Consider the following 57671-nt stretch of genomic DNA (forward strand, 5'->3'; position numbering starts at 1 on the left):
CTGGCCGCCCACCACGATTACAAGCCCTGGTTCAGCTACAAGAATCGCAAAACCAAGGACGACCGGATTATTTTCGGGCACTGGGCAGCGCTGGAAGGGGAAGCGAACACCAAGAATGTGTATGCGCTGGATACGGGGTGCGTGTGGGGCGGTTACCTCACTGCACTAAAGCTGGAAGATGAATCGTTTTATTGCGCGGATTGCACGCCGTGATTCCACTATTCTGGGGGGGGGAGGACCAGCCACTACATTTTGCTGAACCCGGGAGCGACTTCGAGCCCATTGGTATTTAACGAACCAGACGTGCCCTGCTCCCGAATCGACTCGGAAGCCCCCGGCCCGAATACACGACCTGACGCGGGTGGCTCCGCACGCAATCCCAGTGCGACGCGAAACAGGCCGGCCGCATCTATATTGCCGGACAGTACAAACAGCGTTTCGCTGTGAACCCAGTGCACCCGGTTACCCGCTGCCAGGTTTTTGCCGATCACCTCCTCTGGCACACGCCCGTCCAGAGTCATCTGCGCAGAAGTCTGCATCGGATAGGTATTCAAAATCAGGGTCGTGCCATCTTCAGCGCGGAAATTCAGTCGAGCATTTCCCACAGCCCCCTGCAGTTTTTCGGGCAACAGATGATTGCCCGAGGGTGCAGTACCGCCAGCACGATCAGCGCTCTTCCCCGCCGGCATTTCATCAGCGATCTGCTGCGACGACAATTCCAGATCCGGACGAATCATTTCTATCGCCACTGTATCCACCGGGACCAGTGCGGCCCCTGTTTGTCTCTCGGTCACCGACTCCAGCCGGGATGGGTGCACAGTATCCGCTACTGCAGTGGGTGGCGCTTCGGGCCTGGTCTGCTCAAGGCTCAGCACACAAACTCCCAGCACCAGCAATACACCGGCGGCCGCGCCACTTATCCACGGCAATACGCGGCCGCTGTTGCGCGCATCGCCACTGCGGGCAAAAGGTTTCGCACCGTTTCTGACTCTGTCGCTATCGCCACCCGTTGAGTTCAGCTGTTGCAGTGCCGCATTTTCGATGCACCATATATCGAAGACCTGTTGTGCAGCCTCAGGATAGTGGCGCAGATGCCGTGCCACCTGGCGCGCGCGTCGCGGTGGCAGCGCACCGTCGGCAAAAGCCGAAAGATCTTCTGCCGAGACAGGGTTCTCCGGATTTTCACCAGAATGCAGTGCCATGGATGCCCTCCGCACATTCGAAAAAAACAAGCCGTGATGCTATTTCACTCGCTGCAACAAGACGCCGCTTTGCGTGATCCGCTCTCCGGAAATCTCCGCGCTACTCTTCGACCCTTCCTCACCACAGAACTTGCGAACAGTCTCCCGCGCCCGGGAAACACGACTACGCAAGGTGCCCGCATTTACCCCGAGAATCTCTGCGGCCTCTTTGTAGCTCGGGCCTTCCAGGACCATCAGTAGTAACGCGGAGCGCTGTTCTTCCGGTAGCCGATAAATAGCAGCCATTGCATCTCGACAGTGCAGCGCAGCCTCGTGCCCGGATGGCTCGGCCAAATTCTCCCCCGCATTTTCCATCAGCGATTCTTTGCGATAGCGTGCCGATCCACGCTGATTCAGGTATATGTGATAGAGAATACGAAACAGCCACGGTTTTATCGTACTGGCAGGGCGCCACAAATGTCGCTTGCGCAGGGCGCGCTCCAGACAATCCTGCACAAGGTCTTCTGCCTGTGCTTTTTCTCCACACAACGCGAACGCATACCGCATCAACCCTGGAATATGTTCACACACCTTCTGCTCAAACTTCATGAACCGCCTGTCCTCCACCGGTTACAACTCGCGCCAGATACCCGGGGCAAAGTAAATCCGTCGAAATCCTTCACGTACTACTAGGAACAGGAAAGCACCGCTGTTAGTTCCTCGCAGCGTCTGCGGAGTTTGCCAGGTGAGAAGTCGTTCACGCTTCTACAAGATCGGGCAACAGAGAGGCGGCCCCAGGTGTTTTTACTCACGAACGGTCACCACAGGGATGCCCGTAGGGGTGCCCGCCCAAGCTGACCGGTATTGATCGCAAGTATTTATTGAGGAGAACCGTCAAATTATGAAAACGCCACATTGGACAAACGGCCCACGCACCGCGACACTCTTGAATACCTTCACCTGTGCAGCGTTGACCCTGGGGCTGAGCTGCGGCACCGCCTGGGCGGAGCAGGGTACGCAGCAACAGGCAGATGAAAGACCGTCTTATTCTGCCAGTCCGCAAATGCCCGAACGGGCAATGAGCGCAGATAGCCTGCCGGAGGAGAAACTGGAGGCATTTGCCAAGGCGCAGGAACATGTGGATGAGACGCGCATGGAAATGACCACCAAACTACGCAACACTCAGGATCCGCAGGAGGCCATGGCATTACGAGAGAAGGCAAACAAGGAAATGTTGGCCCAGGTCGAAGCGGCCGGGCTGACCCGTGAGGAATACAACACCATCGCCCGTGCCGTTGCGATGAACCCCGATATTGCAGAAAAAATTGACGGGTACCGTTAATCACCCCGGACAGCAATGCCGGCGCAAAGCGCCGGCATTTCCGCACATAATAATTCCGTGCTGGATTACAGTATCCCCAGATAAACTACCCTAATCGCCGCTGCCAGCTTGTTGCAGAGCAGCCGGAAATGGGGGCAACACACGACCACTTTTCTCACGGGCGAAGCCCAACACCACCGCAAGCAACAGATGTCTGCTACCTGCCTGCATGTGCATAAATTCACCAGGCTCTATCTGAAATACCCGTCCGATCCATGGCAGCACACCGGCCTCCCCCTCGTAATCCCTGGTCAATTTTTTCTCCCCCCCCACCGGGTGGGATGCTGTTTACCGACAGCTGACCTCTAATCGAGATTGCGATTTTATACATGCTTTCAGCCGCCGTCGGTTTGAGGGGGCGCGTGTATCGCGAGTACATCAGCGCTGATGATACAGCGGTGCAACATGGCACCCGCTGGCAGAAATTCAATAAGAGAAACAATAAGGTCCTAGAGCATGCAAGCTACCTCTCCGGTACAGGAGCGCCGCAGTTGCGCTCGTCCAAATGTTACACACCACCACCCTCTCCCCGGCCTGCGCAGACATATGCTCTCGCTGCTGGCACTGGCGATCGCCGGTGCCGCGCAAGCCAGCCCCAATTCAGAAGTCACCTCAGTCAATCTCCCAGGCACGCTGCAAAGCGCGATCGGTTGCGGTGCTGACTGGGATCCCGCCTGTGAAGCATCTGAGCTCAGCTATGACGAAACGAATGACCTCTGGCTGGGCACCTTCACCCTGCCAGCGGGAAATTACGAGTACAAGGTCGCACTCAATGGCGGATGGGATGAAAACTACGGAGCTAATGGCGACGCGGGGGGCGGCAATATCCCACTGGAGATCGCCGCCGAGCGGGAAGTGCAGTTTATCTACGATCACGAAACCCACTGGATTGCGGATAATGTGCGCCACAGTATCGTGACCGCCGCCGGTGACTTCCAGAGCGCCCTGGGATGCCCGGGCGACTGGCAACCGGAGTGTCTGCACAGCCTGATGCAGGACGTCGATGGCGACGGTGTATACACCCTGCTTACCGACCAGATTCCCGCAGGGGACTACCAGATGAAAGCCGCCCTGCACCAGGGCTGGGAGGAAAGTTACGGACAGGACGGCGGCAACATCGCGTTCACCGTAGAAGACGGCAAGGAAATCTACTTCGCCTTCGACAGCAACACCAAAAAAGTGGTGGTGAGCACCGACGGCGTACCGCGGGGTGACCTGACAACTGACAAAGCCCACTGGGTCGATACCAATACCATCCTGTGGCCGGTCACCGTGCCGGAAGGCGGTAGTGCAAAGCTGGTCAGCAGTGCCGACGCCGCGCTTACGCTCGGCCCCGATGGTGTAGCCGGTGATAGCGAAGTTGCGCTGGCTCTGAACACCGACGGTGTCACAGATACAACCGCGGCAAAATTTCCGCACCTGAGCAACAGCACCGCGTTTACCGTGCCGGCTACGGCGGATATCGCCGAGCTGATCAAAGGCCAGCTTGCCATTGCCATTTTTGACGCGGACGGTGCCATCGTCGATGCCACCGGTATTCAGACTCCGGGTCTTCTCGATGCGGCCTTCGCGTACGATGGCACCCTCGGGGCCAGTGTTGGAGAAAATGCCATCGAGTTCGCCCTGTGGGCACCCACGGCAAAATCGGTGAAGGTACACCTGTTCGATACCGCCGAGCAGTTCGAATCCAGCAGCCATATCGAGATGAGCGAAACCGACGGTGTATGGACTGCGTCCACCAGCATCGACTGGGACCGCAAATTCTATATGTATGAAGTGGAGGTCTACTCCTACGCGACCCGGGAAATCGAAACCAACTGGGTAACCGATCCCTACTCGCTGAGCCTTTCCACCAATTCCCGCAAATCGCAGATCGTCAACCTGAACGACGATGACCTGAAGCCGGAAGGCTGGGATTCACTGATGAAGCCCATCCTGGCCGCACCGGAAGATATTTCCATTTACGAGCTGCATGTGCGCGACTTCAGCATCAAAGATGACATGGTCAGCGAAGCCGCACGTGGTACTTTTGCCGCCTTTGCCGAAGATGGTCGCGGCAGCCTGCACCTGGCGGAACTGGCCGCTGCCGGACTGACCCACGTACACCTGCTACCCGCGTTCGACTTCGCCACCGTGAACGAAGAGCGTTCCGAACTGAAAACCACCGAAGACCTCAGTGTCTACGCACCGGACAGCACCGAGCAGCAGGCAGCGGTGAACGCGATCCGCGACGAAGATGGATTCAACTGGGGTTATGACCCGCTGCATTTCACCGTTCCAGAGGGCAGTTATTCCACCAACCCGAATGGTGTGCAGCGGATTATTGAATTCCGTGAGATGGTGCAATCCCTGAGCGAAATGGGTCTGCGAGTGGTCATGGACGTGGTGTACAACCACACCAGCTCCTTTGCCCAATACGACAATTCCATTCTCGACAAGATCGTTCCCGGTTATTACCACCGCCGCAATGGTGAGGGTTTTGTGGAAATGAGCAGCTGCTGCGCCAACACCGCCAGCGAGCACACCATGATGGAAAAGCTGATGCGCGATTCCATGAAAACCTGGGCCACCGCCTACAAGGTGGACAGCTTCCGCTTTGACCTGATGGGCCACCATACCAAGGAGAATATCCAGAATATCGCCAGCGACCTGCAGGCACTCACCACGGAAACCGACGGTGTGGATGGATCTTCCATTTACCTCTACGGAGAAGGCTGGAATTTCGGGGAAGTGGTTGACGATGCGCGCTTCGTGCAGGCACGTCAGGGCAATATGGCCGGCACCGGCGTGGGCACCTTTAATGATCGCATTCGCGACTCCGTGCGTGGCGGCAACCCGTTCGGCGGCTTTGAAGAACAGGGTTTTGGTACCGGACTGTTTACCGACAGCAACGGCAAGTTCGGCGGTGACGACGAACGCGCAACCCTGCTCACCCTGGCGGACAAGGTGCGCATCAGCCTCGCCGGCAATCTCGCGGACTATGTTCTGGAAACCTCCGACGGTAGTGAAATGACCGGCGCCGAGCTGATTTATAACGGCCAGCCCACCGGTTACACCGCCGACCCGCAGGAGTCCATCAACTACGTGGCCGCCCACGATAACGAAACCCTGTTCGACGGTATCCAGATCAAGGCCAACAGCACCACCAGTGTGGCTGAGCGGGTGCGCCTTCAGAACTTCAGCACCTCACTGGTGATGTTTGCCCAGGGTGTACCGTTCATCCATGCCGGCCAGGAAATTCTGCGCTCCAAATCCATGGACCGCGACAGCTATAACTCCGGTGACTGGTTCAATGCCATCGACTTTTCTCTCACCACCGACAACTGGGGTGCGGGTCTGCCGATCGCGGACAAGAATGAGGACAACTGGGAGCTGATGGCACCGCTGCTGGCCAATCCAGATATCGCCCCACAACAGGCGGACCGGGAATTTGCCCTGGCGGTATTCAAGGAGTGGCTGCAGATCCGTCGCAGCAGCGGCCTGTTCCGCCTGCCCACCAAGGAGGCAGTGCAATCGGTGGTGTCCTTCGCCAACACCGGGCCCGAGCAGATCCCCGGCCTGATCGCCATGCACCTGAACGACCCGGCGGGCGACTTCGACGAGGAGACCTCGCAGATTCTGGTGCTGTTTAACGGCGGCGCCGAGGCTCAGACGTTCACCCTGGAATCGGCGGCGGAACTGCCATTTGCCCTGCACCCGGTGCAGCAGGACTCTGCCGACGCCGCACTGGTGGAAGCGACGGTAGAAGCCGGTGTATTCACCGTGCCGGCGCGTACCACCGCGGTATTCACCCTCAGCCGCGCTGACGACACCTCGATTCCCGAAGAGGAGGAAGAGGAAGAAGTGGAGCAGCCGGAAAATCCGGGCAACAGCTCCAGCGGTGGCGCGACCGGTTTTGCGCTGCTCGCACTGATCGCCGCAGCCCTGTTGCGTCGTCGCCGTATCTGATCCAAATCACGTTCACCCAATAAAAAAAACCCGGCATTTTTGCCGGGTTTTTTATTTCTGTTCACTCGCGATTACTTTCCATAGCCGTTCGGGTTCTGCGACTGCCAGCGCCAGGTGTCCGTCACCATCCGCTTCAGGTCAAATTCCGCCTTCCACCCCAGCTCTTTTTCCGCATAGGCCGGATCCGCATAGCACTCGGCGATATCGCCGGGGCGACGGGGCACAATCTGGTAGGGAATGTCTTTACCCGCAGCTTCCGCAAAAGCGCGCACGATTTCCAGTACCGAACTGCCGCGGCCAGTGCCCAGGTTGTAGGTGTAACAACCGGATTCGGTATCTGCCCGGCCTAATTTATTCAGCGCCGCCAGATGGCCACGAGCGAGGTCGACCACGTGGATATAGTCGCGCACACCGGTACCGTCCGAGGTGGCGTAGTCGTCGCCAAACACCTGCAGATGGGGCAGTCGGCCCACGGCCACCTGGGCCACGTAGGGCAGCAGGTTATTGGGGATACCCGCGGGGTCTTCGCCGATGGTGCCGCTCTCGTGGGCGCCAATGGGGTTGAAATAGCGCAACAGGCTGATTTTCCACTGTTTACCCGGTGCTTTGCACAGATCCCGCAGGATATCCTCTACCATCAGTTTGCTGGCGCCGTAGGGGTTGGTGGCGCCGGTGGGGAAGTCTTCCTGAATAGGAACCGTTGCCGGGTCACCGTAAACGGTGGCGGAGGAACTGAAAATCAGCTGCCGGACGCCCGCCTCTTCCATCACCTCACACAGGGTGAGAGTGCCTGCAACATTGTTCTGGTAATACCGCAAAGGCAGGGAAACGGATTCACCCACCGCCTTGAGACCGGCAAAATGCACCACCGCCTGCACCGGATACGCGCGAAAGACCTCCCCCAGCGCACGGGCATCGGTGATATCCACATGGTGAAACGGCACAGAATGCCCGGTAATAGCCTCTACACGGCGCAGGGCCTCTTCACTGCTGTTACACAGGTTGTCGACCACCACGGGCTCAAAACCCGCCTCAATCAACTCCACACAGGTGTGGCTACCAATGTAGCCCGCGCCCCCGGTTACCAAAATCTTCATAGGTCTCCTCAAACTGCTTTCCCTAGCCTGAATAATTACGCGCAGCCGGCCTGAGCCCACGGCCTCAAAATACCACCCGGCGCTACCGGTGCATTTTACGCCGAATACCCACCTCGCAAAACTGACGCCCTATTCTACCTATCTTGTGCCGATCCACCATTCAAGCTCACAGCGCTGACTATCCTGAAAGTGCGGGACCTGATAGCAGGCCCCCTGTTGCGACAGCTGCATCGTCGCGCAATCAATAGGTAATAAAGATAGCGTTCTCGCGCGTCAGCGCTCTTAAGCATTCGTTGCGAGATGTATTCGCGGTCATCACACGCTGCAGCGCGGTAGGTACTCCACGGCAGGAGACCGTTTACTGACGCGGTACGCTACAGGGAGTCGTAAACCATGTCGATATTCAATCACTACCTGGAACGCTATGAGTCGATTCAGGAGGAAGAACTCACCATCCAGGAGTACCTGGAGCTGTGTAAAAACGACCGCAGCGCCTACGCGTCACCCGCCGAGCGCATGCTGATGGCTATCGGCGAAGCCGAGCTGGTGGACACCTCCCGCGACCCGCGTCTCTCGCGCATCTTTTCCAACAAAGTGATCAAGCGCTACAAGGCGTTCAGTGAATTCTACGGAATGGAGGAAGCCATCGAGCAGATCGTTTCCTTCTTCCGCCACGCGGCCCAGGGCCTGGAAGAGAAAAAACAGATTCTGTATCTGCTGGGCCCGGTGGGCGGCGGCAAGTCCTCTCTGGCAGAACGCCTGAAAGCACTGATGGAACAGATCCCCATCTACGCCATCAAGGGCTCTCCGGTATTCGAGTCACCGCTGGCACTCTTCTCTCCCAGTGAGGACGGACAGATCCTGGAAGAGGACTACGGCATCCCGCGCCGCTACGTGAATACCATCATGTCTCCCTGGGCGGTGAAACGCCTGCATGAATACCAGGGTGATATCAGCAAGTTCAAAGTGGTGAAACTGCGCCCGTCGATTCTCGACCAGACCGCGATTGCAAAAACCGAGCCCGGCGACGAAAACAACCAGGATATTTCCGCCCTGGTGGGCAAGGTGGATATCCGCAAGCTGGAAGACTTCCCGCAGAACGACCCGGATGCCTACAGCTTCTCCGGCAGCCTGTGCCGTGCCAACCAGGGCATGATGGAATTCGTGGAAATGTTCAAGGCGCCGATCAAGGTGCTGCACCCTCTGCTGACCGCCACCCAGGAGGGCAACTACAACAGTACCGAGGGTCTTGGCGCCATCCCGTTCAACGGCGTGATCCTGGCGCACTCCAATGAATCCGAATGGCAGTCTTTCCGGAACAACCGCAACAACGAAGCGTTCCTGGACCGCATCTATATCGTCAAGGTGCCCTACTGCCTGCGAGTGCAGGAAGAGATCAAGATTTACGACAAGCTGCTGGAACACAGCTCCCTGTCGAAAGCCCCCTGTGCGCTGGACACCCTGCGCATGCTGGCACAGTTCTCGGTACTGTCGCGGATCAAGAACCCGGAAAACTCCAGTGTTTTCTCGAAGATGCGGGTATACGACGGAGAGAATCTGAAAGATACAGACCCGAAAGCGAAAACCATTCAGGAATACCGCGACAATGCGGGCGTGGATGAGGGCATGAATGGCCTGTCCACCCGCTTCGCCTTCAAGATTCTGTCCAAGGTATTCAACTTTGACGCCACCGAGGTGGCGGCCAACCCGGTGCACCTGCTGTATGTACTGGAGCAGCAGATCGAGCAGGAGCAGTTCCCACCGGAAATTCAGGAGAATTATCTGGGCTTCATCAAGGAATATCTGGCGCCGCGGTATGTGGACTTTATCGGCAAGGAAATCCAGACCGCTTACCTGGAATCCTATGCGGAATACGGCCAGAACCTGTTCGACCGCTATGTGACGTATGCGGACTTCTGGATTCAGGATCAGGAATACCGCGATCCGGAAACCGGCGAGATTCTCGACCGCGCAGCCCTCAACGAAGAGCTGGAGAAAACCGAGAAGCCGGCGGGTATCTCCAACCCCAAAGACTTCCGCAACGAGATCGTCAATTTTGTACTGCGCGCCCGCGCGGGCAATCAGGGCAAGAACCCGGACTGGCGCTCTTACGAGAAGCTGAAAGCGGTGATCGAGAAGAAAATGTTCTCCAACACCGAGGATCTGCTGCCGGTTATTTCCTTCAATACCAAGGCCTCTGCAGACGACCAGAAAAAACACGCGGACTTTGTCGCGCGCATGGTTGAGCGCGGCTATACCGAGAAACAGGTTCGCCTGCTTTCCGAGTGGTATCTGCGGGTACGCAAGTCTCAGTAACTGCTGACGGGTTTGTGCCTTGAAGCCCTGCGGTGGCGCACCAGCCGCTGCAGGTATTCGAGGCGCGCCGTGAACCCTCCCCTGAAAGCAATATAAGGCAGTACTATGAGTTACATCATCGACCGTCGCCTGAATGGCAAAAAGAAAAGCACCGTCAATCGTCAACGTTTTTTGCGGCGCTACAAATCGCATATCAAAAAAGCCGTCGGCGAAGCCATGAACAGCCGCTCCATTACCGATATGGGTGCCGGGGAAAAGATCAGCATTCCCACCCGCGACCTCAATGAGCCCATATTCTCCAATGGCCGCGGCGGCCACATGGAACAGGTACTGCCGGGCAACAAGGAATTCGTCACCGGTGACCGCATTCCGAAACCCGGACAGGGCCAGGGACAGGGTAGTGGCGGCAGTGGTGCCAGCGATAGCGGCGAGGGCATGGATGAATTTGCCTTCCAGATCTCCCAGGACGAATTTCTCGAGTTTATGTTCGAGGGCCTGGAACTGCCGAATATGGTGAAACGCAAGCTCGCCGGAAACGACTCATTTCAGGTGGTGCGCGCCGGTATCAGTAACGAGGGCACCCCCGGGCGCCTGAACGTGGTGCGCTCCATGCGATCGGCCAACGCACGACGCATTGCGCTGAGTGGTGGTAAGCGGCGCAACCTGAAACTGCTGGAGCAGGAGCTCGAGGCTGAGGAAAACAAAGACACGGCGCTGCGCGATCAACGCAAGGTGGATGAACTCAGGCTGCAGATCCAGGATCTGAAAAGCCGTATCAGCCGCATTCCCTTCCTCGACGATTTCGACCTAAAATACAATCTGCTGGTGAAACAGCCACGCCCCAGTTCCAAAGCGGTCATGTTCTGCCTGATGGATGTGTCCGGTTCCATGAACCAAGCTACCAAGGATATGGCCAAGCGGTTTTTCCTGCTGCTGTACCTGTTCCTGCAACGCAGTTACGAATACACCGAAGTGGTATTTATCCGCCACCACACCAGCGCCAAGGAAGTGGACGAACAGGAGTTTTTCTATTCCCGGGAAACCGGCGGCACCATTGTATCCAGCGCCCTGAAAATGATGCGCGACATCATGCGCGATCGCTATCCCGCCAGTGAGTGGAATATCTACGGCGCCCAGGCGTCCGATGGCGACAACTGGAACGACGATTCCAGTACCTGCCACAAAATCCTGATCGACGACATCATGCCCCACGTACAGTACTACTCCTATGTGGAAATCACCCCCCGTGATCACCAGGCGTTGTGGGATGAATATCAGAGTGTGGCTCAGGTGTTTCCGGAGCACTTCGCCATGGAACAGATTATCGATGTCGGGGACATCTACCCGGTATTCCGCCAGTTATTTACCCAGAAGGTTGCCGCCTGATGCTTGATACAGCACAAACGAACAAGCAGCCCATCTCCACCACCTCCGAGTGGACTTTCGAACTCATTCAGGAGTACGACCGGGAAATCGCGCTGCTGGCCAAGGAATTTGGCCTGGACACCTATCCCAACCAGATTGAAGTCATCAGCTCCGAACAGATGATGGATGCCTACTCATCCGTCGGTATGCCGGTGGGTTACAACCACTGGTCCTTCGGCAAGCAGTTCATCAGTGTGGAAAACAATTACCAGCGCGGGCGCATGGGCCTGGCCTACGAGATTGTGATCAACTCCAATCCGTGCATCGCCTACCTGATGGAAGAAAACACCATGACCATGCAGGCGCTGGTGATTGCCCACGCCAGTTACGGTCACAATTCTTTCTTCAAAGGGAATTACCTGTTCCGCACCTGGACCGATGCCAGCAGTATTATCGATTACCTGCTGTTTGCGAAAAACTATATCGCCCGCTGCGAAGAGCGCTACGGGGTGGACGAAGTGGAATCCCTGCTGGACAGCTGTCATGCACTGATGAATTACGGAGTGGATCGCTACAAGCGCCCCTACCCGATTTCCGCCCACGAGGAAGAGCGCCGTCAGAAAGAGCGCGAGGAGTATCGCCAGCGCCAGCTGAACGATCTGTGGCGCACCATTCCCAAGCTGGGTGCCGGCGAAGAGGAAGCGCCGGTGCAGCGGTTCCCCGATGAACCTCAGGAGAACATTCTCTACTTTATCGAGAAAAACGCACCGCTACTGGAGAACTGGCAGCGGGAGCTGGTGCGCATCGTCAGAAAAATGGCGCAATATTTTTATCCACAGCGCCAGACCCAGGTAATGAACGAGGGCTGGGCCACCTTCTGGCACTATACCCTACTCAACGAACTGCACGCCCGCGGTAAGGTCACCGATGGCTTTATGATGGAGTTTCTTGCCAGCCATACCAGCGTGATCTATCAACCTCCGTACGACAGCCCCTACTATAACGGCATCAACCCCTACGCCCTCGGCTTCAGTATTTTCACCGACCTACGCCGTATCTGTGAGAATCCCACCGACGAAGACCGGGCCTGGTTCCCGGATATTGCCGGCAGCAACTGGAAAGAAACCCTGCAGTTCGCCATGCGCGACTTCAAGGATGAAAGTTTTATCCTGCAATTCCTGTCACCCAAGGTGATGCGGGATATGAAGCTGTTCTGTATTTCCGATGACGATCGGGAGAAGGAAATCGAGGTGGGTGCCATTCACAACGAGGATGGCTATCGGGAACTGCGGGCAAAACTGGCAGGGCAGTACAATCTGGGCAACCGGGAACCCAATATTCAGGTATTTTCCGTGGATACCCGAGGCGATCGCTCCATCACGCTGCACCATACCCAGCACCAGCGCCGCCCACTGGGTAAAGATACGGGTGAAGTGCTGAAGCATCTACATCGTCTTTGGGGGTTTGATGTGCACCTGCACAGCCTCAACGGTGACGAGGTCACCGCGAGTTATCACTGCCCGGAGATCGGAAGAGACCGCTCTGAAGAGGAAGAGTCTATGCTGGTACCCAAGCCGATCTAGGATCGGCTTGTGGAAGTACCCAGGAATTACTGGCGCCCGTCGCTCGCCGGTAATCAGGCGTCCAGCAACAGGTTGACGCGCCCTACCAGCTCCGTGCGATCGCAATTGGCCGCAACCACCGCGTCCGCACCAGCATCCAGCCAGCGCTGCTGATTGGAGTCCCCTTCCGGCGCGATCAGCAGAACGCTCAGAGAAGAAAACTCACTGCGCGAACGCAGCATATCCAGAATCTGGAAACCATTTACCCCATCGAGATTGGCGTCCAGCACCAGCATGGCCGGTTTACCGCAAGCGAGCATGGCGCCCGCACTGAAGGAGTCGCTTGCCAGGTCCACTTCACAACCGGCCTGTTGCAGCTGCTGGCGACCGCCGATCATTTCCGGCGAGTCAGACACCAGCAACACCTTGCGGGTGGCAGTGCCCAGTTCCGCAGGTACCGGCATGGCGTTGTCGCGCAGAAAGCCGACAAAGTCTTCCACACAGATGCGGTGGTCACCCCGCCCCGGAAGCTTGTAGGCCTTCAGCTGACCGCGCTCAATCCAGCGGATAACCGTACGGAAATTTACCCCGCAGTACCGGGCAGCTTCCCCGGTGGTGAGAACATGCACTTCGCTCATCTTATTACTATCCCCCACGAATCGCGCATTTAGTTATTAATTATGCTGAATTAAACCAAATAAACAGGCGTTAATTCTATGCCTATATATATTTAACGAACCAACTGACATATCCCTCAATAAAAGTTTGATAGCCACGGTTGACAGTTATGACAGGTTACATAAAATGGTCACATGTTGTCGTAGGTCATTTAATCCTCGATAACAGGCGCTATCTACCTCGATCCTGTAGCCTTTTGTAACGAAGTAAGAGCTACTCGGTTTATTCGGGAACATACGGCGTATACGAGCTTGTTGGGATTCTCTCTTCACGAATACCCTAAGACCCTAGGCCCCCTTGTATTTTCGGGGCCTTTTTTTTATCTTCCCAGCCCACGAATTTCCTAATATTTACCTGAGCTGGCGCCTGAATTGGCGCGTTTTATCTCAGGTTTAGCGGCATTTATGGCACTTTCCGCCTTTTCCTCCCAATCCCGGCCATTTGCCTCGGTCACCGAAGCAGTTTTGCCCCTTTCTCCGAGATTCCGCCGATGAAGGTGTACCTGGTTGGCGGCGCCGTCCGTGACAAACTCCTGCAACGACCGGTGCACGAACGGGACTGGGTGGTGGTGGGCGCGAGCGAATCCGATATGCGCGCGCGTGGCTTTCGCCCGGTGGGCAAGGACTTCCCGGTATTCCTGCACCCGGACACGGACGAGGAATACGCCCTGGCCCGCACCGAGCGCAAGAGCGGTCGTGGCTACGGCGGCTTTACCGTCCACGCGAGCCCGGATGTCACCCTGGAACAGGATCTGCAACGCCGGGACCTCACCGTCAATGCCATGGCGGAGACCGCAGACGGGACCATTATCGACCCCTACGGTGGGCAAGCAGACCTGAGTGCCCGCACATTACGCCATGTTTCCACCGCGTTCGCCGAAGATCCCCTACGTATTCTGCGAGTTGCCCGCTTTGCCGCTCGCTATGCCCCCCTCGGATTTACCATTGCCGATGAAACCATGACGCTGATGCGGGCCATGGTGGATGCAGGGGAGGTGGAACACCTGGTAGCGGAGCGGGTGTGGAAGGAAGTGAGCCGGGCGCTGACGGAGCCACGGCCGGATATCTTTATCAGTACCCTACGCGACTGCGGCGCTCTGGAAATACTGCTGCCGGAGGTGGATTGCCTGTTCGGAGTACCGCAGCCGGTATTGCACCACCCGGAAATCGATACCGGGGATCATGTACTGCGCGCGCTGCGCCAGGCGCCCGCGGACTTACCCGTGCGCTTCGCGGTGCTGGTGCACGATCTGGGTAAAGGGGTCACCCCCGAGCACGTGCTGCCCAGCCACCGCGGCCATGAAGCCGCAGGCCTGCCGCTGGTGAAAGGGGTATGCAAGCGACTGCGCGTTCCCAATCCGATTACCGCACTTGCTCTCGGGGTATGTGAATACCACCTGCACTGCCACAAGGCGTTTGAACTGCGGCCACAGACCCTGCTCAAATTACTCCGCGCCCTGGACGCCCTGCGCAAACCGGAGCGATTCGAGCAGTTTCTGGAAAGCTGCGAGGCCGACGCCCGTGGCAGACTGGGGCTTGAAGACCGCGATTACCCTCAGGTCGACTACCTACGCGCAGCGCGCCAGGCGGCCGCCGATGTAGACCCCCAGGCCCTGATCGCCGAGGGGTTCGCGGGAGCCGAACTGGGCAAGGCTCTGGACCGCGCACGCCTGCAGGCGCTGGCCCACCTGAAAGGCAGCTACGGCGCCCCTCAGGCTTAACCGCCCATTCACCGTTTACCTGCCCACGGAGTACCCATGGCCACAGCCCTCATCACCGGCGCCGCCGCCCGACTCGGTCGCGCCACTGCCGAAGCGTTGCACCGGGACCATCAGGTCGTTATCCATTACCGGCACTCTGCGCGAGCGGCCCTGGAACTGGTGGACACCCTGAACCAGCGCCGCCCCGGCTCTGCCGCCGCGGTTCAGAGCAACCTCGCCAGTGCCGACGACTGTCAGCAAATGGCCGATGCGGCGCAGGCCTGCTTCGGGGAGGTATCGGTACTGGTCAATAACGCCTCCGCGTTCTACCCCACCCCCATCGGCGGCGCCAGCGAACAGCAGTGGGAAGAGTTGATGGGCAGTAACCTCAAGGCCCCGTTCTTTCTCAGCCAGGCGCTGGCCCCCGCGCTCGCGGAACAGGGTGGTTGCATCGTCAACCTGGCAGATATTCACGCGGATAAACCCATGCCCGGCCACACCATCTACAGTGCGGCCAAGGCCGGGCTGGTCATGATGACCAAAAGCCTGGCACTGGAACTGGCACCCCGGGTTCGCGTCAATGCCGTCGCCCCCGGTGCGATTCTGTGGCCGGAACAGGAGAGTGAAGGCTATAACAAGGAACAGATACTGGCGCGCATCCCCATGCAGCGCAGCGGTGACCCCACAGACATCGCCCGCACCGTGCGCTTTCTGGTTGCCGATGCCCCTTACATCACCGGCCAGGTGATCGCCGTGGATGGCGGTCGCAGCCTGAATATATGATTGATTATCACCACTAGAGCCCGAGGTATTTCAGTGAGCGAAAAACTGTTTATTTCTGCCCAGTCCCTGCTGGACGACGCCTATACGCTGGCTCTGAAAGTGGTGGAAAGCGGCTTTCGACCGGACTATATCGTCGGCGTCTGGCGCGGCGGCGCCCCCATCGGCATTGCAGTGCAGGAGATGTTCGACTTCCTCGGCTTCCATGCCGACCACATCGCCATCCGCACCTCTTCCTACTACGGTGTCAATCAGCGGCAGAAAGATGTGAAAGTGCACGGTCTCACCTATCTCATCAAGCAGGTGGAGTCCCATGAGAAAATGCTCATTGTCGACGACGTTTACGATACGGGACTGAGCATCCAGCAGGCGATCAAGGATATGCAGAAAGCGTGTAAAAAGAACACGCCGGAAATTCGTATTGCCTGCCCCTACTTCAAGCCCAGCCGCAACCAGACGGATATGGAGCCACACTACTACCTGCACGAAACCGACCAGTGGCTGGTATTTCCGCACGAACTGACGGGATTGAGTGAAGAGGAAATTCTTGAAAACAAGCCGGAGCTACGCAAGCACGAGGCACTGCTGCGTAAACTCAAGAACGGCAACTGACCATGCCTGCCTCTTCTCACTGCAGGGCAGGCTCCTATATCAAGCTGTATCAGAGACTATCGCAAGAGCGGAAATATCAACGCCCTTTACGCTTAAGATAATCCCCTGACGCTCCGGTACGCGCTAGAGTGCCCCGACTGTAACGCATCAACCGGAGCCAATCATGCGCCATTCCCTCGACAGCCTACTGCGCCCTTTCGAGCACAAGTCCCTCAAGCTGCGCAACCGCGTTGCCATGGCCCCCATGACCCGCACCGCCTCCCCCGGCTACGTGCCCAATGAACAGGTCGCCGGCTACTATCGCCGCCGCGCCGAGGGTGAAGTGGGGCTGATCATTACCGAAGGTACGTTCGTCGGTCACCCCGCGGCCAACGGCTACGAGAATGTCCCGGCCATCTACGGCGATAAAGCCATGGCGGGCTGGAAAAATGTCGTCGATCAGGTGCATGCAGCGGGCGGCCAGATTATTCCGCAACTGTGGCATGTGGGCTCCGTGCGCAAGGAAGGCACCGGCCCGGACAAATCTTTCCCCACCCATTCACCTTCCGGCCTGTTCAAACCGGGCAAGCCCAACGGACAGGCGATGAGCAAACAGGATATTCAAGACACCGTCAAAGCCTTCGCCGATTCCGCACGCGCGGCCAAACAGGCGGGTTTTGACGGAGTGGAAATTCACGGCGCCCACGGCTATCTGGTGGACCAGTTTTTCTGGGAAGGCACCAACCAGCGCGACGACGAGTACGGCGGTTCACTGGAAAACCGCACCCGTTTCGCGGTGGAAATCATCGAAGCTGTGCGCGATGCGGTGGGTGAGGACTTCGCCATCGTACTGCGCTACTCCCAGTGGAAACAGCAGGATTACGAAGCGCGCCTGGCGCAGACACCGGAGGAGCTGGAGCGTTTCCTGAAGCCGCTGGTCAACGCCGGTGTGGATATCTTCCACGCTTCGACAAGACGTTTCTGGGTGCCGGAATTTGAAGGTTCCGACATGAACCTGGCGGGCTGGACCCGCAGACTTACCGGCAAACCGGTAATCTCCGTAGGTAGCGTCGGCCTCGACGACGACTTCATTGGCGGCAACAACCAGGGCATGGGCGGCACCGCCAACCCCACCGGCCTGGACGAACTGGTACGTCGCATGGACAACGACGAGTTCGACATGATCGCCGTGGGCCGCGCACTGCTGCAGGATCCGAACTGGTTACAGAAAGTGAAGCAAGGTCGCGAGGAAGAGATCGTGCCGTTTACCAAGGAGGCACTGGCCAGCCTGAGCTGAACCGACACGGCCGGGGAAATTTCTTCCCTGGTCGTACCCCTTCATTCAGGTATCGCACCGGCTTCTCCCCTACAAAAAATCCCGCGGAATCTTCCGCTGCCAGTTTTCCGTATACACCCGGCAATCGCCCTCCCAGGCATCCAGCTCCGCATGGATATAAAAATAGGATTTATCCGCGGTCAGTACGGTGCGGGTGGTGGTGCGCACGGACCAGTCGCCGCGGCGGAATATACGCTCGGTGCGGGTCTCCCCGCGCAGGCTGTCAAAATCGTCTCCCTGAAAGCTGTACCAGTTCCAGATACGGTTGGCCACGTCGGTATCGGTTTCCTCGAGGTGCTTCAGACCCTCGTCCTTAATCACCTCGAGCACCGACCGGTCCAGTGCGAGATCCACATGCACCAGCCAGTTGTGTTCCGGCGGTTCAAGAATTGTGACCGGTGTGGGGGGCGCGCCTTCCGCCTCTTCGAACCGCACCGCGCTATCCCGGGGATGAGGCTCCCGCTGGGGTAATAGCAGGCGACTTTTCGCGGGGTACACGGTCAGGCGCACGGGCTCGGGTGGCGGCCATGCCAGGGCCCAATATGAGGTGGAAAGGCTGAGCCGCAGTCGATGACCGACGGGAAAATTCTGGCCGATATTGTTCATCGGTACCCGCACCCGGTATACCCTGCCGGGCTGCAGTTTTTCCGGGGCGCCGTGACCGCGGTGGTGGGTAAGATTGAATAACCCGTAAGTCACCCGCGTCGCCTTACCGTCCGGGGCAACATCGGACAGGCGCGCGGCAACCATCGCCACCGGCCTGTTGCAGGCGAGCTCCAGCTCCACCACCGGTGCGCCGAGAATTTCTACACTCTGTTCCAATGGGGCACTCTGGAATACCAGCGCCCCGCCGTCTTCCTGACGCTGATCGTGGGGCAGATCTGGCGCATAGGTATAAGAGCACCACTTGCCGGCCATCAAGCCAACGGATAACGGCGACTGCACCTGTACCGCCGCATCCGCCGGGCAGGGTTCATCCCCGGGGAACAGAATGCGGTGGCTGTCGAGATCGTAGGGCACCTGACGGATACGCGGTGCCGGCCACACCGTTTCCGCAACCCAGCGCCCCGGGCGAGTTTTGTAAAAGGTCGTGGGCGGTACGCTGTCCTGCATCCAGGCACGCAACATGGGCTCCTCGAGAATGCCGGTGTCACGCCCCTTGAGCCAGTGGTCCCACCAGCGCAATGCCTCCTGAAGAAAGCCGATGGCCGGGCCCGGAACACCCTGGTGAGGGTATTTGTGTCCCCAGGGTCCGATCAACCCCAGGCGAGGTACCTGCAAATGTTCCAGCAGGCGAAATATCGCATTGGTGTAGCCGTCGGCCCAACCCCCCACCAGCATGACCGGACAGCGAATGGCCGCGTAATGCTCGCTGACGGAACCGTGCTTCCAGTATTCGTCGCGGTACTGGTGCTGTAGCCAGGTATCCAGCCACAGACCGCTGCCTTTCAGCCGCTGCATCCACATTTCCCGCCAGCGGTCGCCCACCAGATCCGGGTCCGGGGGACTGCTGTTGGCGGTAAACATGGTAGTGGCTTCGGACAGGTTATCGGTGAGCAGGCAGCCACCCATGTAGTGCATATTGTCCAGGTACAGGTCGTCGGTGGAGCAGGCGGAGATCACCGCCCGCAGCGCCGGTGGTGCCAGGGAGGCTACCTGCAAGCCGTTAAAACCGCCCCAGGAGATCCCCATCATCCCCACGTTGCCGTCGCACCAGGGCTGCTCTGCCAACCAGGCAATCACCGCGGCCCCGTCATCCAGCTCCTGCTGGCGGTACTGATCCACCATCACCCCTTCCGAATCGCCGCTGCCGCGCAGGTCTACCCGCACGCAAGCATAGCCATGGCCGGCAAGATAGGGATGCATTACCGAATCACGCAGCCGGGTCAGGTCCCGTTTGCGATAGGGAATATATTCAAATATTGCGGGTACCGGCTCGTATTCTGCGCTCTCCGGCAACCAGATTCTGGCCGCCAGCCTGCACCCGTCCGCCATGGGAATTTCCACATGCTCGTGGGTCATGACCTTGTATGGAAAACTGTGGACGACCTTCATTCCACAAGGCCCATCAGTAGCGCACACAGTTGAACTGGAAGGGTTCCGGCCGCCCGCCGTCGGCGAAGTGGAACTCGAGGCTGCCGGCCAGTTGGTGATAATGGTCTAGCAGTTGCTGCTGATCCTGTGCGCCGAGCCAGATATTGGCGATTTCGAAACTGTAGCTGTCGGGCATGGACTGCTCCGACAGGCGATGCCCCTCCTCCGCAGCAATGATCACATTGCTGCCGGGAAAATCCCGCTCGACGTGCTCGATCTGCACCTCCGGCGGTGCCTGTTGCAGGACGGTGTCCCGATAACGGCGCAGCATAAATTTGGCAGCCGTGCGGTAGTCTCCCCGATAGCGACGGAAATCGGGCAGGCGACCACAGGCGAGTTCAATGGGCACCAGGTGATTGGAAACGCCATGCACCTTGACGAACTGATCGCAGTGCGACTGTGAAATTCGGGTATTGATTTCCAGTATCCAGAAGCGGTCTTCACGCTCATCCCAGAAGAACTCGATACCAAAGGCCGAATTATCGAATCCCATGTGCTGCAGGATTTTCTCTCCCGCCGCACAGATTTTCTGCTGCGCATACCGGGGCCAGACCGATGGATATTCGTAGCGGGTAAAACTGAGGTTGCGGCTGTCCTTCACCGTGTCCACAATGCCGTGCACGCGGTACTGGCCGTCCAGTAATGCCCCCTCAATACCGCACTGCTTGCCAGTGAGAATTTCCTCAGCGATACACCAGTTGCCATCCACCGGGCCCACCTCTTCCGGTACCTCGATATGTGCCAGGGCCTGATTGAACGGATCTCCACAGCTGTGTACCGCGGCTCGGATCTTTTTCAGAGCCTCGTCAAACGCCGCTTCATTTTCGATACGAAACCCCAGGTACGAGGAGTGCGCCTTGATCGGCTTGAGCCAGAAAGGAAAATCGAGAGATAGCTGTTTCCGCGGATTCTCGGCAAACGGATCTACCGCACAGAAGCCCGGGGTCCACTCGGGCATGACCTTGCGCTGTTCGAGCCGACTCCAGTACTTGTGCTCGCACTTCAGTACCGCCTCCAGTGAGGCGGACCTCAGTCCGAACAGTTCACTGAGATGTGCCAGCAGTACACTGGTGGGAAAATCCCAGTGGCCGATGATGCCGGCAATCGGCTCCGGAAAGGCTGCGAGCTTCTGACGGGCTCTTTCCAGCATGACGTCGTAGTCGAAAGTGGCCGGATTGACCACCTCTTCCAACCAGAATAGTGGATGAAAGCGGTAGTCATGGGCATTCGGTAAATATTTCAGATACGACAGGCGTAGTGGATCCAGCCCGAGGACAAAAAAGTGCTTGGGCATTGACTGCTCCCATTGCCGATACCGCTGCCATTCAGTGCGCAGCGGTTAAATCACAGGTAGGTCGCAGTCTAGTGTGGGGAAGAGGAAATGCGTGGGCGGATTTAAGGAGCCTCTGATCAAGGCCAATTGAACGTCACTGGCCACAACTTCTGGGAGGACTGGTCGTAGGCCTCCCACAATTGCTGATAGGTTTTGCGCTCGAGCGGATGCTCGGTATCCGGCGCCAGCTCGGACAGCGGCAGCAGCACAAAAGCGTTCTTGAGAATTTCACCCCGCGGCAACATGACACCATCCACGTCACCGGTGAGATCGTCACAGGTGAGGATATCGATATCCAGGGTACGCGCGCTGAACTTTGGGCCGCTGCGCACACGGCCGTTGGCATCCTCGATATTGCGCAGCTTTACCGCCAGCTCACCCACAGAGAGGTCGGTTTTGATGGCGGCGACCAGGTTGTAAAAGTTTTCGCCATCAAAGCCTACCGCCTCGCTTTCGTACACCTGTGACATCTTCAGATCGCCAAAGGCTTCCACCAGCGCATCCAGACCTGCGCTCAGGTGCTTTTCACGATCGATATTGCTGCCGAGGCTCAGGTAGACGATCGCCATGATTCAGATCTCCGCACTCTGTTTGCTACCACGCTCAATGATGACACCCACATCGCGGGCGCCGCGTACCGCACCGGGCTTGGACAGGCGCAAACGCAACCAGCTTACCTTGAACTCTTTGCGCACAATGTCCGCGGCCTGTTCGGCCATGGTCTCCACCAGCAGAAATTCACTGCCCTCGATAAACGCGATCAGGCGCTTGGCCACGGCCTTGTAGTTGAGGGTGTGCTCGATATTGTCAGTGCGCGCGGCCTCGCCAATATCGAAAGCCATTTCCAGATCCAGACTCACGGTCTGGCGCACTTCCCGCTCCCAGTCGTAGATGCCGATAATGGTGTCGACCTTGAGATCGCGGATATAAACGATGTCCATCAAGCTTTTCTTCCAGTCCTAATCAAAGTTCCGTCAGTGGCCAGCGGGGGCGCACATCTATATCGAGGCCGGTACGCTGACCGGCCTGCAGCCGCAGGCATCCGGCGTAGGCAATCATGGCCCCATTGTCGGTACAGAATTCCTGACGGGGGTAATACACACTGCAGCCGTCTTCAGCGAGGCGCGCCTCCAAGCGCTGGCGCAGCAGTTTATTGGCGGAGACGCCACCGGCAATCACCAGGGTTTTGCGCCGGGACTGCTTGAGCGCGCGACGACACTTGATCACCAGTGTATCCACCACCGCTTCCTGAAAGGCCGCGGCAATATCCGCGCAGGTATGTTCATCCGGCAGCCCGTCGTCCAGTGCATGCTGTCGCACGGTGGTCAGCGTGTAGGTTTTCAGGCCGGAAAAGCTGAAATCGAGCCCGGGACGATCGGTCATGGGACGCGGAAAGGTAAACCGCAGCGGGTCGCCTTTTTCCGCCAGCGCCGCCAGGCGTGGGCCGCCGGGGTAATCCAGATCCAGCATCTTGGCGGCCTTGTCGAAGGCCTCTCCGGCGGCATCGTCCAGGGATTCTCCCAGCAGCTCGTACTGGCCCAGGCCCTGCACATCCACCAGCTGGGTGTGACCACCGGAGACCAGCAGCGCGACAAAAGGAAATGCCGGCGGGTTCTCTTCCAGCATGGGCGCCAGCAGGTGGCCTTCCATATGATGTACACCGATGGCCGGTACATCCCAGCCGTAGGCAATGGCGCGACCGGCGCAGGCGCCCACCATCAGCGCGCCGATCAGGCCGGGGCCGGCGGTGTAGGCGACACCGTCGATCTCTTCTGGCTGAGTGCTGCTTTGCGCCATCACCTCGCGCACCAGCGGCAGTAGTTTGCGCACATGGTCGCGACTGGCCAGTTCCGGCACCACCCCACCGTAATCGGCGTGCAGTTTCACCTGACTATAAAGAGTGTGACCGAGCAGCCCCTGTTCGCTGTCGTACAGGGCGACGCCGGTTTCATCACAGGAAGTTTCTATGCCGAGTACTCGCACGGTGCCGGATATTTCCTCAAAAATTGCCAATTAACCGGGCCAAGTCGCAAAAACGGACACTTTGCCGATTCGGACCCGCTTGCGGGGGCGCTATCATACTCTCAGACGGACCAGAAATCCGCCGTGGAGCTCAGCGGGCCGGGCCAATCGCGTCTATATTTACCCGCCCGGGGGCCTGGTGGCTGCGACATTTCCAGTAGTCGCATTTGATTGACGGGTTTAGGTCCACAAGGCTTGCGAAGGCCAAATCATCTGTATAGAATTTGCGCCCTCGCTGTGAACCGGCCTCCGGCCTGATCTGCGAGATCAACGTTAGCCGGATAGGCCCCGCCAGTTCCACACGAGCCATGCTCAATGGATTCTGGCCGAGAGAAACAATTTTACAGGTAATCTAATGCCATCAGTACGCATCAAAGACAACGAGCCATTTGACATCGCTCTGCGCCGCTTCAAGCGCTCCTGCGAGAAAGCCGGTGTACTCTCCGAAGTACGTCGCCGTGAGTTTTACGAGAAGCCCACTTCCGTTCGCAAGCGCAAGGCTGCTGCCGCTGTAAAGCGTCACGCCAAAAAACTGCAGCGCGAAAACCGCAAGTTCCAGCGTCTCTACTGAGTTTTGCCGGGCGTAAGCCCGGTCTCTCGCTCACAGCACGCTGACGCGAACGCGGTTCGCGATCTGAAACGGCGCCCGAGGCTACCTCGCGCGCCGTTTTCTGTTTCTGGAACCTTTTTAAAATACGGCCACTTCAGCCAACCCCCGGCAGGCGCTATGCTTAGCCGCCACACCACGAATACTTTCTTCCGCAACCACAACGGACGACGCCCAATGAGCACTCTCAAGGAAACCCTCACTACTGCCACCAAAGACGCCATGAAGAACCGCGACAAAGCGCGCCTGGCGACCCTGCGACTGATCAATGCGGAGATCAAGCGGGTAGAGGTGGACGAGCGTATCGAACTGGACGACGCGCGCATCCTCGCCCTGCTGGACAAAATGACCAAGCAGCGTCGCGACTCCATCGCCCAGTACGAAAAGGCAGGCCGCCCGGAACTGGCGGAAGTGGAGCAGCAGGAGATCGATGTGATTCAGGACTTCCTGCCGGAGCAGCTGTCTGAAGCCGAGATTCAGGAAATCGTCGCCGCCGCCGTCAAAGAGACCGGCGCCAGCAGCATGGCGGACATGGGCAAGGTGATGGCACTGGTAAAACCCCAGGTGCAGGGCCGCGCCGATATGGGTGCGGTCAGCAAACTCGTCAAAGCCTCATTTTAAGAATCGCCGTAAAACTACTGCGCGGGCGCCTGACGGCGGCCGGCAGTGCTCACAATGCTCATGTACTGCGTGTACACTCCGCTTGTTGCGCGCTGGCGGCCACCATCAGCCACCCGCTCGCTACGTTTTAAGACGATTCTTCCAGCAAATAAATTAGTAATGTATGGCAGGCAAGATCCCGCAGTATTTTATCGACGACCTGTTGGCCCGCGCCGACATTGTTCCGGTGGTCGATAGCCGGGTCAAACTGCGCAAGACCGGGAAAAACTATTCCGCCTGCTGCCCGTTTCACGACGAGAAAACCCCCTCCTTCACCGTAAGTCCGGACAAGCAGTTCTATTACTGCTTCGGCTGCGGTGCAAGTGGCAACGCGGTCGGCTTCCTGATGGAGTACGACCGCCTGCCCTTCCCGGAGGCGGTGGAGAAGCTCGCCGCCAGTCTCGGCCTGGAAGTGCCACGGGAAAAGCTCGACGCCGGCCAGATCAAACGCCAGCAGGAGAGCCAGTCCCTCTACCAGCTCACGGAAAAAGCCGCCGAGTTTTACCGGGAAAAGCTCAAAGACCATAAGATCTCTACCCCGGCCATCACCTACCTGAAGAACCGCGGGCTGTCCGGTGCCATCTGCAAGGAGTTTGGCATTGGCCTGGCCCCACCCGGCTGGGACAATCTGCTCAACCAGCTCGGCACCAGCGCGGAGAAAACCGAGCAGCTGGAGCTGGCCGGCCTCGCCATCCGCCGCCAGGACAGTGACGGCAAGACAGAACCCGGCAAGCGCCACCACTACGACCGCTTCCGCAACCGCATCATGTTCCCCATCCGCGACCAGCGCGGGCGCACCATCGCCTTCGGCGGCCGGGTGCTGGGGGACGACAAACCCAAATACCTCAACTCCCCGGAAACCCCGATTTTCCACAAGGGCCGGGAGCTCTACGGCCTGTGGGAAGCCCGTCAGGCCAACCGCGAACTGAAACGGCTGATCGTGGTGGAAGGCTATATGGACGTGGTGGCCCTGGCCCAGTTCGATATCCGCTGCGCCGTCGCCACACTCGGTACCGCCTGCGGCGAAGACCATATCCAGCTGGCCTTCCGCCACACCCAGGAACTGGTGTTCTGTTTCGATGGCGACCGCGCCGGGCGCACTGCCGCCCGCCGCGCGTTAGAAGCTGCACTTCCGCATATGCAGGACGGCCGCAGCCTGCGCTTCCTGTTACTGCCGGAAGGGGAAGACCCGGACACCCTGGTGCGCCAGATCGGTGGCGAGCGCTTCGACACCCTGATCGACGAACAGGGGCGCCCACTGGAAGACTTCCTGTTCGACCTGCTGGGGGAAGGCATCAATATCCAGACCATGGACGGCCGCGCGCGCCTGTCGAAAGCCGCCGCGCCGCTGCTCGACCTCTTACCCAAAGGCGTCTACCGCCAGCTGATGTTCCAGCAACTGGCCCGCCGTACCGGCCTCGAACAGGACATGCTGGAAGAGATCATCGCCGCGGAAAAAGCCCGCAGCGCCGAACTCGCCCGCCAGGCCCAACCGGCGCCAAAACCGGCGCAGAAGCCGGCCCCCAAAACCGCCGCGATGGCGCAGCCCGGGGAACCCACCCCACCCCCTTTCGGCGAAGAAATGCCCCCCGCGGAAGCCTACGACGGCCCCCCGCTCGACGATGACTACAACCCACCGCCACCGGACTACCCGGACGAAAGCGGCCCGGGCAACACGCCGCGCCGGCGCAGCGGGCAGTACCGTCTACCCGCCGAGCGCATGCTGATCGCCCTGTTGCTGCACCACCCCCAGCTGGCGGAGCTGATTGACGATAGCAGCCGTTTCCGCGACAGCAACGACGCCGATTTGCAGCTTTTCGGCGAAATTCTTCAGGTTTTACACAAAAATCCGGCGCTCAATAGCAACCAGCTGTTCGGCCGCCTGATGAATCTGGAAAGCAAGGAAGCCCGCGAACTGCTGCCCCGCCTAGCCATGAGCCACCCGATCGTCGGCGGCCAGGGCCAGGTGCTGGAATACGACCCGCACACCGAGTTCAGCGACTGCCTGCGCACCCTGGAGCTCGCCGCGGAGCGCCAGCGCAAGCGGGAACTGCTCGACCAGCTCAAGACCAACGGCAACCAGCTGAGCACCGAGCAACTGGCGCTGCTGGCACAATTTCGCCGGAAGAAAGACTGAATCTGGATGCAAAGGTGCTGATGTTGGGTGCTTCCGTGCAAGACCTTCGAAAACAGGGATGTTTTCGCAGAGCCCCCAGGGACGGGTACACGGCGTGTCTTGCACGGAAACACCCAACATCCGCACCGCCACAAATGTCATGCGAGCCCCTTGAAATTCCGGGCGCCATCACCATATAGACTGACCCGCCGCCCAAAGCGGCTGGAAGCCAAAGACAAGCGCGCCCGGACACCCTGAACCACACCCTCTGCCTTGACAGTCACAGTGGTTATTGCTATCGCAAATACGCTATAATCCCGCGTCTTTGTCCAAAGAAAAGCCCAGACAAAAGTCCCGACTATCAATCCCCAGAATTCAGGGTTGTGCATGACCGACAAAACCCAGCAGCAAAAAACCACCTCCCGCATTCGCGAACTGATTGCCCGCGGTAAAGAGCAGGGCTACCTCACCTATGCGGAAGTGAATGACCACCTGCCGGAGGACATCTCCGATCCCGATCAGGTGGAAGACATCATCGGCATGATCAACGACATGGGCATCAAGGTGTTTGAACAAGCACCGGATGCCGAAGAACTGTTGATGGCCGAAGGCGACAGCTCCGCCGACGAGATCGCCGCCGCCGAAGCCGCCGCCGCACTGGCCGCCGTAGAATCCGATGTGGGCCGCACTACCGACCCGGTGCGCATGTACATGCGCGAAATGGGCACCGTAGAGCTGCTTACCCGCGAAGGCGAAATCGCCATCGCCAAGCGCATCGAAGAAGGCCTGCGCGAACTGATGGCCGCCCTCGCTTACTGGCCGGGCGCCGTGCAGCAGATTATCGACGAATACGCGCTGATCGAGAAAGAAGAACGCCGCATCCCCGACGTCATCGCCGGCTGGCTCGACCCCGCCGACGAAGTGCCCCCGGGCGCCCAGGCCGGCCAGGCCGCAGAAGCCAAAAAGGCCGAAGAGAAGGACAGCGACAACGATTCCGACAGCGATGATGACGACGATGACGACACTTCCGAGGAAGAGGAAAACGTCGGCGGCATCGATCCGGAAGAGCTGGCAGAGCGCATGAACGCACTGATCGCCGCTCAGAAGAAAGCCGATGCCGCGATCAAAAAGCACGGCCGCGACTCCAAAGAGGCCGGCGAGGCCATGGAAGCGGTAGGTGAAGTATTCCGCTTCTTCAAGCTGGCGCCGCGCCAGTTCGACCCGCTGTACAACGCTGTGCGCAGCATTCTCGACGACGTGCGTGCGCAAGAACGCCTGATCATGAACCTGTGCATCAAGCGTGCCCGCATGCCGCGCAAGACGTTCATCAAGGAATTCCCCGGCAACGAAACCAATCTTGACTGGATCCCCGCGATCATCAAGAAAAAGCGCGATTACTCCGACGCCCTGCGCCAGGTTGTCGACGAGATCCAGCGCGCCCAGCGCAAACTGCAGCAGGCCCAGGACAAAGCCCAGCTGGACGTCGGTCAGATCAAAGAGATCAACCGCCGCATGTCCATCGGCGAAGCCCGCTCCCGTCGCGCCAAGAAAGAAATGGTCGAGGCCAACCTGCGTCTGGTTATTTCTATCGCCAAGAAATACACCAACCGCGGCCTGCAGTTCCTGGACCTGATCCAGGAAGGCAACATCGGCCTGATGAAAGCGGTGGACAAGTTCGAATACCGTCGCGGTTACAAGTTCTCCACCTACGCCACCTGGTGGATTCGCCAGGCGATCACCCGCTCCATTGCCGACCAGGCGCGCACCATTCGTATTCCGGTGCACATGATTGAGACCATCAACAAGCTCAATCGGATCAGCCGCCAGATGCTGCAGGAGATGGGCCGCGAGCCGACCCCGGAAGAGCTGGGCGAGCGCATGGAGATGCCAGAAGACAAGGTGCGGAAAGTCCTGAAGATCGCCAAAGAGCCGATCTCCATGGAAACGCCGATCGGTGACGATGAAGATTCCCATCTGGGGGATTTCATCGAAGACCAGAACCAGTCTTCTCCGATCGACACCGCGACGTCCACCGGCCTGCACGACGCTACCCGCTCAGTGTTGTCCGGATTGACCGCACGGGAAGCCAAGGTACTGCGCATGCGCTTCGGTATCGACATGAACACCGACCACACCCTCGAGGAAGTGGGCAAACAGTTCGACGTTACCCGTGAGCGCATCCGTCAGATCGAAGCCAAGGCGTTGCGCAAACTGCGCCACCCTTCACGCTCCGAGCATCTGCGCAGCTTCCTGGACGAGTAAGTTTTCTTGCTCGGTCTATACTCAAAAAAGCCCGGCTCGCCGGGCTTTTTTGTGCGTGTCGGAATTATTGCAAACCGATGAAGCCCGGCAATTCCCATTGACCACACATAAACCGACGGAGATTTTCGCAGAGCAATGGAAGAGCAGTTTGTGAATAAGCCCGGAAAAACCGGCATTTCCCGCCTGATCGATGCCACCGAGTACTCCCGCCAGGGGCTGATCGCCACCTGGCGCAACGAGGCCGCCTTCCGCCAGGAAGTCTCCCTCGCCATTTTCCTGATCCCCGCCGCACTGTGGCTGGGAGAAACCGGTGTTGAACGCGCGCTGCTCATCGGCGTCACCCTGCTGGTGATGATCGTCGAGCTGCTGAACAGTGCGGTAGAGGCCGTGGTGGATCGGGTCGGCCCGGAGAAGCACCCACTGTCCAAAATCGCCAAAGACACCGGCTCCGCCGCAGTGTCGATTTCCCTACTGCTGTGGGTAAGTACCTGGGCCTGTATTCTGGTACCGCGCTGGCTCACCTGAACCACAGCCGCCCCGGAAAACGCCTGTGACCAACGTGCGGGTTGCAGGCGGATGACCGCGCAGGTTTGCCCGACAATATTCGTGACCAATAGCCGCAGTCCACGGCAGACAACCTTCCCCCGATCTAAACTTTTGGTACCGATGTACCACCGGGTACCTCCCCAATAGAGCGCAACGGATCTGCGCTCAGCAATAAGATTCAGGGAAGGAAGCATGTCGATTCTCCGGCTGGGTCGCGGCGTTTTCGCCGCCGCCAAACCCTCACTGTTGGCCCCTATCGCCTTTACCGGCGCGCTCATGTCGCCACCGCTCCACGGCCAGATATTGCTCGGTGGCGGCGATGACGAGTACACACTGACGAATCAACACAGTGCCAGCCGCCAGGGAGGCACCTTGATCGACGGAGGCGCGGGATTCGACACCCTGAGACTCCGCGCCGTCACTCTCGACAACCCATCTCGCCTGCAGCATTGGGAAAACCTGTATCTCGAGCAAGGCACACAATTGACACTGGATACCTCCCTGGTGCTCGGCGACAGTGGCGGGCATCCGGGCCACCTGCAGGTGGACTCCAGCAGTGCACTATTACTCCCCTATTTCAGCGCCGCGCTTACCCCCTACAACGGACAGAACGTAACCCTCACTAATCATGGAGTGATCGATATGCGCGGTAACACCGCCAACCGTCTGTCGATCCATGGGGACTACCGAGGTCACGGCACCATTCACATGGATTTGGTGGCGGAAGGCGACGCCAGCCTTGCCGACCGAGTGATCCTCCACGGTGGCCACGCCAGCGGACACACCCGACTGCTGTTCAACCGTCTCGCCGGCCACGGCGCAGATACCGAGAAAGGCATTCTCGTGGTGGAAGCCCGGGACGGCGCCAGCACCAGCCACAGTGCGTTTTACATGGACGGCTCGGTATCCGCCGGCCCCTACGAATATTTCCTGTTCCGTGGCGCCATCAGCCCGCAAGACGCCGACAACTGGTATCTGCGCTCCACCCTCTTGCCCGGCGATGCCGTCGCTACGCCGCAACCCGCGCAAAGGCCATACAGTACTCTGAGCAGCGCCGGCAGCACCGGAATCGTCATGGGGAGCGTGGCCTCTCAGTCCCCAAGCAGCATCAATACCCGCGCAGCCCTGTCCGGCAATACCCCGGTGCCCATCTACCGCCCGGAAATCCCCCTCTACGCCCAGGCGAAATCCCTCGCCCGCCTGACCTCCCTGCAGGAAGTCGGCAGCTACCACAAACGGCGCGGTGAGCAGCGCAGCTGGTTTGACGGGGTGAACGACGACTGGATCCGCGTCCATCATATGCGCGCAGACTACGGCTGGAGCGGCGACGTCGACAACCGCTTCGACGGCGACATCACCGGTGTCCAGTTGGGTACCAACCTGTGGGCCGCCCCCACCTGCACCGGTGGCGCGCGAGAAATGGGCCTGTTTGTAGGGTCAACACGGGCGAGCGGTGATGTCACCGGTTTCGCTCGCGGCTTCACCGATTACAGCGCCGGCCACAACCAGCTCACCAGCCACCACATCGGCTACTACTTCAACGACTACCGCCCGGACATGGGCTACTTCGATTTCACCGCCAAGCTTGCTTACCTGAAGCTAGAGAGTGAATCCTCACGGGGTATCGGCGACACCATTGTTGGCCCCCAAATCACCCTGTCGCTCGAAAAGGGGTTTACCTGGCAAGCCACGCAAGCCTTCAACCTGGAGCCGCAGCTACAGGCCGTGGTGAACTACAGTAACCTGAGCGCGTATCAGGATGGCATTTCCAAGGTGGAGCCGGATATGACTCCGGAAGTGAACTTCCGCGCCGGTATCCGCGGTTACAATGTGGACGGTCGCTGGCTGGACGGCAATCTGCGCTTTTATCTGTTCGGCAACCTCTGGCACACCCTCGGCGGCAATGACGAACTGCTGTTTGACCTGGATATCCGAACCAACCTGGATCGCCAGGCCACCTGGGGAGAGTTTGGCGGGGGTATCGTGCTACTGGAAAGCCAGTATGGCAGCGCCTTCATGAACATTGGCTACCAGCACTCCCTGGACGACCTAGACTGGTCCGGCGCCAATGCCAACCTGGGCTTCAACTGGGCCTGGTAAGGCAGGCGGCACACCACCGCAGGTGCGACAGAGCGTTGATTTCACGGGAAAAATCGAGTACTTTGCCATCCCGCTCGCAGAACCCTGCAAGCGTCTGTGGGGGCCTTTAGCTCAGTTGGTTAGAGCATCCGACTCATAATCGGCAGGTCCTGGGTTCAAGTCCCGGAAGGCCCACCAATCTCCTCTGAAGTACAAGCAAACGTCTTTAAGAGCTTATCCTATCAATGGACGCCAAGCTTTCTCCGATACTCAAGACGATCGTTAGCAATAACCAACAAAACTTAGAGCTTACGAAACTCCGCGACTGGCTTCTCCCAATGCTAATGAACGGCCAGGTAACCGTCACGTCAACCACCCAACCCCAAACAGCGGAGGCCTAGGATGGCCAAAGACCTCACCGAGTCGTCCCACGACCGCCAGAATATCCTCAACAACCGCTATGCCCTGCAACAGGCCGAGCGGCACCTGGACCTGGGGGGCAATACGTTTGACGGGGAGACAGTGTTTACCAAGGCGCAGGTGATGGCGCTGTACGAGGTCAGTGACAGTACGATTGAGAAGTACCTGGTCAGTCATGCCGATGAGCTCAAGGCCAATGGCTACCGGGTCTTGAAAGGCAAAAAACTGAAGGATTTCAAAGACTTAGATGATGGTACCGTAATGAATTACGGTACCAAAGTGAGCGCCCTGGGCGTGTTCAATTTTCGTGCAGTATTGAACCTGGGTATGCTTCTGACCGAGAGCGAACCCGCGCGACTGCTGCGTTCCCGCCTGCTGGATATCGTGCTGGATGTCATGGCCGAGCGCGCGGGCGGGCATACCAAGTTCATCAACCAGCGGGATGAGAACTACCTGGTCAGCGCACTACAGGAAGAAAACTACCGGCGCCAGTTCACCGATGCCTTGGACAACTATGTGGAGGGCAACCACTGGAAGTATGCCCGCTTTACCAACCTGATCTACCAAAGCATCTTCCATGAAAATGCCGCCGAATATAAAAAGGTATTGAAGTTGGCCACCAAGGCCAACCTTCGCGAAACACTATATTCCGAAGTACTGAACCTGATTGCCAGTTATGAATCCGGCATTGCCCACGAACTGGAGAAAGCCAGCCAGGCACAAGGCCGCAAGCTCACTCAGAAAGAAGCCGAAACCCTGTTTGCCGGCTTTGAGCAACATCCCCTTTTCAAGCCATTGATCCTGGATGCACGAACAAAAATGGCCAGCAGGGACTTGTGTTTTCGCGATGCCCTGCACGAGAAGCTGGAGACCTATATCCAATCCGTGCCCGAGGCCGATTTCGAGCGTTTCCTCGGCGAGAAGAGCCGCTCACTGGAAGAGCAATTGAGTGACCCTGAAACACTGGCTGTGCTTAAACGCCTGAAAGATCGCTAGAGGAGGGCTACATCTATGAGTGAAGGCATAGATTCAGGTGTTACCGTACGGTTTTCTATTTCGACGTGGCTCATGCTATTCGCGTTCACGATTGGATCATCAAGCACTCGGGCGGGCTGGCGGGCACCAAAGACATAGGCCAGCTAGAAAGCCCTCCACAACATATCCAGAATGATTGGTACTACCCGGAAGTAGAAGACAAGCTTACGCATCTGGTGTTTTCCATAAACAAAAACCATGCATTTAACGATGGTAACAAGCGTTCATCACTAGCGTTAGGAGCCTACTTTCTCGAGCTGAATGGCTTCGACTATGTGGTACAGCGCTTCGTCAAAGAAATGGAAAACATCGCAGTATGGGTAGCCGATAACGTAATTAACAAGGACCTTCTACACCAGATTATCAGCTCCCTACTCTACGAAGACGACTTCTCAGACGCAATAAAACTCGCCATTTTAGAAGCCGTGGAGGCAGCTAAAAAATAGCCTCCCGAAAAAACAACGAGCAACTTCCAAGTCCGGAATATCGGAAACACTCGTCATGGTAAATCACAGAATCTTCTCCATGCCCTTCGCCAAGGTCTACCCCATGTACGTCCAGAAAGCGGAACGCAAAGGGCGCACAAGAGCAGAGGTGGATGAGATTATCCGCTGGCTTACCGGTTACGACGCAGCGGGGCTGGCACAACAGATTGCGCAGGAGAATGATTTCAGAACCTTTTTTGCCGAGGCTCCCCAGATGCACCCGAACAGCGCCCTGATAAAAGGCGTGGTGTGCGGGGTTCGGGTAGAGGAGGTGGAGGATCCACTGATGCGGAAAATCCGCTACCTGGACAAGCTGGTGGATGAGCTTGCCAAGGGCAAGGCGATGGACAAGATCCTGCGCGGCTAGGCCGGTAGCCGCGTTGTATGCAACGGCTACCGGAAAAACCTAGTCCTTCAGGTCCACGGTAACCTTTTCAATCTTACCTGTGAATGAAAATGGTAATTCGTAGGTAAAGTCAATGGCGGAGCCGTTATCGGTCCCCACATCTACCCCTTCACCCAGGGAAAATTGTAGCGGTACGGTTTTGGGCAGTTTGCCTTCTCCGACCTTTTTCCCGTTGACCGAGAGGGTGACGTTCGCCGGTTTGCCGCGCTCGCCTTCCTTGCCCAGGTACTCAAGATCCATCACCAGCTCCACACGCCCCTTGGGCAGCACATCACTGGATACGGTGTAGCGATCAATGGCCAGCATGTTGTAGACGAAATGCGCTTTACCTTCCCGCATGTAGATACCGTAACCGCCGGTAAGGCCGCCGTGGGTGAAGATCATGCCTTCGGCGCCGATTTCGGGGATATCGAGGTTCATGGTCACGGAGAAGGATTTGTTCAGCACCGGCGGTGAGGCGCCATCCGGCAGCGCCACCTGCCCTTCATAGTACACATACTGATCCCGCTTGCCGGCAAGACTGGGGCGCCCCTGGAGTTCTGCGTTCAGGCGCACGGTAGCGCGCCAATCCAGAGGCAGAACACTGTATTTTTCCGCCTCCTCCCAGAACATGGCTTCCAGCTCTTTCAGCTTTTCCGGATGCTTCTGGGCAAGGTCTTCAGACTGGGAGAAATCTTCCTCGATGTTATAGAGCTCCCACTTGGCGGTGAGCGGGTCGAACTCGCCCCGGGTGGGCTCCCAGGGCACAAAGCTGCGGCTCGATGCCATCCAGCCATCGTGGTACATGCCGCGATTGACCAGCACTTCAAAATACTGGGTTTTGTGGGTTTCTGGTGCGTTCTTGTCGGTAAACGTCTGCAGAAAACTGAAACCTTCCAGGGGTTTCTGGGCGACTCCGTTCAGTTCTTTTGGCGGGGTGACACCGGTGGCTTCATAGAGTGTCGGCACTATGTCGATCACGTGCAGGAACTGGCTGCGCAAGCCGCCCTGGTCTTTGATTTTTTGCGGCCAGGAAATGATCATCGGATTGCGCGTGCCACCAAAGTGACTGGCCACCTGCTTGGTCCACTGGAAAGGCGTGGACATGGCGTGTGCCCAGGCGCTGGGAAAGTGATTGAACCACTTGGGGCCACCCAGTTCGTCGATGTGTTTTATATTGTCCTGCCATTTTTCCGGGAAGCCGTTAAAAAACAGGTTTTCATTCAGACTGCCCTCCAGGCCACCCTCGGCGCTGGCGCCGTTGTCACCAACGATATAGATGAAAATTGTGTTGTCGGCGTTGGGGGTATTCTTCACCGCATCAATGACCCGGCCCATATGATGATCCACATGGGCGGCGTAGCCGGCAAACACTTCCATCATGCGCGCGTACAGACGCTTCTGGTCGGCATTCAGGCTGTCCCAGGCAGGTAGCCCCTCGCTTCGCTGTGTCAGTTTGGTCCCTTTCGGCACTACCCCCAGCTTCAGCTGGCGCTCAAGCGTGGCTTCGCGATAGGCATCCCAGCCTTGATCAAACTGCCCCTTAAACTTATTGATCCACGCTTCAGGGGCGTGATGCGGTGAGTGGTTGGCACCGGGAGCCACATACAGAAAGAAGGGCTTGTCCGGGGAGATACTGGTACTGCGACGCACCCAGTCGATGGCGCGGTCTGCCAGGTCTTCCGTCAGGTGATAGTCCGGGTCGTTGCTGCGAGGCACCAGATTGCGATTTTCGAACAGCAACGGGTCCCAATGATTCATATCGCCGGCATTGAAGCCATAGAAGTAGTCAAAACCCAATCCATTTGCCCAGCGGTCGAAGGGGCCCACAGCACTGGTTTCCCACGCCGGCGTATTGTGGTTCTTACCCACCCACGCGGTCATGTACCCGTTCTGGCGCAACACCTCGGCAATACTGCCGGCACTTCGGGGAATGATACTGGTATAGCCGTCATAGCCCGTTGCGGCTTCGGTGATGACACCGGTGGCTGCGGAGTGATGATTGCGGCCAGTGAGCAGAGCCGCTCGTGTCGGGCTGCACAGGGCGGTGGTGTGAAAACGGTTGTACTTCAGACCTTCTGCCGCGAGCTTGTCGAGCGTTGGAGAGGGGATGCCGCCGCCAAAGGTTGCATACTGACCGAAACCCGTGTCGTCGAGCATGATCAGCACGATATTGGGCGCACCTTTCGGTGCCTGCGCCGGTTGCGGGAACTCCGGCGGGTCCGACTCCTTATAAGTCTTGCCAACCTTGCCTTTGAAATGGAAATCCGGGCGCGGCAGCACTTCCGGTGTATCCGCCCACGCAATGGGCATTATCAGAGCCAGGGTACTGAGTAGAATGACCGCCACCCGATGCAATCGAGGCATGAATGCTCCCTTGAAGATCTGCTTTACCACCATGTAGAACATAGGTATAGCAATGATCCACTGGGCCCCTATCTGGCGCGGCGTGAACGACAACGCTCGCGCGCGTTTTCGGCGGATAGGGTGGCGGTGAACACGGCGACAGCCGCACTGGCGAAAGCCGGCGAAATAAAAAAAATCCTGCGCCGTCAGGCCGGCACAGGATTGTCGGGTTACCGCTTCAGCAAGTGGTTTACAGGGGGCGTGCAACCAGCGCCAGTTCGGCATCCTGCTGCAGTACCGCCCACCACTGGTTTGGCGCCGCCGGGTCGATGCCCACCAGGGGCTGCTCTTCACAACCCGCGACACGCTCCGGTGCGCTGTCAAGGAAGCTGTCCTGCCAGGAAGCCTCCACCACACACATGGGCTCGGCCAGGGGCAACCATTCGGTGCCAGCGCGCATGGACAGGATCAGACTTTCATCCGCGCTCTCCGGACCGGTAAAGTCCAGTACATAACGGTCGGAGACTGCGGTACTCAAGTCCCACGACTGGCTGGCAGTTTCCGGCAGGGTGACCGGCGGCTTCTCGCCGCCATCCGGGCGGCTCATGGGCAGTCCGCTGTCTGCCTGAATATCTTTCAATACGCCGTAGTCGTCCTGATAAACTCCGGTCTGATTCTGTGTGCCACTGACGATCAGGATGTCCGATGCGGTTTCATCCGTGGCGGCAAGCCAGCTCAGGGTGACATGCTCCTTCAGGTCAATGGTGGTTTCCGGAATGATCAGCTCGTCATTGTCGTAGTCCGGCGCGGCGCGCAACGGGCTGTTCAGGTTTGGCGTCCAGTTTTCGTGATACTGGTACAGCCACTGATACGCCAAGCGCATCAGGTCGTTGAGTGATTCCGCGCGCGACAGACCCGGGGTAAAGCCCATATCACGGGTGCGGGTGTCGGTGCGATTGAAGGTCTGGTTGCGACCGCCCATCAATTTCGCATAGCCACCCTGTGGTGCCAGACATTCGTTGGTGCGGTACTCCGGCTGCAACACCAGCGCGGAGCGGGTGCCTTCGGGAATCGCATCCGGATAGATCACTGTTTCGCAGCGATTGGTGGTGCGGGAGAAATGGTCTCCCAGTTTCCAGTCTGCGTCGAAGGCATAGGACGCATCATTACTTTTGGCCGTGTGTGGGGCAAAGTAGGATACGTAATCCACCCGCGGGCCCTCAAAAGTGAGGATGGACGAGTTTACATCGTAGGCTTCCGAGCCGCTGGAATAGGTGGCGTTTTTCTGGGACACGATCATCTGCACCAGATCGCGCTCGCCGTAGCGGAACTCATAACCTTTATAGGATGCATTACCCGCGATAATCTGGGTGTAAACATCCATGCGGTAGTTGCCACCGGCGGGGGTAGAACTGGAAGGCAGGGTATTGAGTGCGGTCTTGGCGGAAATGATGGAGCGCTGGTACTGGTGCTCGTGGCCCTGCACATAAATCACATCGTGGTCGGCAAAGAACTCGCGGATTTGCGGCTGCACCTGGTAAACCCAATTGTCGTCCTTGGTACCTTCAACGATCTGCTCGCGGGTCTGCCCGTACTTGGCGCCGATCAGTCCATCGTGGCTTGCCACCACAATGTGGTCCACGTTTTCCTGGTGTTCATAGACCACCTGTTTGATCCATTCAAACGCAATCGGCAGGTTGTAGTAGGCAAGGCCGACCACCAGAACATTCTCACGCACCACATAGTAATTGACCCATTCATAGCCGGGCATATGCACGGCATCCGCGGGGATAAAATCGCGCATATTGTCGATCCACTCGACGGTATAGGCATAGCTGGTCTCGTGATTGCCCATTACCGGCAGGAACTCGATACCCTGCTCCGCATAGCCATCGGCAATAGAGCGCCATTCGGCAAACTCGATTTCAGAACCGTGATCGGTAAGGTCGCCGAGCGCAATAACCAGATCCACACCCAGGGCTTCCTGGTGCTTGAGAACCTCTGCCATCGGGTGCAGCGATACATGGGCCTGCCCTTCGCTGTCAGTACCCCCCTGGGTGTCCGGCAGCAGGCCGATGCGGAACATTGCAGCTGTAGGTGTTTCTTCCTCGGCCGACTCTTCCTCATCGGTTTCCGGCTCTGCTTCCGGCTGCTCGTTGACTTCTTCCGGAATGATCGGTGTCTGTGTCTCCCCGCTGTCGGAATCACAGCCAGAGAGCAGATTGGCAAAGGCGACTACCAGCACAAGTGCCGGCAGGGTAAATTTGGACGTAAGCAAGTGAGCCCCCACTTATAGTTCGATTTATTGGCGTTACAGAAAGTGCAGACTTTCTGCTGGATCACGCCTATTCAATCGAGATAGAGTGAAGGTTTGGCTTCTGTTCGATGAATTTTTTACATAACGAATTGGACAAAACAGTACAGTTTGCCCGGAAAAACTGTGCTACCCCTTTACCGAGGGTGAACCGACGGCCCGTGTGCGCATCTGCAGGGCAACAAGCGCGACGAGGGTGATGGCCAATGGGGGAAAGGCGGTCCAGAGTACCGCGCTCCAGCCAAAGGCGCTCAGTATCCCCCCGGAAGCGAATGAACCGAGGGCCATCAATCCGAACACGATAAAATCGTTCACCGACTGCACCCGTGTTTTCTCGTCATCGGTGTGACATTGCAACACCAGCGCGGACGCCCCCAGAAAACCGAAGTTCCAGCCAAGCCCCAGCAGGATCAGTGTCCACCAGAAGTGGGATACGTCCATTCCACCCAGCCCGACAGCGGCTGAAATGCCGATGAGCAGCAGACCGACCACCATGACCTGCTCGGCACCAAAGCGCGCAATCACTTTTCCGGTGAAGAAGCTGGGGGCGAACATCGCGATCACATGCCATTGCAGCCCAAGATTGGACGACTCGGTGGAGTGTCCGTGCATATGCATGGCCAGGGGGGCTGCGGTCATCAGGAAGTTCATCAGAGTGTAGGAAATAGCACCACAGGCAATGGCCGCGATAAATCTCGGCTGTCTGAGGATATTCCCCATCGGGCGCCCACCACGGCCACTGGGGTGAACGGGCCGCGGCAGTCTGACGCCGAGAAGAATAAGCGCACACAGCGCCGCGACCGCGGCCTGAGCGTAAAAAGTGACCACGAACATCGGCTCCGGCAGCAGATCCATGGTCCAGTTGACCAGTTGCGGCCCCACCACACCGGCCGCGACCCCACCCGCCATCACCAGCGAAAGCGCCTGGGCTTTTCGCGCCGGCTCTACACCATCGGCAGCGGCAAAGCGGAACGAAAGCACTACCGCGGCATAGGCGCCCCCCAGCAATGTAGACAGACAGTACAACCAGAATCCGGTCACGCCGCCAACCATCACCGCCCCCACAGCCACCAGCCCCGCCAGCACTCCCGCACCGGAGCCGGAAAGAAAGGCGGTGCGGCGTCCGTAACGCCCGGCAATTGCGCCGGTGGGCAGCGTACACAGCGTCATGCCGACGACGAAGAGTGTCAGCGGCAAAGTAGCGAGCACGGGCAGTGGCGCCAGGGTATAACCGACAATACCCCCCACGGCATAAGGCACTACCGAGTTGGCCCCGGCAAGCGCCTGGGCAATCGCCAGCCGCCAGATATTGTTGCGTTGAACCCGCGGGCTCGCGAGCGGTGATGAAGTGGGTGATGGTGGACTGGCGGCTTGCATTCTGGCGTACTCGATCGAGGAAGTGCCGCTACAGGACGGGCGGCGCCCTACAGATTAACGAAAGCGCTCTCGTAAAACACTATCCAATTGCTCGGAAGGTATCGTCAGCTCAACCTCACCCATGGAATAGGGCCCGAGCGTATAAACCCCATAGAGCAAAACTAGGCCGTCGTCGGTGAGGCGAAAATCTTCGGTGCGGGAAAATGGCCAGTTCTCACGGAAATCTTTCTCCACCTGCTGGTCCTCCAGCCACTGGCCGTGGGCCGCTTGCACCAATTTCCAGAACGCATCCTCCTGCCCGGGCGCAATGACGTCATTTAACGCCAGCAGGCTTTCGTTTGCGAGATCCCAGTTCAGCCAGCGACTGACGGGCATACCGTGGGCACCGCCGGTATAGAGATAGCTGTCGATCTCAACCGTGAGTACATCGCCGCGGCGGGCGAGCTGCTTTGCCTCTCCGGTCAGCTGCCACTGGGCCGCGGAAGAAACCGTGACCGCGGCTGCATCATCGAGAAACTTTTGCGCCACTTTTTCCAGTGAGTCCAAGGGGGCATCCGGAGATTCACCGGTGCCCTGCAACTGCGTCAGCATCTGCTGGTAGATCGCATCGTTCAGCGCCGCCTGGTCGGAAAATACTTCACGCTGGATGGTGACCGATGCACACTGGTCGGGCGATGTGCAATCGGGCTCCAGCATCTCCAGCGATTCCACCTGAGACTCCAGTTTGTCTGGCGCGCCACTCTTCTCCTGCCCACAGCCACTCAGGCCGATCATCCACGTCAAAGCCAACGGCAATATTCCATTGGCGCGCAATGGTTGCGACAGCGATTCCAGCGACATAGTTTCTCCCTAACGATTGAATGTGGTGTAGCCGCAATGAGCATATGTAGCCGCGCCCTCTCTCGCAAGGAACTTTATCATGCTAGAGTGAGCGGTTCGGTTTACGTGACCAGTTCGAACACAGCATTATCCGGAGCTCTGACTTGATCACCTTTACTCTGAAAAATATCCAGCAAATGGCCAGCGGAGGCAGCTTTACCCGAGGGGAAGACTACTTTGCACGGGGCCGGGTACTGGAAGCCTACTACGATGCAGAGACCGAGACCTTTCACGGCCGGGTAAAAGGGTCAGCCCGCTTCGTTTACCGTGTGGAGCTGGATGTGGATCGCGGCCGCCTTGTGGGACTGTGCTCCTGCCCGGTCGGTCTAAACTGCAAGCATGCGGTTGCCACCGCACTGGCACTGCTGCAAGACGACGCCGCAGCGGCCACCCCACCGGCTACACCAGAACTCCCCGGCCAGCCGCCCCTATTACCCTGGCAGCAGTGGCTGGAACAGTTGCCCTCGGCACCGCGCGCCGAAGCGGCGCCCCTGCAACACGGGCAACATTACCTGCTGTATGTGCTTGAATTGAATACCCAGGGCCACCTGCAACTTTCCACAAAAAAAGGCTACCTGAAGAAAGATGGCAGCTGGAGTCAGCTGCGCTATTTCCAGCAGGAAAACACCAGACTTGGCTGGAATCGCCCAAGCCACTTGCTGGATGAAGATATCACTATTCTGCAGCTACTGTCGCGAATCAATGCCAGCGGGCGCCTCGGATTGGTGGGGGAGGAAGGAAGGCGCGCGCTCAGCTATCTACTCGATAGCCATCGCTTCTACTTTGAAGACGAGCTGATTCGCCGTGGCCCCACACGGACACTCTGCTGGCGCTGGCAGGAGAATGACGACGGCAGCCAACAGTTGCAGGCCCAGTTTGAGGGCGCGGGCTCCGAACAGGACTGGCGGCTGGTGGCTGTCAGCCCCCCCTGCTATCTTGATACCGAGAGCGCCACCCTAGGAGATATTGCCTCACCACTACCCACGGAGCAGCTGACCCACCTACTCCATATGCCAGCGGTTGCCGCCGATGATATCGGACGGATGTCGGTGGCGTTACGCCAGCGGATCCCCAGGCCGCAATTGCCGCTCCCCGTCGAGCCCAAGCTCACGCGCATTGATACCTTTACGCCCCATATCACCCTGGTGGGCTGCGATTTCGATCACTACAAACTGCCCGCGTTGAAGCTGCATTTTGAATACGGCGGCTTCGCCCTCGCCCCTCCTTACAGCGTCGATTACCAGGGAGAGGAAATCACCCAGGAGAAAGATGGGAACTACTACCACATCACCCGGGATACCGAGGGTGAGAATCGCTGCTGTGATCAGATTTACGACCAGGGGCTGTATTTGATCCCCGAACAATTGGGAGGTCAGGAAGAGGTCTGGGTGCTGGATGCCACCAAACCGGAGAAAATATTCGAGCACTGGAGTGCGTTACTCCGCGATCAGATTCCGGACTGGCAGGCACAGGGATGGGTTGTGAATACCGATCCCAGTTACCGCTTTGATATTTCCCATGGGGAAGTATCGGTGGAGCTTACCGACACCAGCAACAACTGGTTTGAACTGGGCCTGGAACTGAGATTACCCAACGGCCAGCAGTGGCCCATTGTCGACCTGATAGAACAGTGGCTGGAACAGGATACCCCGGAACAGCTGAGCGTGATCGTTGATGGTGACTGGATCACCGTGGATACAACACCACTGCAGAACATTCGCGGGCTTCTGCTAGATCTGCTGAAAGAGAAAAAACTCGGCAAACCCGTACGCCTGCCGGCGTTTCAGGCAGCACACTTCTCGGAAATTGACGATCTGAATCATCGGCATGCTCCCGTTACGCAAGCACTGATGGAGAAGCTACAGGACTTTGCCGGCCTGCAAGCGATACCAACACCGCAACAGCTCAATGCCACCCTGCGCCCCTACCAGCAGGACGGACTCAACTGGCTGGTGTTTTTACAAAGTTACGGATTCGGCGGCATCCTGGCAGATGACATGGGGCTGGGGAAAACCCTGCAGACCCTGGCGCTGGTCCAGCATATGAAAGAAACCGGTGCCCTGAACAAGCCGGCGCTGGTGGTGGCTCCCACCAGCCTTACCGGCAACTGGATGCACGAAGCGGCCCAGTTCACTCCGCACTTGAATACCACCCTGATTCACGGGCCGGATCGCGATACCGCTTTCGACCAGATCAAGAACAGCGACCTGGTCATCACCACCTACCCCCTGCTGGCAAGAGACCAGGCACGCTACCGCAACCGGAAATTCAGCCTGCTGGCGCTGGATGAAGCCCAGGCCATCAAAAATCCCACCACCAAAACTGCCGAATGTGTACGCCTGATCAATAGCGAAACACGCCTGTGCCTGTCGGGTACGCCGCTGGAAAATCATCTGGGAGAACTCTGGTCACTGATGGACTTTGCCCTGCCGGGCTTACTGGGCGGGCGCAAAACTTTTCAACAGGTGTACCGCACTCCCATCGAGAGCCACGGCAATCACGAGCGTCAGCAGGAGCTGGCCAGCAAGGTGCGCCCGTTTATGCTGCGAAGGACAAAAGCGGAAGTGGTTGCCGAGCTGCCGCCTAAAACCGAATCCATCCAGTATGTGGAACTGGGCAGCAAGCAGCGTGCACTCTACGAGAGCGTGCGTATCAGCATGGAAAAACGCATTCGCGACCTGGTGGAGCGCCAGGGCATGGGCAAAAGCCATATCGAGTTTCTCGACGCCCTGCTGAAGCTGCGCCAGACCTGTATCGACCCGCGCCTGGTAAAACTGGAAAAAGCCGCCGGCATTCAGGAAAGCGCCAAGCTCAACTGGCTACAGGAAAACCTGCCGCAACTACTGGAAGAAGGCCGCAGCATCCTGATCTTCTCGCAATTCACCCAGGTACTGAAGCTGATCGAAGAGCAGCTGAATACACAGAAGATTGATTACACCAAACTCACCGGCCAGACCCGTAAGCGCCAGCAGGCCATCGACCGTTTCCAGAACGGCGAGGTGCGTGTTTTTCTGATCAGTCTCAAGGCCGGCGGTGCCGGCCTCAACCTTACCGCCGCGGATGTGGTGATCCACGTAGACCCCTGGTGGAACCCCGCAGTTGAAAACCAGGCCACCGACCGCGCCCACCGCATCGGCCAGGATAAACCGGTATTTGTGTACAAACTGGTGGCGGAGAATACCGTGGAAGAGCGCATTCACCAGATGCAGCAGCAGAAGCAGGCACTGGCGGATGCGTTGTTTGATGCAGCGGGTAGCAGTGCCCTGCCGACAGACAAAGAGGCACTGCTGTCACTGCTGTCCGTAGACCTGTAGAAGCGATGCTAAAGAGATGTGCCAGAAAGGTTTGCTAGAAAGACGCACTCAAGCCAATGCCGAAAAAGTCGACCTGTGCATACTGATCGATAAATTCCTGCGAGCGCCGCGCATAGTAGGCGCTCCAGCGGTAGCGGCCGATGGGCAGCACCCACCCGGCCTGCCACTCCGCCACATGGGGTTCTTTTACGACGCTGTGACTGTCTTTAAAGGTATTGCCATCGAGAAATATATCCTGATGCACCAGTCGCAACTGCACATCGGAATACAGATACCAGCCACCGCCTGAACGCAGGCTGTTTTCCGGGCCGCTGATGTAGGGGGCAAATGCACTCATTCCGAAACTGGAATAGAGGTCCCGCCCCAGGCGCACCCCCGCTGCGGAAATCAGCGAGGTATTCACGTTGCCCAGATGACCGCCGAGGGTACCCGAGATTTCAAACTGCAGACCATTCTCGCCCACTGTTTCAACCTGCGCCCATTTGCGCGCATAGCTCAACTGCAGTGTGGCTTCGTCGCGCAACTGGTTGTCCCAGCCATGGATATCATAGGTACGTAATAGCTGATGGGTGGAGCGCTGTGCCTGCTCGCCCCCGGAAGACGGCCCGACAATACCCGCAGACACTTCCACGCGCTCCGCGATACTGACCGCTGAACCCGGATTCAGATCCACCGCTTGCACAACGCCAGCCAGATACAACCAACCCGCGTATGGGCGATCATATTCCAGCAGTTCGGTTTCAAAAATCTCAAAGGGCGTAAAAATCGCCTGACCGATAAACCACTGCGCGTTTAATTCGCGGTTTTGATAGCGGCCGGGCAGCAGGGAGTGTATCCACCCGGGAGGATTGTCGGCGGTATAGGAAAGCCTGATCCCCTGGGTGTAGTCGGCGTCGTTGACGCGTCCGAAAGAATCATTTTCCAGCTGCAGAACAATAGTACCCGCAGTGGTTGTGGCGCTACTGGCGGCGAGTAAAGCGGTACCCATCCATTGGATACCTGACTGCCACCGCAGCGAAAATCCGTTTCGCGTTTTCTTTTTCACGCATGGATTTTAGGAAAGCGGTGGCGAAGCTCCAGAAATTCGGGTAGACAGATGCGCCGGCCCATAAACCGGTCAGGTGACTGCGATCACCTCACTGGCGCGCTTTCCAAAACCAGACAATGGCACCACTCAATGAACCGAAAACGGTTCCCAATAAATGGCTGGATACCGCCACTTCTGCACCAATTATTTCCGCTGTAGTAGCACTGGCACCCGCGGTCAATTCCCACGCCACTTTCGCCCAGCAACCGATCAGTAGCAGCGCTCCGGACCAGCGGCGCTGATACAGATCACTCAGCGCGCCAAAACAGAAGAGTCCGTGCAAAACCCCGGAAAGGCCGTAATAGATTTCCACGCCCGGATAGCAGACCCACAGCCCAAGGCTGATCAATACGGCCAACAGTGCCGTCAAACCCAGGTACGCGGCGACCGGGCGCCGCCCAAGCAAAGCGCTCTGCCCAAACACAAACCACAGCGCCACCACGGCGGCGGCATTGAGCATCAGGTGCGCGAGGTTCGTATGCACCAGATGCCCGGACAGCAGACGCCACCACTGGCCGGAAGCCAGCAGGGCGCGGTCATACATAAACCAGTCGGGATGCAGGGACTGCAGATACTGCAGCAAAGCGCAGAGTATCAGTATCAGTACAGGGCCGCCGATACTACGGGCCAGGGTTGCTCGGTCTATCTCAGGTCTCTCCCTTGTGCGCAGACGTTACCTGCATGGTGTTACAGGTCTGGGCGCACTATGGGTGAAAAGCCCTTACTTGGCAATTCCCCCAGCGACCGGCAAATGAGACCGGTTATTCCTCCCCGGAAGCAACGCTGAGATCCATCCGATACACCGCCTCCCCGCGCGGGTTTACTTCCAGCAGTCGCGCCTTCGGCAACTGTGCAGCGATGAATTGCGCTACGCGCTCGGTATCCGGGGCGCGAAATACGATCTCAAGATTTTCGTTGTCCGCTACCGGCACAAAAGACCAGTTGCCATCCGCGGCCGGGGTAACCGGGCTGTTCGCGCGGATATAGTTGGCCAGCACCTGGCGGTTGGTGTCCGGAGACTCGATCACAATATGCTCCTCCCCCGTACCGGCAAACATGCCGCCGCCCGCGCGATAATTATTGGTGGCAACCAGAAATTGATCGTCAGCCGATACATCCCGTCCCTGGTATTGCAGGTTGACGATACGCTCACCGTCACTCACCTGAACACAGCTGCGGCTGTACCGTGCCGGCTGCGTCACGTCGATCTGGTAGCTTACCCCGTCAATGACATCGAAGTTGAAACTGGGGAACCCGGCAAAGTTCACCAGCTCCTGCCGCGCGCTGGAAGCGGTGTCGATCTGATTGAATTGCGATGCCGCACACTCCAGCCACTGGGCAAGCTCTGCCCCCGATACTTTCACCGCCACCAGCGTATTCGGATATACGTAGAGGTCGGCGGCATTCTTTACTTTTACCGTTCCTTTCGGCACCACCGTAAAGCTGCCCTCCTCCGCACAGATACCATCGCGGTCACACACCTTGAAGGGCGCAGCGGCGGAGAGCACCGGCAGGTGCTGCAGGTTCACGTCGCCACGAATCAGCTGTTCCACATACCAGCGCTGTGCGTCATTCACGATCTGAATCGTCGGGTCGTCCTTGACCAGGGCCAGAAAACTGAAAATATCGTCGGTGGATTCACCAATGGGTTGGTTCATGTAGTCGATGGTGGCGCGGTGATCCTGTGACACCAATGTCTGCAGGTCTCCGTCGGGCTCAACCGCTGGCGCGCCGTCGACAAAGATTGCCGGTGTGGATACAGCACTTCCCGCTACCATCCAGGTATCCGCCGCAATATCGTAATCCAGCACCAGATCAATCACTCCCAGGTGACTCCCCCAGTAACCGGGCATGACTGCCGGCACGCCTTTGATGGTACCCGCTTCGATATCAACCCCGGGCACCCCGGCAAACTGCTGCGACGGGAACAACAGATGGCTGTGGCCAAACAGGATGGCATCGATGCCGGGCACCTCCGCCAGGTGCCAGCTGCTGTTCGCCTCGAGATTGCGCGCGTCATACACCCGGGTGCTGATGCCGGAGTGGGGAATGGCCACCACGATGTCGGCACCTTGCGCGCGCATTTCCGGCACGAAGCGTTCGGCCATAGCGCGGATATCCCGGGTCTTCACCCGCCCTTCCAGCTTGCTTTTATCCCACTGCATAATTTGCGGCGGAACAAAACCAATAAAGCCGATAGTAATCTGGCGCGCTTTGCCATTGCGGTCCAGCAGGGTTTTCTCGATCAGCCGGTAAGGCTCGAAATACAGGCGATCATTTCCGTCGTCCGTATCGCCATCGTCGACAAAGATATTGGCACTGATATAGGGGAAGTTTGCATCGTTGACGCTTTCCGCGAGGAATTCCAATCCGTAGTTGAACTCGTGGTTGCCGTAATTGGCCACGTCGTACTGCAGGGCACTCATGACTTTAAACACCGGGTGCACCTCGCCTTCGGCGATGCCATCCGACTGACGCCAGTCGCCCATGGGGCTGCCCTGAATCAGGTCGCCGTTGTCCACCAACGCGCTGTTCTGTGGATATTCCAGTTCTGCGCGGGCGCGGCGGATCAGGCTGGCTGTGCGTACCAATCCCACCTTGGGGTCCTCGGCGTCTCGGTAGTAGTTGTACCCCATCACATGGGCATGGATATCGGTGGTCTCCATCAAGCGCAGGTCCACCTGAACTACCCCGTTATCCTCAACACTCGAGAACGGTGCTGTAGATCGCTGATTGTCACCACTGCAGCCGAGCGCAAGTGCCGTCAAGAGACCTAGTACAGCGGGGGCTAACGGGTATCGAGTGGTGAAATTCATCTTTTGACATTCTTACAGGACGCGTAGTCCACAGCTTGCCGGATGAAAAAGAACTTTTGACGAAGATTTGATAACAATTCCGTTACAGCTGTTTATCCGCCATTGCCACTATTCTGTTGTAGGCTTACCGAAGACTTCCCCTGCACGATACCGCCCCCAATTCTGCGGTACAACATTGACTTCCACACCGAACAGAAAACCGTCGGTAAAGACGGCTGGATTGTTTATTTCAGACTGTACGCTCCGCTGAAGCCATTCTTCGACAAAAGCTTCAAACTCGGCGACTTTCAGCGTATCGATTGAGTAATTTTTGCCAGGCGCCTATCGAGTTTCGATAGGCGCCGCTCTCTTACTCACGCTTATTGAAAATCCAGCTCGTACACCGCCTCGTTGTTTTCATTCACTTCCAGAAAGACCGCTTCCGGGGCCTTCGATGCCACAAAATTGTCGGCGCGATCGGTATTGGGGACGCGGAACACAATCTGTAGATCCGTGGCGCTTTCGATAGGCGCGAAAGACCAGTTGCCATCGGCTGTCGGCGTTACCGGGCTATTGGCTTTGATGTAGTTGGATAGTACGGTGCGATTCTCGTCCGGGGATTCGATCACGATATGCTCACCGCCGGTACCGGCGAACTTGCCGCCGCCAGCGCGGTAGTTGTTGGTGGCAACCAGAAATTCATCGTCATCGGCAACTGCCGCGTTTTCATACTCAAGGTTGACGATGCGTTGGCCCTCACTGATCTGCACGCAGTCGCGGTCGTAACGGGCGGGCTCGGTGACGTCGATCTGGTAGGTAACGCCGTCGATCACATCGAAGTTATAGGTGGGAAAACCGCTGAAGTCCACCAGTTCCTGGCGCGCGCTCGAATTCACATCAATCTGATTGAACTGTGAAGCGGAGCACTCCAGCCACTGGGTCAATTCGGCACCGGTCACCTTTACCTCCATCAGGGTGTTGGGATAGAGGTACAGGTCCGCGGCATTTTTTACTTTCAGTTCGCCTTTCGGCACTACGGTAAAGCTGGTTTCATCGGCACAGATGCCATCGCGGGTACACGCCTTGAAAGGTGCTGCAGCGGAGAGCACCGGCAGGTGCTGTAGATTCACATCGCCTTCAATCAACTCTTCCACATAGGCTTTCTGCGCATCGCTGACGATCTGAACCGAGGGATCGTCTTTGACCAGTGCCAGGAAGCTGAAGATATCGTCGGTGGATTCTCCGATGGGCTGGTTCATGTAATCGATCGTGGCCTGGTGATCGTCCGCTAGCATGGTGACCAGATTCATATCCGCCTCTACCGCCGGCGCATCTTCAGCAAAGATGGCGGGAGTGGATACCGCGCTTTCCACGATGGTCCAGGTGTCTGCACCGGTATCGTAGTCCAGCACCAGGTCGATGATACCCAGGTGACTGCCCCAGTAACCGGGCATGACGGCAGGAATACCTTTGATGGTACCGCGTTCAATATCTACTTCCGCGGTGTCCGCATAGTTGTCGGATGGGAACAACAGGTGGCTGTGGCCGAACATAATGGCATCGATGCCTTCCACTTCCGCCAGATGCCAGCTGCTGTTTTCTTCGCGATTGTCCTCACTGTACGCGGTGGTGCTGATCCCGGAATGAGGAATGGCCACTACGATATCGGCCCCCTGCGCGCGCATCTCCGGCACAAAACGCTCTGCCATGGCACGGATATCGCGGGTTTTCACTTTGCCTTCGAGGTTGTTTTTATCCCACTGCATGATCTGCGGCGGCACAAATCCGATAAAACCGATAGTGATATCGCGGGCATCGCCATTGCGGTCGAGCAGGGTTTTCTCGATCAGGCGATAGGGCTCGAAGTAGAGCTGATCGTTGCTGTCATCACTGTCGCCATCGTCGATAAATATATTGGCACTGATGTAGGGGAAGTTGGCGTCGTTGACGCTTTCCGCGAGAAATTCCAGTCCGTAGTTGAACTCGTGGTTGCCGTAGTTGGCCACGTCGTACTGCAGCTCGTTCATGGCTTTGTACACCGGGTGCACTTCTCCCGCGGCAACCCCTTCACTCTGACGCCAATCGCCCATGGGGCTTCCCTGGATCAGGTCACCGTTGTCCACCAGCGCGCTGTTTTGTGGATTGGCCAGTTCCGCACGTGCGTTGTGGATCAGCGTTGCAGTGCGCACCAGACCCACCTTGGGGTCGGCCGCATCGCCGTAGTAGTTGTAATCCATCACATTGGCGTGGATGTCGGTGGTTTCCATCAGGCGGAGATCCACCTGGACGGTTTCCGCCACAATGTCACCGCCGTCGTCTACGGGCGGGGTGAAGTTATTGCTGTTCGTATTGTCACTGCAGCCGACGAGCAGCGCGGTGCTGGCGATGGAAATGGTCAGCAGTGATTGGAACAAAGTCTGCATTATTAGATCCTGTTAGCTTTTCGAAACTGCGCGGCGGTTTGCCGCCGCGGGCATTTACCCGGGTGGTTTTCAACAAGAGAGGCTCAGGGACAGGGACCGATTTCCGTCAGTGCGGAAACCGCTTCAAGGCTGGGATAGCTCATATACAGGTCCCGCACGCCTTCCACTTCTAGTACCTTGCCGACGATGGCGGGGTCATTGACCGGGCTGTATTGCGCGCGCTGGCCAGACTCAAGCTTTACGTACACAGTGGTGCTGCTGTTCAGATCGCCCAGCTCCAGAGCGTAGGGCCCATTAATGCCGCCAAGCACTTCACCCACCACTGTCAGCGGTGTGCCCTGGTTGCTGGCATAGGCGCTACCCACAGAAACTGCGTGGGAAGACCCACAGGACGAACCACCACTACTGCTGCCGCTGCCATTACCTCCTCCACTACCACCGCTACCAGTCACCAACGCCAGGTCGGTAACGGACTCGATGCTCGGCTCGGACATGTAGTTGTCGCGTGTGCCGCTGACCGCCAGCAACTCGCCAATCAGCGACGGGTCGTTGTGTGGGCTGAATTCAGCGCGGTGCTGGCTCTCCAGTTTTACAAACAGCGTGTTGCCATTCGCTGGGTCCTGAATTTCCAGCGCGTACTGACCGTTAATGGCCTGGGTGATTTCCCCCTGCACATCCACCTGCGTGCCGACCGGCAGCGCGAGCGCGTCGCTCACAGAAAGCGCATTGCCACCGCTACCCCCACTGCTGCTACCTCCGCTACTGCCACTCGTTACAGGGCCAGAGGGCGCTCCGTAAGCCCCGTAATCAAAGGTGGAGGGGTCCCATGGGTTGTAACCGCCGGACGGCGTACTCCAGGGTTGGCCATTATCCGGATCATCCAACTCTTCTGTAGCCATGGGATTAGGTGTGGCAGTACCTGCGGGATGGGCGCTGCTATTGAAGTGGGTGTAACTTTCCGGCGTTGCCAGCCAGTCCACCAGATTCAGGCTGAGTTGCGCGGCATTGCCGGCATCGGTCCATCCGGGGTAAGTACTTTTGGTATTGCCATTGTTCTGGCGTTTGTATTTGGGGGAGCTGTCTTCAATCGGACTGGAATCACCGATAAACGCCGCCTTGCCCGCACCGGACTTGGCAATCGCCACATAGGGACCTTCGGCAACACCGCCAAAGTAGAGGCCGGAATCCACCGCGTGGGTCCAGGCACTGGGGTTGTCACTGGAGGAGAAGTACACCAGGCCCTTGGCGCGGCTGGGATCGGTCACCGCCAGAGTACCGCCACCGGCCATCAAGATCGGCCCGACACCGTCGGTAAGCCCTTCCACTAGAGAGGATTGAACAATACCGCTGGCGCCGCTGTGCCAGTCCACCGCATTGAAGCGAAAGCGGATCCCGAACTGCTGGGCCAGCCAACCGGACGTCGCATTTCCGGGATTGCGCAGGTCGCCGTAGCTGCCACCAATATTGAACTGCAACAGTGTCGAGCGGTTGTAACCGTTGAACACTTCTGTGCTGTCCCAGCTGTTCAGGTTGCGATCGGCGTTGTAGTGATCGCTAATAAAGAAGATGCCTTTGCCGTCCGCGACAAAGTCTTCCAGCGCCTGTAGTTCGTTCTGAGTAAAGGGGCGATTGCTTTCCGCCAGAACCAGCACATCCGCGTGGCTGATGGCGGAGTAGTCGATGACCGCTTCGTTGGCATTGCTATTCGCAGCGGTGGGGTTGGTGTAGTCGTCTATAAACTGGATGATGCCATCGGCATTTTTATCCAGTCCGCGGTATTCTTCTACGGTATAGCCAGCGTCAACCAGAGCATCTGCGAAATCGGAAAAAGCACCATCAATCACCCAGTCCGCATTGCCCTCGGTGCCGCCGTGGGACACATCGAACAACACGGTTTTGCCGTTGTCGTTAGCGCCGGGCGTTTTTACCGGTGCCGGGTAGTTCCATTCGTAAGGGGCGGCTTGCACTAGCACTGCAAAAACCGCCGCCCCGGACAACGCTGCGAGCTTCGCAACCTTCACGATACTTTTCATCTGAACCGTCCTTGGTGGGTGTGTAGTCCACAGGATCGAATACAGAGAAGAAGTTTTCGCTAAGATTTAGTAACGATTTGGTGACAACCGGATTTTATTTGCGCGACGTCGTAGATTCTGAAACTGCAGTATAAATACACGACATTTCATGCGCCTGAACCCGGCTCTCCAAAGATTTCAGCAGCGCCCTTGTGATTAGCGCAGTCAGGACTTTCTCAGCACACATACCTGGTCACCGTAATAGTTGTCGCTGTAGTTGCATTCAGTGCTGTAATCGGCTTTCTGTAGCGCGCGTCTGATTTGGCCAGCCATGATTTTCTCCCTGATTGTTTGTTGAATCAGAGGCAGAATAGAGCCAGGGGATGAATAGATAAAATCAAATAAAACTTTCTCACCCATTGATAATAGCTATCCCCCCCCTCCCTAATCGCCGAGATACCCGAGCAGGGGGTGGGCCGCTGGCAGGAACACGCGGGAGTACACATCTTCCAGATCCAGCGGGTAAAACTGCTCGTGCACCAGAAAGCGCGCTTTACCGCGCAGATGGAACAGGTGCAGCATTTTGAACTGGACTACCTCGGCGAGGCTGTTCGCGGTACCGGGGCAGTCCAGTACACCTTCTGCGACGGTACGGTCGCGGAGAATGGTGGCCACCTCCGCATCTACCCGCATCAGATCGTCGAGTATCTGCAAGGCCAGCAAGTCGTGCAGGTCCCCGCGCCCCATACTCCAGTTTGGTTGCGGTGACTCCAGGTCGTGTAGCGTTGCCAGTGAAAAGGCCTCGGCGGTATCGACGCCCAGGTTTTTCAGGAGTTGGTCCATCGCCTGTTCAGAAGTCGTACCCTGCGGCAGCCCAAGGGCCCGGGCCTTTTGCGGATCCTAGGGCACGTGGCCCTTGCGGGCATAATAGGTGTACAACAGGGCCTTGCGCTGTTGCTGGTATTGCGTGGGCTCACCGTTGCGCAAACGCAGAAAGGCACCGCGGGCCGTGGCGCTGCCCATGGCGATATTGGAGAGTATCAGCTCCGCACCAAACGCGTGCCGGGCAATACGGCGCTTGCCGCCCCGATGCAGCGGTTCGTCCCGCCACTGTAAAAAATCGAAGCGGGGGGATTTTCCGTCGCCGCGAATTATTGCGCGCATCTGTTCAAGGTGCCGGCTGTCCAGCGCCTCCCCCTGGGGGCCGCGGGCGACGTTATCGCCGAATACCCCGGGCCATTCCATATTGGAGCCCCACACCGGCCGGCTGTTCTCGGTGCCGTGGCACTCGGCACAGCTTGTATCATTGCGTTGCAGTTGGGGTTTGTCGCCGGAAAAATCGAATACGGAAAATTCCCAATGGCCACTGGGCTCGTGCAGCTCGGCGACATCGAGTAAGTGGTACTTCGGGTCGTCCGGCTTTGTGCCCACGTTCAACAGGAAACGTCCGTCCGTGCCAAATAGAACGATGCGTGGGTATTGCAGGTTGGACTGCCCGGTAGCCCGGGTGTGCTCCACCAGAGAAAAATTGGTGCGGTAATGCTCGGGGAAGTAATTTAACAACGCATCAATGGAGCGAATATTTTCCCGCTCGATAAACTGCTGGATCCCGTCGATCGACATCTCCAACACTTTCTCGCTGGCAGCCGGTGCGGCGCTGACAGACACAATGGTATCCAGTGGCGTCCTTGGACAAAGGGTGCGGCCAACCTGCTCACCGCCCGAGGCCTGCAATGACAGTAGGCTATTCGCACTGGCAGCGATCCCCTGCCCACAAACTATGAATAAAAAAAGAATCCGTATTCCATTGCGGCAGTAAGCATAATAACGTTTAAAACCCATCACATTATTTTCTCCGGACACGAGGGTGCTCCTGCCACGAGCAACTGCTTCAGGCTTGCGGAAAGCCCAGGGTTTTCCGCAAGTTTTTGCAGCTGGTACTCAGCAGTGGCTGCATCGAATACACAATGGTAATGGAAAATACTCGCGGTATTTTTCCGCAATACCATCAGCGCGCCTTTCGCCTGGTACTCGAGGTAGTAGGCAGAAAGCGGGCATCCCTGAAGTACACCAGACTGCGCAAGCATACTGCGCTGCGGGTAGTAAATGGGGCGATCAGACACCAGGTATTCCCGGGACGGGAACCCGGCGGTAGACACCTCCACACAATAATTGCCGAGACGGTCCTGCGTTACAGCACTCTGTTTCCGCGCAACAAACTGGTCCGCGACAACCCTCTCCGCAACAAGTCCGTCCTTAAGCGTGGAATGACTTGACTCAGGGGGATCCACTGGCGGTAGCGGCTCCATCGCTGTACCGGCAGACTGGTATGGGGAAAACAGTGCGGAGTCAGGGGAAGGATCGGGTGGCGAGCTGGATACGGAAATAGCAGTCTCCGGCCACGGAAGTAACACAGGGTGTGATGGCAGCAGCCACCAGACAATCGAGGCCGCCGCCAAAGCGGCGCCCCCGATCATCCACAGTGACAGGATCAGAGTGCGCACTGTGCCGAAGCGGCCTGGGCTTCGTCGGTAAAGCACTGGCCACAGGCAGCCGAGAACAGTGGATGGGAAGCCGGGCAGTTATCACTGGGCTCTGGGTTGGGCTCCGGTACTGGCTGAGGCTCTGGCTGCGGTTCTGGCTCAGGCGCTGGCTGGGGTTGCGACCCACTTCCATCACAACCACCGCGGTACTCGCAATCCTGCGCTGATACGCCGGGCTGCCAGCTGCGAGTAAACTCCAGCATGGAGGCCTTCACAGACTCATCCAGGTCTCCAGCGTATTTGTCGATCGCACCGTCGCCCATGTAAAGCCCCACGTACGCCATGATGTCGTCGGTGGACAGTCCGCAGCCGAAATCTGTATTCAGCAGTTGCAGCGGGTCCGAACCCTTCGCCATACTGGCTTCATTGCGGGTCACGATACCATCACCATTGGTGTTCAGCAGGTCCACCAGCTCGTTACCTTTTTGCGGGCCGATCAGCGCGCTGAAATAGGTTTTCGCATCCGCCACCGTCATCGTCGGGTTGATCGAAGGAACCGGACCCTGGTAGCCCGCCAGCGCCTGGAACTCGTCATCGATTTCAATACCCAGGTTGTACTCGATATCGATAATCGCTTCACGGGCATTAGCCGGATCGCTACAGATGCTGGCATTGCTGACAAAGGTGCCCGCCGCATTCAGACAGCCAGTGCCGTTGCCCACGTAGGTGACGCAGACCGTATCGCACCAGTCTTGGGTGAACTCCGCACGCCGGCCGGAAACCACATGCGAGGGATTTTCATCGCTGTGACAGGTTTGTGCCGAGCCACCACTGCTGCTACCACTACTAGAAGCACCGCTGCTGGAACTGCTGCTGGACAAACTGCCAGAGCTTCCACCGTCGACCGCACAGCCCCCGGAAGCCGCCTGAGCCGCATCCGTATAACAGGCGCCGCCACAGGCCAGTGGGTGACTGGCGGGGCAGGACTCGGCCTGCGCTTTCATGCCAACCAAAAGAAACAGAGCCGCGGCGAGTAGAGCCCCGCGCGGCAGTTTGTGAATAGTCATCGCTTTTCCCTTTCCATTTTTATTGTTACGAGCGACGCAGGCTACGGCAGCCTCCCCCGGCTTTATAGGAAGGTGTTGCGAAAAAATATTGAGAAGCCGGCAAGAGCGAAAAAATGCGGGGAAATCCTCCGGTACCGAATAGCGCCAGACTATTGGGCAAAAAACAGCCATTGATGTAAACGTTAACAAAATTGAAGGAATGGCTAAAAACTTACCTTTCCAGCTCTGGTAATCCAATTCTGACTAGGGCAGACTAAGCACAAAATGAAAACGTTTACATTTTTCTGTAAGGCCCTCGCCGCACCAAAGTGACAGATGAGAAGTGATAAAAAAATGGACAAACTCAGTCAGTTGCGGGAAATGACCGCCGTGGTTGCCGACACCGGCGACATCAATGCCATCCGCCAGTTCACTCCGCTGGATGCCACCACCAACCCTTCGCTGCTACTGAAGGCCGCGCAGCAGGCGGAATACCAACCGCTGATTGACGATGCCATCACCTGGGCGGCCAAACAGAACGGCAGCAGTGATGAGCAGATTGCCCTGTGTGGCGATCGCCTGGCCACCAAGATTGGCTACCAAATTCTGCAGATTGTGCCCGGCCGCATTTCCACCGAAGTGGATGCGCGCCTGTCGTTTGATACCCAGGGCACCCTGGCCCGCGCGCGCCGCATCATGGACCTGTACGCGCAGATCGGCGTGGCGCCGGAGCGGGTACTGATCAAGGTCGCCTCCACCTGGGAGGGCATCAAGGCTGCAGAAATACTCGAGCGCGAAGGTGTGCACTGCAATCTGACCCTGCTGTTCAGCTTTGCCCAGGCCCGCGCCTGTGCTGATGCCGGCGTCACCCTGATCTCGCCGTTTGTTGGCCGCATTCTCGACTGGTACCTGCAGAATACCGATGCCACCGGCTTTGCGCCGGAAGAAGATCCCGGCGTGCAATCCGTGCGCCGCATTTATCAGTTCTACAAAGAGCACGGTTTTGACACCACCGTCATGGGTGCGAGCTTCCGCAACACCGAGCAGATCGAGGCCCTGGCTGGCTGCGACAGCCTGACCATCAGCCCCAACCTGCTGGCGGAACTGGCCGATGACCAAGGTGCACTGCCCCGCGCACTCACCCCGGCGGCCAACGGTGGCCAGTCCTCCGCGCCGATTGGCGAAGGCGACTTCCGCTTCCAGCACAACGACGATGCCATGGCCCACGACAAGCTCGGTGAAGGTATCCGTAAATTTGTGGTGGATCAGATTGCACTAAAAGAACAGCTCAAGGCCCGTGCCGCTCAGGCGCAGGGAGCACCTGCGTAATGAGCACCACCACGCAAAATGTTTTTCTCGGTATTGATGCTGGCACCCAGAGCCTGAAACTGCTCGCTTACGACGCGGATAAAAAAGAAATTCTGCACGTGAGTGCCGCACCACTGGAACTCATCAGCCGCGAAGACGGCAGCCGCGAGCAGATCGCCGAATGGTGGCTGGATGCCCTGCGCCAGTGTATGAACGAACTGCCAGCCCAGATCAAAGGCCGGGTGCGCGGTATCGGCGTGTCCGGTCAGCAACACGGCTTTGTTCCGGTCAACAGCGCGGGGGAAGTGA

The 57671-nt window shown here is 58.0% G+C and carries 45 protein-coding genes and 1 tRNA gene (2 of these 46 only partly in view); 23 read left to right on the forward strand and 23 right to left on the reverse strand.

Annotated features, from left to right (window positions below; all coding sequences use genetic code 11):
- On the forward strand, positions 1-213 hold the 3' portion of the coding sequence (locus LRR79_RS01015) for a symmetrical bis(5'-nucleosyl)-tetraphosphatase (RefSeq protein WP_231758584.1). The gene continues 612 nt to the left of window position 1, outside the view; 213 of the gene's 825 nt are visible here — the last part of the coding sequence; its start codon lies beyond the left edge, outside the window; its stop codon occupies positions 211-213.
- Positions 214-245: 32 nt separating this feature from the next.
- Here LRR79_RS01015 and LRR79_RS01020 read toward each other — a convergent pair whose 3' ends face one another.
- Positions 246-1202: an anti-sigma factor family protein gene (locus LRR79_RS01020; RefSeq protein ID WP_231758585.1), complete on the reverse strand. Its 957-nt coding sequence runs from the start codon at positions 1200-1202 to the stop codon at positions 246-248.
- A gap of 39 nt (positions 1203-1241) precedes the next feature.
- Positions 1242-1790 carry an RNA polymerase sigma factor gene (locus tag LRR79_RS01025; RefSeq protein WP_231758586.1) on the reverse strand — a complete coding sequence of 183 codons (549 nt, stop codon included), beginning with the start codon at positions 1788-1790 and terminating at the stop codon, positions 1242-1244.
- A gap of 292 nt (positions 1791-2082) precedes the next feature.
- Between LRR79_RS01025 and LRR79_RS01030 the strand changes: the two genes are divergently transcribed.
- A complete protein-coding gene (locus tag LRR79_RS01030) occupies positions 2083-2523 on the forward strand; it encodes a DUF4168 domain-containing protein (protein WP_231758587.1) in 441 nt (146 codons plus the stop codon).
- 90 nt (positions 2524-2613) lie between these two features.
- Here LRR79_RS01030 and LRR79_RS01035 read toward each other — a convergent pair whose 3' ends face one another.
- On the reverse strand, positions 2614-2817 hold the full coding sequence (locus LRR79_RS01035) for a hypothetical protein (protein ID WP_231758588.1): 204 nt from the start codon (positions 2815-2817) through the stop codon (positions 2614-2616).
- Positions 2818-3018: 201 nt separating this feature from the next.
- On the opposite strand from LRR79_RS01035, the gene pulA reads away from it, so the two are divergent.
- Positions 3019-6510, forward strand: a complete 3492-nt coding sequence (gene pulA / locus LRR79_RS01040; RefSeq protein ID WP_231758589.1) for a pullulanase-type alpha-1,6-glucosidase — start codon at positions 3019-3021, stop codon at positions 6508-6510.
- A 71-nt stretch (positions 6511-6581) separates the two neighbouring features.
- Here the strand turns inward: pulA and galE are convergent, their stop codons facing one another.
- Entirely contained in the window at positions 6582-7607 is a 1026-nt protein-coding gene (gene galE / locus LRR79_RS01045) for a UDP-glucose 4-epimerase GalE (RefSeq protein ID WP_231758590.1), read from the reverse strand.
- A gap of 393 nt (positions 7608-8000) precedes the next feature.
- Between galE and LRR79_RS01050 the strand changes: the two genes are divergently transcribed.
- From LRR79_RS01050 to LRR79_RS01060, 3 genes are all read left to right on the forward strand, one after another.
- The gene (locus LRR79_RS01050) at positions 8001-9923 is read left to right on the forward strand and encodes a PrkA family serine protein kinase (protein WP_231758591.1); all 1923 of its coding nucleotides are present in this window, start codon (positions 8001-8003) and stop codon (positions 9921-9923) included.
- A 105-nt stretch (positions 9924-10028) separates the two neighbouring features.
- Positions 10029-11309 carry a YeaH/YhbH family protein gene (locus LRR79_RS01055; RefSeq protein WP_231758592.1) on the forward strand — a complete coding sequence of 427 codons (1281 nt, stop codon included), beginning with the start codon at positions 10029-10031 and terminating at the stop codon, positions 11307-11309.
- Complete coding sequence (locus tag LRR79_RS01060; protein WP_231758593.1) at positions 11309-12871, forward strand: SpoVR family protein; 1563 nt, start codon at positions 11309-11311, stop codon at positions 12869-12871. The genes LRR79_RS01055 and LRR79_RS01060 overlap by 1 nt, the downstream gene beginning before the upstream one ends.
- A gap of 53 nt (positions 12872-12924) precedes the next feature.
- Here the strand turns inward: LRR79_RS01060 and LRR79_RS01065 are convergent, their stop codons facing one another.
- On the reverse strand, positions 12925-13488 hold the full coding sequence (locus LRR79_RS01065; protein WP_231758594.1) for a response regulator: 564 nt from the start codon (positions 13486-13488) through the stop codon (positions 12925-12927).
- Between the two features lie 530 nt (positions 13489-14018).
- On the opposite strand from LRR79_RS01065, the gene LRR79_RS01070 reads away from it, so the two are divergent.
- From LRR79_RS01070 to LRR79_RS01085, 4 genes are all read left to right on the forward strand, one after another.
- The gene (locus LRR79_RS01070) at positions 14019-15248 is read left to right on the forward strand and encodes a multifunctional CCA addition/repair protein (protein WP_231758595.1); all 1230 of its coding nucleotides are present in this window, start codon (positions 14019-14021) and stop codon (positions 15246-15248) included.
- A gap of 36 nt (positions 15249-15284) precedes the next feature.
- Positions 15285-16010 (forward strand): pteridine reductase, encoded by a 726-nt coding sequence (locus LRR79_RS01075; RefSeq protein WP_231758596.1) that lies wholly within the window; start codon positions 15285-15287, stop codon positions 16008-16010.
- A 33-nt stretch (positions 16011-16043) separates the two neighbouring features.
- Positions 16044-16619, forward strand: coding sequence for a phosphoribosyltransferase (locus LRR79_RS01080; RefSeq protein ID WP_231758597.1), 576 nt, complete (start codon positions 16044-16046; stop codon positions 16617-16619).
- 163 nt (positions 16620-16782) lie between these two features.
- Positions 16783-17895, forward strand: coding sequence for an NADH:flavin oxidoreductase (locus LRR79_RS01085; RefSeq protein WP_231758598.1), 1113 nt, complete (start codon positions 16783-16785; stop codon positions 17893-17895).
- A gap of 69 nt (positions 17896-17964) precedes the next feature.
- On the opposite strand, the gene LRR79_RS01090 is transcribed toward LRR79_RS01085, so the two are convergent.
- The 5 genes from LRR79_RS01090 to tsaD all read right to left on the reverse strand — a co-directional run bounded on the left by LRR79_RS01090 (position 17965) and on the right by tsaD (position 23344).
- Positions 17965-19989 (reverse strand): CocE/NonD family hydrolase, encoded by a 2025-nt coding sequence (locus LRR79_RS01090; protein WP_231758599.1) that lies wholly within the window; start codon positions 19987-19989, stop codon positions 17965-17967.
- A gap of 13 nt (positions 19990-20002) precedes the next feature.
- The gene (locus tag LRR79_RS01095; RefSeq protein WP_231758600.1) at positions 20003-21322 is read right to left on the reverse strand and encodes an ATP-grasp domain-containing protein; all 1320 of its coding nucleotides are present in this window, start codon (positions 21320-21322) and stop codon (positions 20003-20005) included.
- A gap of 116 nt (positions 21323-21438) precedes the next feature.
- Positions 21439-21930, reverse strand: a complete 492-nt coding sequence (folK, locus tag LRR79_RS01100) for a 2-amino-4-hydroxy-6-hydroxymethyldihydropteridine diphosphokinase (protein WP_231758601.1) — start codon at positions 21928-21930, stop codon at positions 21439-21441.
- A gap of 3 nt (positions 21931-21933) precedes the next feature.
- Positions 21934-22302, reverse strand: a complete 369-nt coding sequence (folB, locus tag LRR79_RS01105; RefSeq protein WP_231758602.1) for a dihydroneopterin aldolase — start codon at positions 22300-22302, stop codon at positions 21934-21936.
- 22 nt (positions 22303-22324) lie between these two features.
- Positions 22325-23344: a tRNA (adenosine(37)-N6)-threonylcarbamoyltransferase complex transferase subunit TsaD gene (tsaD, locus tag LRR79_RS01110; RefSeq protein WP_231758603.1), complete on the reverse strand. Its 1020-nt coding sequence runs from the start codon at positions 23342-23344 to the stop codon at positions 22325-22327.
- A 394-nt stretch (positions 23345-23738) separates the two neighbouring features.
- On the opposite strand from tsaD, the gene rpsU reads away from it, so the two are divergent.
- The 10 genes from rpsU to LRR79_RS01160 all read left to right on the forward strand — a co-directional run bounded on the left by rpsU (position 23739) and on the right by LRR79_RS01160 (position 33960).
- The gene (rpsU, locus tag LRR79_RS01115; RefSeq protein WP_043319591.1) at positions 23739-23954 is read left to right on the forward strand and encodes a 30S ribosomal protein S21; all 216 of its coding nucleotides are present in this window, start codon (positions 23739-23741) and stop codon (positions 23952-23954) included.
- A gap of 213 nt (positions 23955-24167) precedes the next feature.
- On the forward strand, positions 24168-24611 hold the full coding sequence (locus tag LRR79_RS01120) for a GatB/YqeY domain-containing protein (protein ID WP_231758604.1): 444 nt from the start codon (positions 24168-24170) through the stop codon (positions 24609-24611).
- 163 nt (positions 24612-24774) lie between these two features.
- Positions 24775-26787: a DNA primase gene (gene dnaG, locus LRR79_RS01125; protein ID WP_231758605.1), complete on the forward strand. Its 2013-nt coding sequence runs from the start codon at positions 24775-24777 to the stop codon at positions 26785-26787.
- Between the two features lie 366 nt (positions 26788-27153).
- On the forward strand, positions 27154-29028 hold the full coding sequence (gene rpoD, locus LRR79_RS01130; protein ID WP_231758606.1) for an RNA polymerase sigma factor RpoD: 1875 nt from the start codon (positions 27154-27156) through the stop codon (positions 29026-29028).
- Between the two features lie 135 nt (positions 29029-29163).
- Positions 29164-29553: a diacylglycerol kinase gene (locus LRR79_RS01135; protein ID WP_231758607.1), complete on the forward strand. Its 390-nt coding sequence runs from the start codon at positions 29164-29166 to the stop codon at positions 29551-29553.
- A gap of 213 nt (positions 29554-29766) precedes the next feature.
- A complete protein-coding gene (locus tag LRR79_RS01140) occupies positions 29767-31674 on the forward strand; it encodes an autotransporter family protein (protein ID WP_231758608.1) in 1908 nt (635 codons plus the stop codon).
- 100 nt (positions 31675-31774) lie between these two features.
- Positions 31775-31851 (forward strand) — tRNA-Ile (locus tag LRR79_RS01145).
- A gap of 204 nt (positions 31852-32055) precedes the next feature.
- Positions 32056-33069, forward strand: a complete 1014-nt coding sequence (locus LRR79_RS01150) for a DNA-binding protein (protein ID WP_231758609.1) — start codon at positions 32056-32058, stop codon at positions 33067-33069.
- Between the two features lie 65 nt (positions 33070-33134).
- A complete protein-coding gene (locus LRR79_RS01155) occupies positions 33135-33554 on the forward strand; it encodes a type II toxin-antitoxin system death-on-curing family toxin (RefSeq protein WP_231758610.1) in 420 nt (139 codons plus the stop codon).
- Between the two features lie 55 nt (positions 33555-33609).
- Positions 33610-33960: a DUF2200 domain-containing protein gene (locus LRR79_RS01160; RefSeq protein WP_231758611.1), complete on the forward strand. Its 351-nt coding sequence runs from the start codon at positions 33610-33612 to the stop codon at positions 33958-33960.
- A gap of 39 nt (positions 33961-33999) precedes the next feature.
- Here LRR79_RS01160 and LRR79_RS01165 read toward each other — a convergent pair whose 3' ends face one another.
- The 4 genes from LRR79_RS01165 to LRR79_RS01180 all read right to left on the reverse strand — a co-directional run bounded on the left by LRR79_RS01165 (position 34000) and on the right by LRR79_RS01180 (position 40855).
- Positions 34000-36345 carry an arylsulfatase gene (locus LRR79_RS01165; protein WP_231758612.1) on the reverse strand — a complete coding sequence of 782 codons (2346 nt, stop codon included), beginning with the start codon at positions 36343-36345 and terminating at the stop codon, positions 34000-34002.
- Between the two features lie 229 nt (positions 36346-36574).
- On the reverse strand, positions 36575-38602 hold the full coding sequence (locus tag LRR79_RS01170; protein ID WP_231758613.1) for a metallophosphoesterase family protein: 2028 nt from the start codon (positions 38600-38602) through the stop codon (positions 36575-36577).
- A 165-nt stretch (positions 38603-38767) separates the two neighbouring features.
- A complete protein-coding gene (locus LRR79_RS01175; protein ID WP_231758614.1) occupies positions 38768-40015 on the reverse strand; it encodes an MFS transporter in 1248 nt (415 codons plus the stop codon).
- Positions 40016-40069: 54 nt separating this feature from the next.
- Positions 40070-40855 carry a DUF3298 and DUF4163 domain-containing protein gene (locus tag LRR79_RS01180; protein WP_231758615.1) on the reverse strand — a complete coding sequence of 262 codons (786 nt, stop codon included), beginning with the start codon at positions 40853-40855 and terminating at the stop codon, positions 40070-40072.
- Positions 40856-40998: 143 nt separating this feature from the next.
- Between LRR79_RS01180 and LRR79_RS01185 the strand changes: the two genes are divergently transcribed.
- Positions 40999-44208: a DEAD/DEAH box helicase gene (locus tag LRR79_RS01185; protein WP_231758616.1), complete on the forward strand. Its 3210-nt coding sequence runs from the start codon at positions 40999-41001 to the stop codon at positions 44206-44208.
- A gap of 34 nt (positions 44209-44242) precedes the next feature.
- Here LRR79_RS01185 and LRR79_RS01190 read toward each other — a convergent pair whose 3' ends face one another.
- From LRR79_RS01190 to LRR79_RS01230, 9 genes are all read right to left on the reverse strand, one after another.
- Positions 44243-45196, reverse strand: coding sequence for a lipid A deacylase LpxR family protein (locus LRR79_RS01190; protein WP_231758617.1), 954 nt, complete (start codon positions 45194-45196; stop codon positions 44243-44245).
- Positions 45197-45344: 148 nt separating this feature from the next.
- Positions 45345-45878 carry a rhombosortase gene (rrtA, locus tag LRR79_RS01195; protein ID WP_231758618.1) on the reverse strand — a complete coding sequence of 178 codons (534 nt, stop codon included), beginning with the start codon at positions 45876-45878 and terminating at the stop codon, positions 45345-45347.
- Between the two features lie 178 nt (positions 45879-46056).
- Positions 46057-47976 carry a bifunctional 2',3'-cyclic-nucleotide 2'-phosphodiesterase/3'-nucleotidase gene (locus LRR79_RS01200; RefSeq protein ID WP_231758619.1) on the reverse strand — a complete coding sequence of 640 codons (1920 nt, stop codon included), beginning with the start codon at positions 47974-47976 and terminating at the stop codon, positions 46057-46059.
- A 494-nt stretch (positions 47977-48470) separates the two neighbouring features.
- Positions 48471-50513, reverse strand: coding sequence for a bifunctional 2',3'-cyclic-nucleotide 2'-phosphodiesterase/3'-nucleotidase (locus LRR79_RS01205; protein WP_231758620.1), 2043 nt, complete (start codon positions 50511-50513; stop codon positions 48471-48473).
- 83 nt (positions 50514-50596) lie between these two features.
- Positions 50597-52546, reverse strand: a complete 1950-nt coding sequence (locus LRR79_RS01210; protein ID WP_231758621.1) for a hypothetical protein — start codon at positions 52544-52546, stop codon at positions 50597-50599.
- Positions 52547-52969: 423 nt separating this feature from the next.
- Positions 52970-53368: a hypothetical protein gene (locus LRR79_RS01215; RefSeq protein ID WP_231758622.1), complete on the reverse strand. Its 399-nt coding sequence runs from the start codon at positions 53366-53368 to the stop codon at positions 52970-52972.
- A gap of 57 nt (positions 53369-53425) precedes the next feature.
- Positions 53426-54193 carry a hypothetical protein gene (locus LRR79_RS01220; RefSeq protein WP_231758623.1) on the reverse strand — a complete coding sequence of 256 codons (768 nt, stop codon included), beginning with the start codon at positions 54191-54193 and terminating at the stop codon, positions 53426-53428.
- A 173-nt stretch (positions 54194-54366) separates the two neighbouring features.
- Positions 54367-54648, reverse strand: coding sequence for a hypothetical protein (locus LRR79_RS01225; RefSeq protein WP_231758624.1), 282 nt, complete (start codon positions 54646-54648; stop codon positions 54367-54369).
- A 368-nt stretch (positions 54649-55016) separates the two neighbouring features.
- Positions 55017-56075, reverse strand: a complete 1059-nt coding sequence (locus LRR79_RS01230) for a hypothetical protein (RefSeq protein ID WP_231758625.1) — start codon at positions 56073-56075, stop codon at positions 55017-55019.
- A 333-nt stretch (positions 56076-56408) separates the two neighbouring features.
- Here LRR79_RS01230 and tal point away from each other — a divergent pair, with 333 nt between their 5' ends.
- Together tal and xylB are read left to right on the forward strand one after the other, a co-directional pair.
- The gene (gene tal, locus LRR79_RS01235) at positions 56409-57383 is read left to right on the forward strand and encodes a transaldolase (RefSeq protein ID WP_231758626.1); all 975 of its coding nucleotides are present in this window, start codon (positions 56409-56411) and stop codon (positions 57381-57383) included.
- Positions 57383-57671: the start of a xylulokinase gene (gene xylB / locus LRR79_RS01240; RefSeq protein ID WP_231758627.1), read on the forward strand. It continues 1205 nt past the right edge of the window; 289 of the gene's 1494 nt are visible here — the first part of the coding sequence; the start codon lies at positions 57383-57385; its stop codon lies off the right edge, out of view. Before tal ends, xylB begins: the two co-directional genes overlap by 1 nt.

The sequence above is a fragment of the Microbulbifer elongatus genome, from assembly GCF_021165935.1.
GTDB lineage: Bacteria > Pseudomonadota > Gammaproteobacteria > Pseudomonadales > Cellvibrionaceae > Microbulbifer > Microbulbifer elongatus.

Coding starts and splice junctions, on each gene's coding strand:
- LRR79_RS01020 (WP_231758585.1), bottom strand. CDS start 1,202: ATGGCACTGCATTCTGGTGAAAATCCGGAGAACCCTGTCTCGGCAGAA.
- LRR79_RS01025 (WP_231758586.1), bottom strand. CDS start 1,790: ATGAAGTTTGAGCAGAAGGTGTGTGAACATATTCCAGGGTTGATGCGG.
- LRR79_RS01030 (WP_231758587.1), top strand. CDS start 2,083: ATGAAAACGCCACATTGGACAAACGGCCCACGCACCGCGACACTCTTG.
- pulA (WP_231758589.1), top strand. CDS start 3,019: ATGCAAGCTACCTCTCCGGTACAGGAGCGCCGCAGTTGCGCTCGTCCA.
- galE (WP_231758590.1), bottom strand. CDS start 7,607: ATGAAGATTTTGGTAACCGGGGGCGCGGGCTACATTGGTAGCCACACC.
- LRR79_RS01050 (WP_231758591.1), top strand. CDS start 8,001: ATGTCGATATTCAATCACTACCTGGAACGCTATGAGTCGATTCAGGAG.
- LRR79_RS01055 (WP_231758592.1), top strand. CDS start 10,029: ATGAGTTACATCATCGACCGTCGCCTGAATGGCAAAAAGAAAAGCACC.
- LRR79_RS01060 (WP_231758593.1), top strand. CDS start 11,309: ATGCTTGATACAGCACAAACGAACAAGCAGCCCATCTCCACCACCTCC.
- LRR79_RS01065 (WP_231758594.1), bottom strand. CDS start 13,488: ATGAGCGAAGTGCATGTTCTCACCACCGGGGAAGCTGCCCGGTACTGC.
- LRR79_RS01070 (WP_231758595.1), top strand. CDS start 14,019: ATGAAGGTGTACCTGGTTGGCGGCGCCGTCCGTGACAAACTCCTGCAA.
- LRR79_RS01075 (WP_231758596.1), top strand. CDS start 15,285: ATGGCCACAGCCCTCATCACCGGCGCCGCCGCCCGACTCGGTCGCGCC.
- LRR79_RS01085 (WP_231758598.1), top strand. CDS start 16,783: ATGCGCCATTCCCTCGACAGCCTACTGCGCCCTTTCGAGCACAAGTCC.
- LRR79_RS01090 (WP_231758599.1), bottom strand. CDS start 19,989: ATGAAGGTCGTCCACAGTTTTCCATACAAGGTCATGACCCACGAGCAT.
- LRR79_RS01095 (WP_231758600.1), bottom strand. CDS start 21,322: ATGCCCAAGCACTTTTTTGTCCTCGGGCTGGATCCACTACGCCTGTCG.
- folK (WP_231758601.1), bottom strand. CDS start 21,930: ATGGCGATCGTCTACCTGAGCCTCGGCAGCAATATCGATCGTGAAAAG.
- folB (WP_231758602.1), bottom strand. CDS start 22,302: ATGGACATCGTTTATATCCGCGATCTCAAGGTCGACACCATTATCGGC.
- rpsU (WP_043319591.1), top strand. CDS start 23,739: ATGCCATCAGTACGCATCAAAGACAACGAGCCATTTGACATCGCTCTG.
- LRR79_RS01120 (WP_231758604.1), top strand. CDS start 24,168: ATGAGCACTCTCAAGGAAACCCTCACTACTGCCACCAAAGACGCCATG.
- dnaG (WP_231758605.1), top strand. CDS start 24,775: ATGGCAGGCAAGATCCCGCAGTATTTTATCGACGACCTGTTGGCCCGC.
- rpoD (WP_231758606.1), top strand. CDS start 27,154: ATGACCGACAAAACCCAGCAGCAAAAAACCACCTCCCGCATTCGCGAA.
- LRR79_RS01135 (WP_231758607.1), top strand. CDS start 29,164: ATGGAAGAGCAGTTTGTGAATAAGCCCGGAAAAACCGGCATTTCCCGC.
- LRR79_RS01140 (WP_231758608.1), top strand. CDS start 29,767: ATGTCGATTCTCCGGCTGGGTCGCGGCGTTTTCGCCGCCGCCAAACCC.
- LRR79_RS01150 (WP_231758609.1), top strand. CDS start 32,056: ATGGCCAAAGACCTCACCGAGTCGTCCCACGACCGCCAGAATATCCTC.
- LRR79_RS01160 (WP_231758611.1), top strand. CDS start 33,610: ATGGTAAATCACAGAATCTTCTCCATGCCCTTCGCCAAGGTCTACCCC.
- LRR79_RS01165 (WP_231758612.1), bottom strand. CDS start 36,345: ATGCCTCGATTGCATCGGGTGGCGGTCATTCTACTCAGTACCCTGGCT.
- LRR79_RS01175 (WP_231758614.1), bottom strand. CDS start 40,015: ATGCAAGCCGCCAGTCCACCATCACCCACTTCATCACCGCTCGCGAGC.
- LRR79_RS01180 (WP_231758615.1), bottom strand. CDS start 40,855: ATGTCGCTGGAATCGCTGTCGCAACCATTGCGCGCCAATGGAATATTG.
- LRR79_RS01190 (WP_231758617.1), bottom strand. CDS start 45,196: ATGGGTACCGCTTTACTCGCCGCCAGTAGCGCCACAACCACTGCGGGT.
- LRR79_RS01205 (WP_231758620.1), bottom strand. CDS start 50,513: ATGCAGACTTTGTTCCAATCACTGCTGACCATTTCCATCGCCAGCACC.
- LRR79_RS01210 (WP_231758621.1), bottom strand. CDS start 52,546: ATGAAAAGTATCGTGAAGGTTGCGAAGCTCGCAGCGTTGTCCGGGGCG.
- LRR79_RS01215 (WP_231758622.1), bottom strand. CDS start 53,368: ATGGACCAACTCCTGAAAAACCTGGGCGTCGATACCGCCGAGGCCTTT.
- LRR79_RS01230 (WP_231758625.1), bottom strand. CDS start 56,075: ATGACTATTCACAAACTGCCGCGCGGGGCTCTACTCGCCGCGGCTCTG.
- tal (WP_231758626.1), top strand. CDS start 56,409: ATGGACAAACTCAGTCAGTTGCGGGAAATGACCGCCGTGGTTGCCGAC.